This window comes from Rhodobacteraceae bacterium LMO-JJ12, from assembly GCA_021555075.1.
In the GTDB taxonomy this organism is placed as follows: Bacteria; Pseudomonadota; Alphaproteobacteria; order Rhodobacterales; family Rhodobacteraceae; genus JAKGBX01.
On sequence record JAKGBX010000001.1, the window covers coordinates 1,433,009 to 1,490,679 of the forward strand.

48 protein-coding genes (2 of these 48 running past the window's edge) are annotated in these 57,671 nt (G+C 60.2%); 30 read left to right on the forward strand and 18 right to left on the reverse strand.

The window, feature by feature from the left end:
- Nucleotides 1-1,356: the 3' portion of a SulP family inorganic anion transporter gene (locus LZG00_06890; protein ID MCF3593722.1), read on the forward strand. Its footprint begins 273 nt before the window's first position; 1,356 of the gene's 1,629 nt are visible here — the last part of the coding sequence; its start codon lies off the left edge, out of view; the stop codon is at nt 1,354-1,356.
- Nucleotides 1,357-1,571: 215 nt separating this feature from the next.
- Here the strand turns inward: LZG00_06890 and LZG00_06895 are convergent, their stop codons facing one another.
- Both LZG00_06895 and LZG00_06900 read right to left on the reverse strand, forming a co-directional pair.
- Nucleotides 1,572-2,498 carry a sterol desaturase family protein gene (locus tag LZG00_06895; protein MCF3593723.1) on the reverse strand — a complete coding sequence of 309 codons (927 nt, stop codon included), beginning with the start codon at nt 2,496-2,498 and terminating at the stop codon, nt 1,572-1,574.
- Nucleotides 2,495-2,953, reverse strand: coding sequence for a hypothetical protein (locus tag LZG00_06900; GenBank protein ID MCF3593724.1), 459 nt, complete (start codon nt 2,951-2,953; stop codon nt 2,495-2,497). Before LZG00_06900 ends, LZG00_06895 begins: the two co-directional genes overlap by 4 nt.
- A gap of 378 nt (nt 2,954-3,331) precedes the next feature.
- Here LZG00_06900 and LZG00_06905 point away from each other — a divergent pair, with 378 nt between their 5' ends.
- Both LZG00_06905 and LZG00_06910 read left to right on the forward strand, forming a co-directional pair.
- Nucleotides 3,332-3,982, forward strand: coding sequence for a DUF1007 family protein (locus tag LZG00_06905; GenBank protein MCF3593725.1), 651 nt, complete (start codon nt 3,332-3,334; stop codon nt 3,980-3,982).
- Nucleotides 3,967-4,899 carry a hypothetical protein gene (locus LZG00_06910; protein ID MCF3593726.1) on the forward strand — a complete coding sequence of 311 codons (933 nt, stop codon included), beginning with the start codon at nt 3,967-3,969 and terminating at the stop codon, nt 4,897-4,899. Before LZG00_06905 ends, LZG00_06910 begins: the two co-directional genes overlap by 16 nt.
- A gap of 7 nt (nt 4,900-4,906) precedes the next feature.
- On the opposite strand, the gene LZG00_06915 is transcribed toward LZG00_06910, so the two are convergent.
- Nucleotides 4,907-5,503 (reverse strand): TlpA family protein disulfide reductase, encoded by a 597-nt coding sequence (locus LZG00_06915; GenBank protein MCF3593727.1) that lies wholly within the window; start codon nt 5,501-5,503, stop codon nt 4,907-4,909.
- A gap of 34 nt (nt 5,504-5,537) precedes the next feature.
- Here LZG00_06915 and argH point away from each other — a divergent pair, with 34 nt between their 5' ends.
- From argH to LZG00_06960, 9 genes are all read left to right on the forward strand, one after another.
- Nucleotides 5,538-6,929, forward strand: a complete 1,392-nt coding sequence (argH, locus tag LZG00_06920; GenBank protein ID MCF3593728.1) for an argininosuccinate lyase — start codon at nt 5,538-5,540, stop codon at nt 6,927-6,929.
- On the forward strand, nt 6,926-7,102 hold the full coding sequence (locus LZG00_06925) for a hypothetical protein (protein ID MCF3593729.1): 177 nt from the start codon (nt 6,926-6,928) through the stop codon (nt 7,100-7,102). The genes argH and LZG00_06925 overlap by 4 nt, the downstream gene beginning before the upstream one ends.
- 244 nt (nt 7,103-7,346) lie before the next feature.
- Entirely contained in the window at nt 7,347-8,612 is a 1,266-nt protein-coding gene (gene lysA, locus LZG00_06930) for a diaminopimelate decarboxylase (GenBank protein ID MCF3593730.1), read from the forward strand.
- 137 nt (nt 8,613-8,749) lie between these two features.
- Complete coding sequence (locus LZG00_06935; GenBank protein ID MCF3593731.1) at nt 8,750-11,332, forward strand: TIGR02302 family protein; 2,583 nt, start codon at nt 8,750-8,752, stop codon at nt 11,330-11,332.
- A 334-nt stretch (nt 11,333-11,666) separates the two neighbouring features.
- Nucleotides 11,667-18,098 carry an SDR family NAD(P)-dependent oxidoreductase gene (locus LZG00_06940; protein MCF3593732.1) on the forward strand — a complete coding sequence of 2,144 codons (6,432 nt, stop codon included), beginning with the start codon at nt 11,667-11,669 and terminating at the stop codon, nt 18,096-18,098.
- Nucleotides 18,099-18,103: 5 nt separating this feature from the next.
- Nucleotides 18,104-19,108: a glycosyltransferase family 2 protein gene (locus LZG00_06945; GenBank protein ID MCF3593733.1), complete on the forward strand. Its 1,005-nt coding sequence runs from the start codon at nt 18,104-18,106 to the stop codon at nt 19,106-19,108.
- 3 nt (nt 19,109-19,111) lie between these two features.
- On the forward strand, nt 19,112-23,647 hold the full coding sequence (locus LZG00_06950) for an LLM class flavin-dependent oxidoreductase (GenBank protein ID MCF3593734.1): 4,536 nt from the start codon (nt 19,112-19,114) through the stop codon (nt 23,645-23,647).
- A gap of 8 nt (nt 23,648-23,655) precedes the next feature.
- Nucleotides 23,656-24,330 carry a 4'-phosphopantetheinyl transferase superfamily protein gene (locus LZG00_06955; GenBank protein MCF3593735.1) on the forward strand — a complete coding sequence of 225 codons (675 nt, stop codon included), beginning with the start codon at nt 23,656-23,658 and terminating at the stop codon, nt 24,328-24,330.
- Nucleotides 24,331-24,582: 252 nt separating this feature from the next.
- Complete coding sequence (locus LZG00_06960) at nt 24,583-25,896, forward strand: chain-length determining protein (GenBank protein MCF3593736.1); 1,314 nt, start codon at nt 24,583-24,585, stop codon at nt 25,894-25,896.
- A 58-nt stretch (nt 25,897-25,954) separates the two neighbouring features.
- Here the strand turns inward: LZG00_06960 and LZG00_06965 are convergent, their stop codons facing one another.
- From LZG00_06965 to LZG00_06990, 6 genes are all read right to left on the reverse strand, one after another.
- Nucleotides 25,955-27,136, reverse strand: coding sequence for an exopolysaccharide biosynthesis protein (locus tag LZG00_06965; protein MCF3593737.1), 1,182 nt, complete (start codon nt 27,134-27,136; stop codon nt 25,955-25,957).
- Between the two features lie 218 nt (nt 27,137-27,354).
- Complete coding sequence (locus LZG00_06970; GenBank protein MCF3593738.1) at nt 27,355-29,445, reverse strand: NAD-dependent epimerase/dehydratase family protein; 2,091 nt, start codon at nt 29,443-29,445, stop codon at nt 27,355-27,357.
- A gap of 15 nt (nt 29,446-29,460) precedes the next feature.
- Nucleotides 29,461-30,438: a glycosyltransferase gene (locus tag LZG00_06975; GenBank protein ID MCF3593739.1), complete on the reverse strand. Its 978-nt coding sequence runs from the start codon at nt 30,436-30,438 to the stop codon at nt 29,461-29,463.
- The gene (locus LZG00_06980; protein MCF3593740.1) at nt 30,435-31,676 is read right to left on the reverse strand and encodes a glycosyltransferase family 4 protein; all 1,242 of its coding nucleotides are present in this window, start codon (nt 31,674-31,676) and stop codon (nt 30,435-30,437) included. Before LZG00_06980 ends, LZG00_06975 begins: the two co-directional genes overlap by 4 nt.
- Nucleotides 31,673-32,626, reverse strand: coding sequence for an NAD(P)-dependent oxidoreductase (locus LZG00_06985; protein ID MCF3593741.1), 954 nt, complete (start codon nt 32,624-32,626; stop codon nt 31,673-31,675). The genes LZG00_06980 and LZG00_06985 overlap by 4 nt, the downstream gene beginning before the upstream one ends.
- A complete protein-coding gene (locus LZG00_06990) occupies nt 32,617-33,732 on the reverse strand; it encodes a Gfo/Idh/MocA family oxidoreductase (protein MCF3593742.1) in 1,116 nt (371 codons plus the stop codon). The genes LZG00_06985 and LZG00_06990 overlap by 10 nt, the downstream gene beginning before the upstream one ends.
- A 239-nt stretch (nt 33,733-33,971) precedes the next feature.
- Between LZG00_06990 and LZG00_06995 the strand changes: the two genes are divergently transcribed.
- Nucleotides 33,972-34,724 carry a WecB/TagA/CpsF family glycosyltransferase gene (locus LZG00_06995; protein ID MCF3593743.1) on the forward strand — a complete coding sequence of 251 codons (753 nt, stop codon included), beginning with the start codon at nt 33,972-33,974 and terminating at the stop codon, nt 34,722-34,724.
- A 41-nt stretch (nt 34,725-34,765) separates the two neighbouring features.
- Here the strand turns inward: LZG00_06995 and LZG00_07000 are convergent, their stop codons facing one another.
- The 3 genes from LZG00_07000 to LZG00_07010 are packed head-to-tail and all read right to left on the reverse strand — an operon-like array spanning nt 34,766 to nt 39,023.
- A complete protein-coding gene (locus tag LZG00_07000; protein ID MCF3593744.1) occupies nt 34,766-35,533 on the reverse strand; it encodes an SDR family oxidoreductase in 768 nt (255 codons plus the stop codon).
- Entirely contained in the window at nt 35,530-37,083 is a 1,554-nt protein-coding gene (locus LZG00_07005) for a GMC family oxidoreductase (protein ID MCF3593745.1), read from the reverse strand. The genes LZG00_07000 and LZG00_07005 overlap by 4 nt, the downstream gene beginning before the upstream one ends.
- Complete coding sequence (locus LZG00_07010) at nt 37,083-39,023, reverse strand: acyltransferase (GenBank protein ID MCF3593746.1); 1,941 nt, start codon at nt 39,021-39,023, stop codon at nt 37,083-37,085. The genes LZG00_07005 and LZG00_07010 overlap by 1 nt, the downstream gene beginning before the upstream one ends.
- A 175-nt stretch (nt 39,024-39,198) precedes the next feature.
- Between LZG00_07010 and LZG00_07015 the strand changes: the two genes are divergently transcribed.
- The 10 genes from LZG00_07015 (at nt 39,199) to LZG00_07060 (ending at nt 48,494) form a co-directional block, all read left to right on the forward strand.
- A complete protein-coding gene (locus LZG00_07015) occupies nt 39,199-39,990 on the forward strand; it encodes a crotonase/enoyl-CoA hydratase family protein (GenBank protein ID MCF3593747.1) in 792 nt (263 codons plus the stop codon).
- A 199-nt stretch (nt 39,991-40,189) separates the two neighbouring features.
- The gene (gene pcaF, locus LZG00_07020) at nt 40,190-41,395 is read left to right on the forward strand and encodes a 3-oxoadipyl-CoA thiolase (protein ID MCF3593748.1); all 1,206 of its coding nucleotides are present in this window, start codon (nt 40,190-40,192) and stop codon (nt 41,393-41,395) included.
- A 15-nt stretch (nt 41,396-41,410) separates the two neighbouring features.
- Nucleotides 41,411-42,403: a 1,2-phenylacetyl-CoA epoxidase subunit A gene (gene paaA / locus LZG00_07025; protein ID MCF3593749.1), complete on the forward strand. Its 993-nt coding sequence runs from the start codon at nt 41,411-41,413 to the stop codon at nt 42,401-42,403.
- A 13-nt stretch (nt 42,404-42,416) separates the two neighbouring features.
- Nucleotides 42,417-42,701, forward strand: coding sequence for a 1,2-phenylacetyl-CoA epoxidase subunit B (paaB, locus tag LZG00_07030; protein MCF3593750.1), 285 nt, complete (start codon nt 42,417-42,419; stop codon nt 42,699-42,701).
- Entirely contained in the window at nt 42,701-43,456 is a 756-nt protein-coding gene (gene paaC / locus LZG00_07035) for a phenylacetate-CoA oxygenase subunit PaaC (GenBank protein MCF3593751.1), read from the forward strand. Before paaB ends, paaC begins: the two co-directional genes overlap by 1 nt.
- Before the next feature lie 6 nt (nt 43,457-43,462).
- Nucleotides 43,463-43,924: a phenylacetate-CoA oxygenase subunit PaaJ gene (paaJ, locus tag LZG00_07040; GenBank protein MCF3593752.1), complete on the forward strand. Its 462-nt coding sequence runs from the start codon at nt 43,463-43,465 to the stop codon at nt 43,922-43,924.
- 13 nt (nt 43,925-43,937) lie between these two features.
- The gene (gene paaK / locus LZG00_07045) at nt 43,938-45,011 is read left to right on the forward strand and encodes a phenylacetate-CoA oxygenase/reductase subunit PaaK (GenBank protein ID MCF3593753.1); all 1,074 of its coding nucleotides are present in this window, start codon (nt 43,938-43,940) and stop codon (nt 45,009-45,011) included.
- A 4-nt stretch (nt 45,012-45,015) separates the two neighbouring features.
- Complete coding sequence (locus tag LZG00_07050; GenBank protein MCF3593754.1) at nt 45,016-45,777, forward strand: phenylacetate-CoA oxygenase subunit PaaI; 762 nt, start codon at nt 45,016-45,018, stop codon at nt 45,775-45,777.
- 327 nt (nt 45,778-46,104) lie between these two features.
- Nucleotides 46,105-47,439 (forward strand): trigger factor, encoded by a 1,335-nt coding sequence (gene tig, locus LZG00_07055; protein ID MCF3593755.1) that lies wholly within the window; start codon nt 46,105-46,107, stop codon nt 47,437-47,439.
- 89 nt (nt 47,440-47,528) lie between these two features.
- Complete coding sequence (locus LZG00_07060; GenBank protein ID MCF3593756.1) at nt 47,529-48,494, forward strand: hypothetical protein; 966 nt, start codon at nt 47,529-47,531, stop codon at nt 48,492-48,494.
- A gap of 129 nt (nt 48,495-48,623) precedes the next feature.
- Here LZG00_07060 and LZG00_07065 read toward each other — a convergent pair whose 3' ends face one another.
- Nucleotides 48,624-49,703, reverse strand: a complete 1,080-nt coding sequence (locus tag LZG00_07065; protein MCF3593757.1) for a PLP-dependent transferase — start codon at nt 49,701-49,703, stop codon at nt 48,624-48,626.
- 127 nt (nt 49,704-49,830) lie between these two features.
- Between LZG00_07065 and LZG00_07070 the strand changes: the two genes are divergently transcribed.
- The gene (locus LZG00_07070; protein ID MCF3593758.1) at nt 49,831-50,250 is read left to right on the forward strand and encodes a DUF1330 domain-containing protein; all 420 of its coding nucleotides are present in this window, start codon (nt 49,831-49,833) and stop codon (nt 50,248-50,250) included.
- A gap of 15 nt (nt 50,251-50,265) precedes the next feature.
- Here LZG00_07070 and LZG00_07075 read toward each other — a convergent pair whose 3' ends face one another.
- Together LZG00_07075 and LZG00_07080 are read right to left on the reverse strand one after the other, a co-directional pair.
- Nucleotides 50,266-51,477 (reverse strand): cytochrome P450, encoded by a 1,212-nt coding sequence (locus tag LZG00_07075; protein ID MCF3593759.1) that lies wholly within the window; start codon nt 51,475-51,477, stop codon nt 50,266-50,268.
- Nucleotides 51,478-51,544: 67 nt separating this feature from the next.
- Nucleotides 51,545-52,024, reverse strand: coding sequence for a lytic transglycosylase domain-containing protein (locus LZG00_07080; protein ID MCF3593760.1), 480 nt, complete (start codon nt 52,022-52,024; stop codon nt 51,545-51,547).
- Nucleotides 52,025-52,252: 228 nt separating this feature from the next.
- Between LZG00_07080 and LZG00_07085 the strand changes: the two genes are divergently transcribed.
- The gene (locus tag LZG00_07085; GenBank protein ID MCF3593761.1) at nt 52,253-52,915 is read left to right on the forward strand and encodes a class I SAM-dependent methyltransferase; all 663 of its coding nucleotides are present in this window, start codon (nt 52,253-52,255) and stop codon (nt 52,913-52,915) included.
- Between the two features lie 62 nt (nt 52,916-52,977).
- On the opposite strand, the gene rplI is transcribed toward LZG00_07085, so the two are convergent.
- Genes rplI through rpsF form a run of 3 tightly spaced genes read right to left on the reverse strand, consistent with a single transcriptional unit; the run spans nt 52,978 to nt 54,233 of the window.
- Complete coding sequence (gene rplI / locus LZG00_07090; GenBank protein MCF3593762.1) at nt 52,978-53,613, reverse strand: 50S ribosomal protein L9; 636 nt, start codon at nt 53,611-53,613, stop codon at nt 52,978-52,980.
- 12 nt (nt 53,614-53,625) lie between these two features.
- A complete protein-coding gene (rpsR, locus tag LZG00_07095) occupies nt 53,626-53,853 on the reverse strand; it encodes a 30S ribosomal protein S18 (GenBank protein ID MCF3593763.1) in 228 nt (75 codons plus the stop codon).
- A gap of 26 nt (nt 53,854-53,879) precedes the next feature.
- Nucleotides 53,880-54,233, reverse strand: a complete 354-nt coding sequence (gene rpsF, locus LZG00_07100) for a 30S ribosomal protein S6 (GenBank protein MCF3593764.1) — start codon at nt 54,231-54,233, stop codon at nt 53,880-53,882.
- 341 nt (nt 54,234-54,574) lie between these two features.
- On the opposite strand from rpsF, the gene LZG00_07105 reads away from it, so the two are divergent.
- From LZG00_07105 to LZG00_07125, 5 genes are all read left to right on the forward strand, one after another.
- The gene (locus tag LZG00_07105; GenBank protein ID MCF3593765.1) at nt 54,575-55,060 is read left to right on the forward strand and encodes a hypothetical protein; all 486 of its coding nucleotides are present in this window, start codon (nt 54,575-54,577) and stop codon (nt 55,058-55,060) included.
- A 175-nt stretch (nt 55,061-55,235) separates the two neighbouring features.
- Entirely contained in the window at nt 55,236-56,177 is a 942-nt protein-coding gene (gene fabD, locus LZG00_07110; GenBank protein ID MCF3593766.1) for an ACP S-malonyltransferase, read from the forward strand.
- A gap of 54 nt (nt 56,178-56,231) precedes the next feature.
- Nucleotides 56,232-56,969 (forward strand): 3-oxoacyl-[acyl-carrier-protein] reductase, encoded by a 738-nt coding sequence (fabG, locus tag LZG00_07115; protein MCF3593767.1) that lies wholly within the window; start codon nt 56,232-56,234, stop codon nt 56,967-56,969.
- Between the two features lie 208 nt (nt 56,970-57,177).
- The gene (locus LZG00_07120; protein ID MCF3593768.1) at nt 57,178-57,411 is read left to right on the forward strand and encodes an acyl carrier protein; all 234 of its coding nucleotides are present in this window, start codon (nt 57,178-57,180) and stop codon (nt 57,409-57,411) included.
- 210 nt (nt 57,412-57,621) lie between these two features.
- Nucleotides 57,622-57,671: the beginning of a 1-(5-phosphoribosyl)-5-[(5-phosphoribosylamino)methylideneamino] imidazole-4-carboxamide isomerase gene (locus tag LZG00_07125; GenBank protein MCF3593769.1), read on the forward strand. 694 nt of this gene lie beyond the right edge of the window; only the first 50 of its 744 coding nucleotides appear in the window; the start codon lies at nt 57,622-57,624; the stop codon falls past the right edge of the window.

Below are 57,671 nucleotides of genomic sequence, written 5' to 3' on the forward strand. Positions count from 1 at the left end.
GCCGTGGTGATGGTGGCTCTGGTGGCGGATCATGGGGTGGAATACCTCTTTGCCACGGTCGTGTTGATGGGGATACTCCAGCTTGTCGCCGGAATCATGCAGTGGGGGCGGTTTATCCGACTGGTGCCGTATCCGGTGATGCTGGGCTTCGTGAATGGCCTCGCCATCGTGATTTTCCTGGCTCAGATGGGGCAATTCAAGGTGCCGGGCAGCGCCGAGTTGACAGGTCACGGGATGAGCGGCGGCACATGGTTGAGCGGAATGCCTCTGGCGGTGATGCTGGGGCTGGTGGCGTTAACGATGGCTGTGGTCTGGGTGATGCCTCGGGTAACGCGCGCGGTCCCCGCACCGCTGGCAGGCATTGCCGTGGTGGCAGCTGTGGTCATCCTCACCGGGCTCGATGTGCCGCGGGTGGGGGATCTGGCCTCGATCAAGGGCGGGTTGCCGACGTTCCACATTCCAATGGTGCCGATGACGCTTGAGACGTTTTGGATCATCTTGCCTTACGCCGTGATCCTGGCGGCGATCGGGCTGATCGAGAGCCTGTTGACGCTGAACCTTGTGGGCGAGATCACCGGTAAGCGCGGCGGGGCGAGCCGTGAATGCATCGCGCAGGGCAGCGCCAACGTGGTGACCGGATTCTTCGGTGGCATGGGCGGCTGTGCGATGATCGGTCAGTCGATGATCAACGTGAAATCAGGCGGGCGGACGCGGCTGTCGGGCGTGGCGGCGGCCTTGTTCTTGTTGCTGTTCATTCTGGTCGCAAGCCCGATGATTGAACAGATCCCGCTGGCCGCGTTGGTTGGGGTGATGTTCATGGTGGTGATCGGCACCTTCGCCTGGCATTCGATCAAAACACTGTCGCGCGTGCCGCTGAATGATGCTTTTGTCACCTTGTTGGTGACGGTTGTGACGGTGGCCTATGACCTTGCCATTGCGGTGGTCGTCGGGGTGATCGTTTCGGCTCTGTCCTATGCCTGGAACAACGCGCGGCGCATCCATGCGACTGTGGTGACAGAGCAAGATGGCGCCAAGGTCTACCGCGTGCAGGGGCCGCTGTTCTTCGGGTCGGCGGAAGGGTTTGCGGAGCTTTTTGATATCAAGGGTGACCCTGACAACGTGGTGGTTGATTTTGCCGATAGTCGCGTGGTGGACCAATCTGCGCTTCAGGCAATCGAAGCGGTGGCGAGCAAATACGAAACCGCTGGTAAACAGCTGCAACTGCGCCACCTCAGCCGCGATTGCCACAGGCTGTTGTCACGTGCCGGACACCTTGTGATCGACAGCGATGATGACCCGGATTACGCATTGGCCGTCAACTATTCAGTGCGCACCGGGATTCTTGGTGGGCACTGATCCTGCTTGCGAAAGCCCTTAAACGCGGAAGCGTGGCGAGAAAACGCATAACCTCTATGCGCGTGATGTCTGATAGTTCAGGAGCCTCCGGCGGGGATATTTTTGGCAAGATGAACCCAAGGGCGGGTCCAATCTTCATCTTGCCGAAAATATCCCGGGGGTTTGGGGGCTGGCCCCCAATTAAACAGCCCTGTGCGCGAAAGCGCTCAATTGGGTCAGCCGCGCGTCTTGAATCCGGGGGACTCTTGCTTTTCCGGGTGCTGGGCGAGGTGGCGGGCTTTCAACTCGGGCGTCATGGCGCGTGATCCGTCGTGGCTCCATCCCGGAGGGGCGATGGCATAGGCCAGCCGTTGGCGAAGGGTGAGGCCCGGCAGCGTCATGTCGTGAAAGATGGCGAGCCATTCATGGAAGGCCACGCGCAAGGGGTTGAAGGTGCCGAGGTTGTGCACAAGACCGTAGTCGACCTTCTCATCCTCCTGTTCGGGCACGAAGGTGCCAAAAAGCTTGTCCCAGACGATGAAGACGCCGGCATAATTGGCATCGAGATAGCGCGCATTGCGGCCATGATGCACGCGGTGGTGGCTGGGGGTGTTCATCACCGCCTCAAACAGCCGCGGCATTCGTCCGATTGCTTCCGTATGGATCCAGAATTGATAGATCAGGTTTAGCCCGCCGACAAACAGCACCATTGCCGGGTGAAACCCGAGCAGAATCAGCGGCGCGCGCGCCACCATCATCAGGGTAAACGTGCCGGTCCATGTCTGGCGCAGGGCCGTGGTCAGGTTGTAATGCTGGGATGAGTGGTGGTTGACGTGGCTGGCCCAGACCCAGCGGATACGGTGGCCAAAGCGATGCACCCAGTAATAGCGCAGATCGTCGAGCACGAAACAGAGCACCACCACCCAGAGCCCCGTGCCAAGGTCGAGCGGCGTGATCTGCCACAAGGCCATGAAGGCCGTCCAAGCGACAAAACCCAGAAGTATGCCGCTCGCGACATTGCCCGCGCCCATGGCTAGAGAGGTCAGTGCGTCGCGCGTCTCGTAGCGCCCGCCGCGTCGTTTGAGCACGATCCAGGCAAGTTCTACCAATATGGCCAGGATGAAGAACGGCACCGCAAAGTTGACGACGTCGGGATAGTTCATGCGGGAGGCTCCGTCGTGGGGGCAGGGCGGGTTGCAGGCTGGAGGGCGGGTTGAAGGGAAGGTTGAGGGGAGGGTTGTAGGTGGGTAAGCCACAGGTTGGTCTCGTCGGGGTCAAGACGCAAGCGGAGATTGGGGGCGGTGAAATCGGGCAGGCGCAACGCGATCCCGTCGGGTTTTCGCATTGCCCGCGCACCGGTAAGGAAGCGCGCGGTGCTGTCCGCGCCCATGGACCAGACCACGCCGGGGCCATCCAGCGTATCAATCAGGGCGGCGCGTTGATTCTGGCACAAGATTACCTGTAAGGCGGGCGTGTCGGGGAATTCCCGGTTCCATGCCGCACGCGCGCTATCTGGATCAGCAAAATGCAGGGCGCGTGACAGGCCAAGCAGATGCAGAAGAGCTGCGATTCCTGCGATGCCGATCACCACCATGGGCAAGAGAATGTTCAGTGGCATGAGGCCCCTCCGGTTGGCGGCGATTAAAACGATGTCGAGGCGGGCTTGTCAAAGCCTATGAGGTTGAAAGATGTGCGCCTTTGCAACGCGCGCGGAGTGTGCGGGGTGTGCGGGATGTCGGGCAGCCAAATGGCTCAGGCTTTTGCCGTTGGAGGGCCGAATTGGGCGGGTATGGACAAAGCCGACAGCCAGACCCCACGACAGGCAGTCGGCCCCGGATCACCCGAGAGCTTCGCGGGGAATGGCCGGTTCGTCTGACAGGGCAACCGTGCCCGCCTGCGTCGGGGCAAGTTGACAGGTGGCTGATCCCTGCCGATTCTGCGCCGGGGGTGCACGCAGCCAATTGCGGTGGCGGGCGGGGGCGGCTATTCAACCGCCATGAAATTGTTACAGGCCATCCTTTTTGCAAGCTTCACGGCCACGTCGCTGAGTGCGCATCCGCATGTCTTTATTGATACGGGATTCGAGTTGATCGTGGATGGTGACGGGCGGCTGACCCATGTGCGGGTGATTTGGGAGTATGATGAGCTTTATTCGCTGTTGATCACCGAAGACCTGGGGTTGGACGGCGATGGCGACGGGGCATTGACGTCAGCCGAGATTGCCCAGCTAAGAGGGTTTGACATGCATTGGGTCGAAGGTTTCAACGGTGATCTCGTGATCGAAACCGGGGAGCGCCGTGTTGCGCTTTCTGGCCCGCAGAGCTTTACCGCCAGCTTTGCCGATGGGCGCGTCACCTCGACCCATCTGCGGGCGTTTGAGCAACCGCTAATGCCGGGCGAAGTGGCGACGCTCAGACCTTATGATGCGACCTATTATACGGCCTATGATGTCACCCGCCCCGTGATGGTCACGGGCGGAGGCAGTTGCAAGATCGACGTGATTGTCCCGGAAATGAATTCCGGCTTGATCGAGCTGCAAGAGCAGCTAGCCGGGCTTGATGCCGAGACAGACCCCAAGGATGCCGGATTGCCCGAAATCGGCGCACAATTGGCCAACAGCGTTATTGTCACATGCGACGCGCCCTGACACTGGCGGCGATTGCCGTCTTGATTGGTCTTTTGGCGATGTGGTGGACCGGCGGGTTTGATCGCATTGCCTATTGGGCGGCGGGCCAGCAACGCGCCTTTCAAAACACCATCGCCAGCGGATTGCGTGCGGCCCGTGCGGGGCAAGCGGGCGCGGTGGTGGCCTTGCTGTCGGCGTGTTTTGCTTATGGCGTGGTGCATGCCGCCGGGCCGGGGCATGGCAAGGTGCTGATCGGCGGCTATGGTATGGCAAAGGGCGTGTCGATGTTGCGGTTGGGGCTGATCGCCTTGGCTTCGTCGCTGGGGCAGGCGGTGACGGCCGTGGTGCTGGTTTATACGGGTGTGTTGGTGCTTGGACTTGGGCGCGAAACCATGGTGGGGGCGACCGAAGCGGTGATGGCGCCGGTAAGCTATGGGGCGATTGGGCTGATCGGGCTGTGGTTGGTGTGGCGGGGGGTGCGGCATATGCGGCCTGCGCCAGTGCAGGATCATGGGGATCATCACGACCACAACCACGATCACGACCATAGCCACGACCACGGTGCGGCGATCTGTTCAAGCTGTGGCCATGCACACGGGCCGACGATTGCCGAGGTCGAAAACGCCAAGACCCTGCGCGAGACGTTGGCGTTGATTGCGAGCATCGCGGTGCGCCCCTGTACCGGGGCCTTGTTCGTCTTGATCATCACCTGGCAGATGGGCATTGCCGCGCTGGGGATCGCGGGGGCCATTGCCATGGCGCTGGGCACAGCGGTGATCACGATTTCCGTCGGGATGGGCGCGGGCGCGTTGCGCGGTGGCATGTTGGCCGGGTTTGCCAACTCGCCACGCGCGGCGATGATGGGGGCGGTGATCGAGGTTGCCGCCGGTGGCCTGGTGGCACTGCTTGCCTTCGGGTTGCTTATGCGGGCGCTTTGACGCCGGATTACTGCTCGAGCAGGGCGCGGATGATTGCACGGCCACTTTCGCTGTCCCATTCGGCATCGCCGGTCATGCGGGCGATTTCAAACCCCTGCCGGTCGAGCAGAACCGTGACCGGAAGGCCCAGCACGCCCATCTCGCGCGACAGCGCCTGTTTCGCGTCTGTGGCTAGTGGCAGGTTTTCGACGCCGATTTCGTCAAAGAATTTCTTCATTGCCTGCGGCGGGTTGCGCCCGGTGGCGATGGTAAGCACTTCGAAATTGTCTCCGGCAAAGTCTTTCTGAAGCGCCTCTAGCCCTGGCATTTCCTTGCGGCAGGGCGCGCACCATGTGGCCCAGAAGTTCAGCAGGACATAACGCCCGGCGTGATCGGCCAGCGTAGCACTGGCGCCGTCAGCGGTGGTATAGCTTTCCTTGCCTGCCGGTTTCGGCGCGGGGTGGAAGGCGAGCTTTTTCAGCGTCCCCTCGCGCAAGGCTTCCAGTTCGGAGGCGTTTTCGAGGGTTGCCGGGATCGGCTGGGCCGGGTCGCGCAGGGCGACATATCCAACGGATGCAATTGCGATTGCGGCAATCGCGGTATAGATCAACGCGGAACGCGACATGACATTTCCTTATTCCCGGGGCCCGATAGAGACCATGACCGACAAAACCAGCAACGCAATGTGGGGCGGCCGTTTTGCCGCCGGACCGGACGCGATCATGGAGGCAATCAACGCCTCGATCGGATACGATCAGCGGATGGCAGCGCAGGACATTGCCGGCTCACGTGCCCATGCCGCCATGTTGGCCGCCACAGGCATCGTGAGTGATAGCGATGCCGAAGCGATGAGGGAAGGCCTGCTCACGGTGTTGTCAGAGATCGAGGGCGGAAGGTTCGAATTTTCCGCTGCTTTGGAAGACATTCACATGAATGTCGAGGCGCGGCTGAAAGAAGTGATCGGCGAGGCGGCGGGACGGCTTCACACGGGGCGGTCGCGCAACGATCAGGTGGCGACCGATTTTAAGCTCTGGGTGCGTGATCAGATTGACGCGGCGATTGCCGGGATTGACGCGTTGATCGGCGCGTTTCTGGATCAGGCCGAAGCGGGGGCCGATTGGGTGATGCCGGGCTTTACCCATTTGCAGGTCGCACAGCCGGTGACATGGGGGCATCACATGATGGCCTATGTCGAGATGTTGGGACGGGACTGTTCGCGGTTTGCGGATGCGCGCGCACGGATGAACGAAAGCCCGTTGGGTGCGGCGGCGCTGGCGGGGACATCTTTTCCGATTGATCGCGAGATGACGGCAGAGGCACTGGGGTTTGATCGGCCGGCGGCGAATTCGCTGGATGCGGTTTCGGATCGTGATTTCGCGTTGGAATTCTTAAGCTGTGCCAGCATTTGCGCCGTGCATCTGAGCCGGTTTGCAGAAGAATTGGTAATTTGGTCTTCGGCCCAGTTCCGCTTTGTTACCCTGTCGGACCGGTTTTCGACCGGCTCGTCCATCATGCCGCAGAAGAAGAACCCGGATGCGGCGGAATTGATTCGTGCCAAGATCGGGCGGATTTTCGGGGCCAATGTCGCCCTGATGATGGTGATGAAGGGTCTGCCGCTGGCTTATTCCAAGGACATGCAGGAAGACAAGGAACAGGTGTTTGACGCCGCTGACAACTTGATGCTGGCGCTGGCGGCGATGACCGGAATGGTCAAGGATATGTCGGCCAATCGCGCAAGCCTTGAAGCGGCGGCGGGTGCTGGGTTTTCGACCGCAACCGATTTGGCAGATTGGCTGGTGCGCGCGCTGGGCCTGCCGTTTCGCGACGCGCATCACATCACCGGCAGCCTTGTGGCATTGGCCGAAAGCCGGGGCTGTGATTTGCCCGATCTGAGCCTTGAGGATATGAAGGGTGTGCATGGCGCGATTACCGAGGATGTGTTTTCGGTGCTTGGCGTGCAAAACTCGGTGGCCTCACGCACGTCTTATGGTGGCACGGCGCCAAGCGAAGTGCGTGCGCAGATTGCCAGATGGCGGAAGGAGAGGGGATGATACGGGTTTTGTTCGGGTTTTTGCTGTTGGCCGGGGTGGCGGGCTGTGGCGCCGATGGTGAACCGGTGCAGCCTTCGGTGAATACCTCGGTGAGCGTGGGCACGAATGGTGTTTCGGCAGCGACCGGCGTGGGCTTGCGCAAGGGGCCGTTGAGTATCGGGTTGGCGCTCTGATCTGAGCCGATGGCGCCGGGGTGGAGGGCAGGATGCCTTCGGCGAGGATATTTTAAGCAAGATGAAGGGCCGGGCGCTTTTCAATATTGGCGCTATTCGCTAAAGCGTCCGCCGAAATCCTGAAACACAGCTTTTGGCGGGATGCAGCGGAAGATATGAACGTTGCATGCGCCACGCCGCGATCTGATTCTCGGGTCAAAGCCGTGGCGCTTGATGGGGCTGCGATAGCCAGCAGAGAGGCGCGATGGACCATTTTCTTTACCGCGACGGCGCGCTTTTCGCCGAAGATGTGGCGGTGGCCGAAATTGCTGCGGCTGTCGGCACGCCGTTTTATTGCTATTCCTCTGCGACGCTGGAGCGGCATTATCGTTTGTTTGACGAGGCGCTTGAGGGCGTCGAGCATCTGGTTTGCTATGCCATCAAGGCGGCATCGAACCTGGCCATTCTGAAGCTTCTGGGTGATTTGGGCGCCGGGATGGATGTGGTCTCGGCCGGGGAATATGCGCGCGCGCGCGCCGCCGGTGTGCCGGGCGAGCGGATTGTTTTTTCCGGTGTGGGCAAGACCGAGGCCGAGATGCGCATGGCGCTTGAGGGTGGGATTCGCCAGTTCAACGTCGAATCCGAGCCGGAATTGGAGCGGTTGAATGCGGTCGCGCTGAGCCTTGGCGTAAAAGCGCCGATCACGCTGCGGGTGAACCCGGATGTCGATGCCAAGACCCATGCCAAGATCGCGACGGGCAAGAGCGAGAACAAGTTCGGCATTCCGATTGCCAAGGCGCGCGCGGTTTATGCCGAGGCGGCGGCGATGGAGGGTTTGGAGGTTATCGGGGTTGATGTGCATATTGGCTCGCAACTGACCGATCTGGAACCGTTTCGCCAGGCCTATGAGAAGGTCGCGGCGCTGACCGAGGTCTTGCGCGCGGATGGGCATGATATTCGCCGTCTCGATCTGGGGGGCGGGCTTGGCATTCCTTATACGCGTTCAAACGAGGCCCCCCCCTTGCCGCTGGAATATGGCGCGATGATCAAGGAAACACTGGGCCATCTGGGCTGTGAGATCGAGATTGAGCCGGGGCGGCTGGTGGCCGGAAACGCGGGTATCCTGGTCTCGGAAGTGGTTTATGTGAAAGAGGGTGAGGGGCGCGATTTCTTGATTCTGGACGCGGCGATGAACGATCTTTTGCGCCCGGCGATGTATGATGCGCATCACGATATCATTCCCGTGATTGAGGCCGAAGCAGGTGCTGAACCGGCGCGCTATGACGTTGTGGGGCCGGTGTGTGAGAGTGGCGATACCTTTGCGCGTGGGCGCGACATGACCGCGCTCGTGGCAGGGGATCTGGTAGCGTTTCGCAGTGCGGGGGCTTACGGCGCGGTGATGGCCAGCGAATATAATTCCCGCCCCCTGATCCCAGAGGTTCTGGTGCGGGGTGATCAATTCGCTGTCATACGGCCACGTCCGAGCTTGGAAGAAATGCTTGGACGCGATAGCATTCCCGAGTGGCTCTGACGCGGTGCGCGCGTCGGGGTTTATCCTGAGGTAGTCACACGCCAGATCAACTCGGAGGCACGCCGATCGACGCCAAAGCCCGCAAATCTGCCCTCAAACGCCTGCGCTGGCCACTTGGACTGACGCGGGCCGGACTGTTGGCCGAACGGATCACGCGCGGTTTTTGGCCGCTGTGGTCGGTGGGCTTTGTGGTGATTGCGGCGCTGATGCTGGGGCTGCATGAGGTGTTGCCGCTTGGGGCCGTGTGGGCGCTGGGCGCGCTGGCGCTGGGAGCGGTTGTGTGGTTCGGGGTGCGCGGCCTGCGGTTGTTTCGCTGGCCACGCCAGAGCGAGGCGCTGGCGCGGCTGGATGCGACCATGCCGGGGCGCCCGATAGGGGCCATGCTCGACAATCAGGTGATTGGGTTTGATGACCCCGCTTCGCGCGCCGTTTGGGCCGCGCATCAGGCGCAGATGCGCGAACGCGCCGCGGCGGCGAAGCCGGTGGCGCCCGATCTGCGCATCGCGTCGCGTGACCCTTTCGGGCTGCGATTCATGGCGGTGCTGGCGTTACTGGTGGCGCTGTTGTTCGGTTCGCTCTGGCGGGTTGCCTCGGTGAGCGAGTTGGGCGTTGGCCTCGGGCCTGCGCAGGCGGCGTCGGGGCCGAGCTGGGAAGGGTGGATCGAACCGCCGGGCTATACCGGGCTGCCGGTTCTTTACCTCAATGATCTTGCCGAAGGGGCATTGAGCGCGCCTTGGGGGAGTCGCATCACGCTCAGGCTATATGGCAAGCCGGGGGCGATTTCAGTGAGCGAAACGGTTTCGAACCGGCCCGACGTTGCCGATAGGTCGGCTGACGGGGCCGGGGTCATGGCGCAGGATTTCACGCTGGAGCGCTCCGGCACGCTCAGCATTGACGGCGAGGGCGGGCGCAGCTGGGAGGTTGCGGTACTCGCCGATTTGCCGCCCGAGATTGACATTACCGGCGAGGCCGAGGCCAGCGCGGTGGGGGCCTTTACCATGCCGTTTGTCGCCAGCGACGATTACGAGGTGGTCTCGGGGCGGGCGTTGATTACGCTTGATCTGGAGGCGATTGATCGCCGCTATGGCTTGGCGCGCGCGCCTGAACAACGCCCGGCGATTGAAGTGAACCTGCCTATGCCAGTGGTGCGCGGGCGTGATGATTTCGAGGAGGTTCTGGTCGAGGATTTCAGTCAGCATCCATGGGCCAACCTACCGGTGAGCATCACCCTTTTGGCGCGCGATGCGGCGGGTAATGAAGGCGAGAGCCCGGCGCACTCTCTCAAACTGGCGGCGCGCAAGTTTTTTGATCCGCTGGCCGCGGCGGTGATTGAACAGCGCCGTGATCTTTTGTGGAACCGAGAGAACGCTGCACGGGTCGCCCAGGTGTTGCGGGCGGTGTCGAACCGCCCCGGCGATGTGTTTCGCAAAGAGACCAGCTATCTTCGGTTGCGCCACACTCTGCGACGGCTGGAGACGGGTATAACCATCGGGTTGGACGATGCGCGGCGCGATGAGATTGCCCAGTCGCTCTGGGAATTGGCGCTGCAACTGGAAGACGGCACGTTGGCGGATGCGTTGGAGCGGATGCGGCAGGCGCAGGAGCGTTTGAGCGAGGCGATGAAGAATGGCGCCTCGGACGCCGAGATTGCCCGACTTATGGAAGAATTGCGCGAGGCGACGCGCGATTATATGGCGCAGCTTGAGCGCCAGTTTGCCGAGGAAAATCAAGGTGATGGCACCGATCAGCCGGATCAGGGCAAGCGCGACGAGAACATGACGGTGATGAACCAGGATGATATCCAGCGCATGATGGATCGCATTCAGGAGTTGATGGAACAGGGCCGCATGGCTGAGGCGCAACAGGCCTTGGACGAGTTCCAGCAGATGATGGAAAACATGCGCATGGCCGAAGGCCAGGGCGGCAAGGGGCAATCGCCCGGCCAGCAGGCGCTGGAAGGGTTGGGCGACACCCTGCGGGGGCAGCAGGGGCTGTCGGACCGGGCGTTCCGCGATCTTCAGGAACAGTTCAATCCGAACGCCAATGCGGGAGAAAACCAAGGCAACGAAGGCCGCTCGGGCGGCCAGGGCCGGGGCCAGAGCCATGAAGGGCAGGGCGATGGACGCGGTCAGGCGCAGGGTGAAGGGGAAGGCCAATCGCCCGGTCAGTCCGAAGGTGAGGGCCAGCAGCAAGGGGCCGGCGAGGGCGGGGTGCAGCCGTTGGAGCAATCGCTGGCCGAGCGGCAGCGTGCCTTGCGCCGCCAACTCAGCGAGCAGCAACGCGGATTGCCGGGGGCGGGCACGCCAGAGGGCGATGCGGCGCGCGAGGCGCTGGATCGCGCCGGACGTGCCATGGACGGCGCCGAGGACGCGCTGCGCCAAGACGATCTGGCCGAGGCGATCGACAAGCAGGCCGAGGCGATGGAGGCGCTGCGCGACAGTATTCGCAGCCTTGGTGAAGCGTTGGCGCAGGGCGAACAAGGTACCCCCGGTCAACAGGGCCAGTCGCAAGAGAATTTCGCCGGTGGTGGCGGGCGCCAGTCGGATCCTCTGGGACGTAATCTGAACGGCAGGCCGGGGGTGGATGACGATATGTTGCAGGGCGAGGATGTCTATCGCCGCGCGCGCGATCTTTTGGATGAGATTCGTCGACGCACGGGCGATCAGAGCCGCCCCGAGCCTGAGCGCAACTATCTCGAACGGCTGCTTGATCGGTTCTGAGGCAAGCGCGCCGGGTGTGGGCGGTTTCACCTCTGGATCAAGCGTTTGCGCGATTGGTGCGACGCGCGTTTCAGGGGGGCGTGCGCGGTGCTGTCGGGCCTTGGTAGCAAGGGTGCGGGCGCGATGGTGAAGTGGTTTTGATGACGGGATTTTCGGGGCTGGAGAGGAAATCTTTGCAGGCTCTGCCGCCGGGTCGCAGGTGATGAAGGGGCGGTTTTTTGAAGACCCAAAGCACCAGATTGTGCCGGAATCTGGATGATATGCCCCAAAAATTCCATATTTCTGTGGAACAACAATCCCTATCTGCGCGCCCCAATTAATTGAGTTAACTGATATGAAGCACCTTGGTGATCCCGGAGACATTGGCGAAAACGATATTGCAATCATTGGTATGGCGACGCATGTGCCGGGGGCGTCAACGATTGCGCAGTATTGGGAAAACCTGCGCAACGGGGTCGGCTCGATCCGCCGATTGAGCGAGGAGGAGTTACGCGCTGCCGGGGTGTCCGAGGCGTTGATTGCGCGGCCTGATTATGCTCCCTTTGCCGCACCTCTGGACGGATTCGAGATGTTTGACGGGGATTTCTTTGGATTCAGCCCCAAGGAAAGCGCCATTCTGGATCCGCAACACCGCCAGTTTCTGGAAGTCGCCTGGGAGGCGATGGAAAACGCGGGCCATGTGCCGGAAAACACCGACGGGCCGATAGGGGTTTTTGCGGGCTGCGGGATGGGCAGCTATTTCTATTTCAACATCTGCTCAAACCCCGGTTTGGTGGCTGATACTGGCATGTTCCTGCTGCGCCATACCGGCAATGACAAGGATTTCATGGCGACACGGGTGAGTCATGTATTTGACCTCAAAGGCCCGTCGATTTCGATGCAGACGGCCTGTTCTACGTCCTTAGTGGCCACGCATTATGCGGCGCAATCGTTGCTCAATGGGGAATGCGACTTTGCGCTTGCCGGGGGGGTGACAATCGAGTTTCCCCAAGGGCATGGGTATGTCTTCAAGGAAGGTGAAATCCTGTCGCCTGACGGGCAATGTCATGCGTTTGATGCGCGCGCGGAGGGCACGGTTTTCGGGTCGGGCGCGGGCTGTGTCGTGCTGCGCCGATTGGAAGACGCGATCAGGGATGGCGATCATATCTGGGCGGTGATCAAGGGCTCGGCGGTGAACAATGATGGTTCGGCCAAGGCCGGATATCTGGCGCCGAGTGTGGACGGGCAGGCGGCGGCGATTGCCGAGGCGCAGGCGATTGCAGAAGTGTCGGCGGATAGTGTGGATTATGTCGAATGCCACGGAACCGGCACCTATCTGGGCGATCCGATTGAAGTTGCTGCCCTAACCGAAGCATTTCGCAAGACCACGGATGAGACGGGATTCTGCCGGATTGGCAGCGTGAAAACCAACATCGGGCACCTTGATACGGCGGCCGGGGTGGTGAGCCTGATCAAGGCGACGCTGGCCTTGGAGAACAAGGAATTTCCGCCGAGTTTGGGGTATGAGACGCCCAATCCGATGATTGATTTTGAGCATTCACCGTTTGTTGTGAATGACCGGCTGACACCTTGGGAGCCGCGTAAGGGGGTGCGCCGCGCCGGGGTGAATTCGCTGGGTGTTGGGGGGACCAATGCGCATGTGGTGCTGGAAGAAGCGCCTGTGCGTCCTGCCAGCGAGGAAAGCGACTGGCCGTTTCAATTGCTGGTGGTGTCGGGGCGCACCAAGGCGGCGCTTGATGCGAATGCCAAGGCGCTGGCGGCACATTTGCGTGGGTCGGATGAGCCGTTGGCCGATGTGGCATGGACCTTGAAAGAGGGGCGCAGAGCGTTTGAGAAGCGGCGCGTTCTGATTGCAGAGACTGCGACGCAAGCGGCTGACTTGCTGGAAGAAAACGATCCGCGAAAGGTGTTTGAACATGCTGTGGTCGGGGATGACCCCGACATGGTGTTCATGTTTCCCGGAGGTGGTGCGCAATACGCGGGTATGGCGCGCGATCTCTATGAGACGGAACCGGTTTTTGCCGAATGGATGGACAGGGGCTTGGCGGTTTTGCAGCCCTTGATTGATTTTGACTTGAAGGCGCTTTGGCTGCCCGAACCGGGGCAGGAGGCGGCGGCGGATGAGGTGCTGAAGCGGCCATCGGTGCAATTGCCGCTGATCATGATGGTTGAATATGCGCTGGCGCAGCTCTGGATCAACTGGGGTGTGAAACCGGATGTGCTTGTCGGGCATTCGATGGGCGAGAATACGGCGGCCTGTCTGGCCGGAGTGATGTCGTATGAGGATTGCATCGGTCTGGTGCATCTGCGCGGGACGCTGTTTGATACGGTGCCGGAAGGCGGAATGCTGGCGGTATCGCTACCCGCTGAGGAATTGCGTGGATGGTTGGGCGACACGCTTGATCTTGCGAGCGTGAACGGGCCGGGGTTGAGCGTGGCATCGGGGCCGCAGGCGGCGCTGGAGGATCTGCAAAAGCGGCTTGAGGCTGCGGATATTGATTGCCAGCGTGTCGCCATCGACATTGCGGCACATAGCAGGATGCTGGAGCCGATCTTGGGGCGGTTTGGTGATTACCTGCGTGGAATTGAGCTAAAAGCTCCGCAGATACCGATCGTGTCGAACCGCACGGGCGAGGTTTTGAGTGATGTTGACGCGATGGACCCGGAGTATTGGGTGCGCCATCTGCGTGGCACCGTGTTGTTTGCCGATTGCATCAACCATCTGAGCCAGCAGACGTCGCGGATTTACGTTGAAATGGGGCCGGGGCGCGCGCTGAGTTCGCTGGCGGCGCAACATGCGGATGTGGCGCGGGGGCAGGTGATTTCCGCGCTGCGTCACCCGGCGGATGATGTTGCGGATGATGCCTGGTTCATTGCGCAGTTGGGCCGGGTCTGGGCCATGGGGGGCGGGTTTGACTGGAGCCAGATCTGGGGCGCGGCGCGGCGCAATCGGGTTGTTTTGCCGACCTATGCGTTTCAGCGAAAACCCTATTTCATCGAACCCGGAGAGAACCGGCAAGCGGAGGAGCCAAGCCATCTGATGCGTCAGCCCGCGTTGGAGGATTGGGGTTACGCGCCGCATTGGAAAGCGGTGGCTGCCGATTGTGATGTTGATATCGAGACGCTGGAAGGGGCCACCCAAGAACGCTGGCTGGTGTTTGTAGATGATACCGGGTTGGGGCGCAGTGTTGTCGAGCGGTTGCGTGCGGCGGGGCAGGATGTGGTTACGGTGCGCGCCGGTGATGCCTTTGGTCGCGATGGTGAGGGCGGTTTTGTGCTGTCGCCCGAGCGGGGCCGCGAAGGGTATGATCTTCTGGTTGAGAAGTTAGCGGCAAGGGATTGGTATCCCACGAAAATCGCGCATTTCTGGCTGGTTACGAAAGGCGAGGGGCATCGGCCCGGATCGTCGTTTTTCCATCGCAATCAGGAACAGGGGTTTTATGCGCTGATGTTTCTGGCGCAGGCGATCGGTGAGGCGGATTGGCCCGCGCTTCATATTGACGTTTTGACCAGCGGGGCGGCGCAAGTGAAGGGCGAGGCCTTGGCCTATCCCGAAAAGATGACAGTGCGCGGGCCGGTCAAGGTTATCCCGAAGGAATTGCCGGGGGTGACCTGTTCGACGCTTGATCTGGAATTGCCGACGGGCAAGCGCGCGGATTTGGGCGAGATCACTGGGCAGGTGCTTGAAGAGCTGTTTGCTGTGCCAGGCAACCGGGTTGCGGCGCTGCGCGGGGCGCGGCGATATGAACAGCAGTTCCGCGCCATGGCGCTTGAAAGCGACGCGCAGGATACGCATTTGCGCGACAAGGGCGTTTACCTGATTACCGGCGGGTTTGGTGGCATCGGGCTGACGTTGGCCGAGCGGTTGATCCGTGACCATGAGGCGCGCGTTGTGTTGATGGCGCGCTCGGCGCTTCCGCCGCGTGATGACTGGGCCAGTTGGGTGCTTCGCCACGGCAGCCATGACGCCACATCCCAGCGGATTGCAGCCGTAAAGCGGCTGGAGTCGCTGGGCGGGCAGGTGATGGTCACGGTGGCCGATGTGTCGAATGTCGAGGAAATGCGCGGTGCGATGGAACAGGTGCATATGCGCTTTGGACCGGTCAACGGCGTCATCCACGCCGCCGGCGTGATTGCGGATGAACCGCTTTTGACCAAGAGCCCGAGCACGGTTGAGGATGTTTTTACGCCCAAGATTCATGGCGTTCAGGTGCTTGATGAAATCTTCGATGATGGTGAGTTGGATTTCCTCGTGCTGTTTTCGTCAACCTCGACGGTGACGGGGCCAGCGGGGCAGATCGACTATGTTGCGGCCAACGAATACCTCAATGGCTATGCCAAGGCCCGCGCGGGCGGCAAGACCCGCGTTCTGGCGCTGAACTGGGGCATTTGGGCCGAGGTGGGCATGGCAGCCGAGGCCTTGGGCGTCTCAAAGGCCGAGCCGGACCAAAGCGAAACCCCGGTGGCGCAACCGCTGTTGGGTGTGGCGGGGTTTGATCGGCAGGGCAACCGGATGTTCCGGCGTGAATTGAGCGTGAAAGATTGGATTGTGGGCGAGCATCGCACCAAGGACAACAAGGCGTTGATGCCCGGCACCGGCTATCTTGAGATTGCCGCGCAAGCCATGGAAGCGCAGGGCGAAACCGGCGGGTTTGAAATTCGTGATCTCTATTTCCTGCGGCCTTATGATGTGGCCGAACACGACACGCGCGAGATGCGCGTGACGCTGGAACGCAACGAATTGGGCTATGATCTCAGCGTGATGGGCGCGCGCGAAGTTGCGGGGCGCAAGGGGTTTGAGACCAATGCGCAGGCGGTGTTGTCGCTTTTGCCGCTGGGTGCAGCGGGGCAATTGGACTTGTCGGCGCTGGAGGCGCGGTGCGCGCGGGTGGAAACGGCAGCGGCGGGGCGTTCGCTGCGTTCACCCCAGGAGGCGCATCTGAATTTCGGGGCGCATTGGCGGGTGTTGCGCCGATTGGCGTTTGGCGACGGCGAAGGCGTTGCGCATCTGCGTTTGGCCGATGGGCTGGATGAGGCGGGGTATCACTTGCATCCCGGTTTGCTCGATCTCGCGACCGGTTGGGCGATGGGGTTGATTGACGGGTATGAGGCGGACCATCTTTGGGTGCCGGTGTCTTATGGGGCGGTGCGCGTCTATCGTGATCTGCCCGGCGAGGTGGTGTCTTGGGTGCGCAATGCGGGCGACAACCGCGCCGAGGCGGGCGCGGCGAATTTTGACGTCACGATCTGCGATAGCCAAGGCAATATCTGTGTTGAAGTGCATAATTTCTCGATCCGGCGGATGGAGCCTGGGGTGGCGCTGATTGCTGCGCCCAAAGCTTCGGAATTGATCTATCCCGATGCGGATGCGAACCGCCCGCTATCTCCTGCCGAGGAGCGGTTGCGCCATAACCTGTCACAAGGGATTAGGCCCGATGAGGGGGCGGAGGCGTTCGTTCGTGCCCTGGCGATGGGGCAGAGCCAGGTGGTGGTTTCGTCGCTTTCGCTGGATGATCTGGTGCGTCAGGCCGAGGTGGAAAGCAGCGTGAAAGAGGAGGGGCAGACTTTTCAGCGGCCTGATCTGGAGAATGAATTTGTCGCGCCGGAAGGGGCGGTTGAAGAGAAGCTGGCGCAATTCTGGGGCGGGCTTCTGGGGGTCGAGCAGATTGGGGCAGAGGATAACTTCTTTGATCTCGGCGGGCATTCTCTGATCGCTGTGCGGCTTTTTGCGATGGTCAAAAAAGAATGGGCCGTGGAGTTTCCGATCTCGGTATTGTTTGAGGCGCCCACGATTCGGGCGTGTGCAAAAATGATTGTAGCAGAGGGTGTTAGCGACGAAACTTCGAGCGATACATCCGAAGAAAGGCGCAAGCCGCCGGAACGGCGATTTACCCATCTGGTGGCGATGCATCAGGGCGAAGGCGGGGCGCGACGCCCGTTCTTTCTCGTTGCGGGGATGTTCGGCAATGTACTGAACCTGCGTCATCTGGCGCATCTGTTGGGGGCGAACAGGCCGTTTTATGGGTTGCAGGCCAAGGGGTTGCTTGGCGAAGATGAACCGCATCGCGACATTGCGCAGGCCGCAAGTGATTACCTGAAAGAGATGCGACAGGTGCAGCCCAAGGGCCCCTATATGTTGGGCGGTTTTTCGGGTGGCGGGATCATCGCCTATGAGATTGCCCAGCAATTGAAGGCGGCGGGCGACGAGGTGGCGATGTTGGTGATGCTTGATACGCCATTGCCGCAGCGCCGGTCATTGTCGCGACGGGACCGGCTGGCGATTCAAGCGCAGGAGTTGAAGGCGGGTGGGTTGCAGTATCCGTTTAAATGGGCCGCGCGCAGGGTTGCCTGGGAGTTCGAGAAACGCCGCAAGAGGGATGTGCAGCCGGTTGAGAACGCCGAGGTTTCTTTCCACAACACGACGATAGAGCAGGCATTCCTGGAGGCGGTTGCGGCGTATGATTTGCGCTCGTGGGATGGTGCGCTGACGCTGTTCCGTCCGCCCTTGCAGGGCAAATGGGAAGTGGCGCCGGGGCGCTGGGTCAATTCGGAGCGTGCCTATGTCACGCCCGACAATGACTGGACAGCCCATGCTCCCTTGATCGAGGTGATCGAAGTGCCCGGAGACCACGACAGTATGGTTCTGGAGCCCAATGTGCGGGTTTTGGCGGCCCGCATGAAACGGTGCATTGAAGACGCGGAGAATCCGGGCGCGCGCGCGGGGCGCGTGGCGGCCTTGCCGGTGCACTCAAAGGCGGCGGGGTGAACAATATGGCGCAAGTCCTGGTGATTATCCTCAATTACAAAACAGCCGAGATGACTTTGGCCGCTGCCGAGGCCGCAATGCGTGAAATGTCTGATATTGATGGTGAAATTTTGATCATCGACAATGACAGCGGCGATGGTTCGTTTGAAACTTTGCAGGCGGGGGTCGCACAAAAGGGTTGGGACATACGCGTGCTGCAATCGGGACAGAATGGCGGATTTGGGGCGGGCAACAATTTTGGCATGCGCGCGGGGATGCGCGATGGGACGGTGCCAGAGTATTATTATATCCTGAATTCCGATGCGTTTCCCGATCGCGGAGCGATCCGGGCGCTGGTCGAGCATCTGGAGGGTAACCCGGAGGTCGGGTTTGCCGGGAGCTATATTCACGGCCCCGAGCGTGATGCGCATGTGACGGCGTTTCGCTTTCCCTCGATAGCCAGCGAGTTTGAGGGCGCGGCAAGGTTTGGACCGGTGACGCGGATGCTGGCCGATCATATGGTGCCGCTGCCGGTTCCAAAGGAAACGACGGCCGTGGATTGGCTGGCCGGGGCGAGCCTGATGATGCGGGCCGAGGTGCTTGACGAAATTGGCCAGTTTGATGAGGCGTTTTTCCTCTATTATGAGGAAACCGATCTGTGCCGTCGCGCCGCCAAGGCCGGGTGGGCGACGCATTATGTGCGTGAGAGCGAAATCACCCATATCGGGTCGGTCTCGACGGGGATGAAGGATTGGACGCGGGTGCCAGAGTATTGGTTTGATTCGCGCTGGCATTATTTTTCGAAAAATCATGGGGTTGCCTATGCTTGCGCTGCCACGCTGGCGCATTTGGCCGGGGGGGTGATTCACCGGTTGCGGGTGCTTTTGCAAGGCAAGGATCGGGGCGATCCTCCGGGGTTCTTACGCCACCTTCTGTGGCATGATCTGCGCGCGCTTTTCAGACCTGTGAGGGGGGCTGTGAAAGACAACGAAAACACGCTGAAGCTGGGCGTGCTTGGGGAAAGGACTTAACCTATGACTGCTCAATCCTATGTCGTGATCGGCAATGAAAGTCTTGCCGTTCAATGTAGTGAAAAACTGCTGGAACGGGGCGGGAGGCTTGGCGCGATTGTGACGCGCAACGCCGATGTCGCGGCATGGGCAGAGGGTCGGGGGGTGATGGTTGTTGCCCCGGGAGAGGGGCTGGCCGAGCGGCTTGAGGGCGTGGCGCATGATTGGTTGTTGTCGATTGCCAATCTCGACATGCTGCCCGAGGCGGTTTTGGCGTTGCCCCGACGTGGGGCGGTGAATTTTCATGACGGGCCTTTGCCGGCCTATGCGGGGCTGAATGCGCCGGTTTGGGCGATGTTGGCGGGGGAAACCCGCCATGGCATCACCTGGCATATGATAGAGGCCGGTGCGGATACCGGCGCGATTGTTGCGCGTGCCGGGTTTGACATCACGTCTGATGATACGGCGTTGACGTTGAACACCAAGGCCTATGAGGCCGGAATCGGATCGTTTGAGGAGGTGCTCGACAAGCTGTCGATGGCAGAGGTTCCGGTTGAGGCGCAGCCCGCAAGCGGGCGCAGCTACTATGGCAAGGCCAAGCGGCCAAGTGGGGCCGGACGTTTGGATTTTACCGGCGCGGCGTCGGATGTGGTGCGCGTGGTGCGTGCGCTGGATCACGGACCATATTGGAATCCGCTGTCGGTGGCGAAAATCGAGGTTGATGGCCGGGTTCTAGCCGTCGGCCATGCGGCGGAGGAGGAGCCTTTGGGCGAGGCCGCGCCGGGCACGGTGGTTAGTGTCGATGATCAGGCCATTCGCGTGGCCTGTGGGCAGGGCACGGTGATGTTGTCGGACATAACGGCGCTTTGCGGTGGCGAGATTGTTTTGGCGGCTTTGCTGGCGCCTGGGGATGTGCTTGCGCCGCCGGATGGCGCGGAGCGTGCGATGCTTGATGCGGCAATGACAGAGGCCGCGAAGGGCGATGCGCATTGGCGGGCGCGGTTGCGCGAGTTGGTTCCGGCTGAGTTGCCGGGGGCGGCGGGCGAAACAGGGGAAACGCGCGAAATCACGCTTGATCTGGGGGGGGGCGGAGAGTCAGCGCTCAGACTGGCAACGGGGCTTGTGGCGGCTTTGGCAGAGACTGGCGTTGCGGATCTGGCCTTTGGTGGCGGGCAGGCAACTGCGCCGGGTTATGCGAGTTCCTGGGTGCCGGTGCGCTTTGGTGACGATCTGAGCATTGCGCGCAAATGGCCCAGTTTTGCGCTTGATATTCAATCGCGCGACCCGGAAATCGGGCGTGTCGAGATGCCCATGATCGGGATTTCCGAGGGCAGTATGGTTGAGGGGACAGCGATAACCTTCACACCCGAGCGGCTTTATTATGATGCGGGGAAAGTCAGCGATGATCTGGCGGCGCTTTGGGCGCGGCGGTTGGAGCATCTGAGCCGGGTTGAGGGGGTTGAAGATATGGCCCCCGCCGAGATGCCGGTGATGCCCGAAAGCGAACGCAAGTTGGTTGTGGAAGATTGGAACGCGACGGTGGTGGCGTTTGATGCGGATTTGTGCGTGCATCAGGCGTTTGAACGGCAAGTTCTGGAGACACCAGATGCGGAAGCCTTGGTGTTTGAGGGCGAAAGCCTGAGCTACGCAGCACTCAATGCGCGAGCCAACAAAGTGGCGCATGTGTTGCGCGACATGGGGGTGCAACCCGGAACTCTGGTGGCGCTGGCGAGTGAGCGGAGTTTGAACCTTTTGATCGGGGCGCTGGGGATTTTGAAGGCGGGGGGGGCTTATGTGCCGCTGGACCCGGGTTATCCGGCGGATCGGCTTGCGCTTTATCTTGAGGACAGCGCCGCACCTGTGGTTGTGACCACAAGCACGGTGGCGGGTGATCTGCCGACGAGCACGGCTGCGCAACTGGTGCTGGATCGCGATGCGCGGATTGAGGCGGCATCGGAGGAGAACTGTGATAGCGGGGTGGCCGGGAGTGATCTGGCCTATCTGATCTATACCTCCGGTTCGACCGGTAAGCCCAAGGGTGTGATGGTGGAGCATCGCAACGTGGCGAATTTCTTTGCCGGGATGGATGAGCGCATACCGCTTGAAGAAGATTCTGTCTGGCTGGCGGTGACGAGCCTTAGCTTTGATATTTCGGTGCTGGAGCTTTTCTGGACGCTGGCAAGGGGTTTTAAGCTGGTGCTGAGCGGCGATGAGAGCCGTTCATTGGTAAGCAACGGGCGGATCGCCATGACCGGAAAGGGCATGGATATCGGGCTGTTTTACTGGGGCAATGACGATGGGCCGGGCAAGCAGAAATATCATATGTTGCTTGAGGGCGCGAAATTTGCCGACGCGCATGGGTTTTCTGCGGTCTGGACGCCCGAGCGGCATTTTGCGGCCTTTGGCGGGCCGTATCCAAACCCGGCGGTGACCGGTGCCGCCGTGGCGGCGGTAACAAAGAATATCGCAGTGCGCTCGGGGTCGGTTGTGGCGCCGCTGCACCATCCGCTCAGGATTGCCGAGGATTGGTCGGTGATCGACAATCTGACCAACGGGCGCGCGGGGCTGGGGATTGCCAGCGGCTGGCAGCCGGATGATTTCGTGCTGCGCCCGGAGAATGCGCCGCCCAACAACAAGGTGGCGATGTTTGACACGATCGAGAAGATCCGCGCGCTGTGGCGGGGCGAGACGGTGGAATTTCCCAACGGTGCGGGTAAGGATTGTGCGACGCTGACGCAACCGCGGCCCGTATCAAAGGAATTGCCGATCTGGCTGACCATTGCGGGCAACCCGGACACTTGGCGCGAGGCGGGTGAGATCGGCGCCAATGTGCTGACGCATTTGTTGGGCCAGTCGATTGACGAGGTGGCCGGCAAGATCAAGATCTATCATCAGGCGCTGCGCGACAATGGTTACGACCCTGAGGATTTCAACGTCACGCTGATGCTGCACACTTATGTCGCCGAAACCCGCGAGAAGGCGCGTGACGTGGCACGCGGGCCGATGAAGGAATACCTGACTGCGGCAGCGGTTCTGATCAAGCAATATGCCTGGACCTTCCCGGCCTTCAAGCGGCCCAAGGGGGTGGATAACCCGTTTGAGCTGGATCTGGAGGTTTTGACCGAGGAGGATATGGAAGGCATTCTGGAGTTCGCTTTCCAGCGCTATTTCGAGGATAGCGGGTTGTTTGGCACGGTTGAGGATTGTCTTGACCGGGTGGAGCAGCTCAAGCGGATCGGGGTGAGCGAGATAGGCTGTCTGATCGACTATGGCATCGCGCCTGAATTGGTCTTGGAGGGTCTGAAACCGCTGGCCGAGGTACATCGGCGCGCCAATGAGGCGGTGGGCGTGGCGGAGGATGATTTCTCGATTGCGGCGCAAATCGTGCGCCACGGTGTGACGCACCTGCAATGCACGCCCAGCCTTGCGCGGATGATCGCCATGAACGACGAGGCGCGCATGGCGCTGGGCCGGGTGAAGCATCTGATGATTGGCGGCGAGGCCTTGCCGGGAAGTCTGGTGGGTGAGTTCGGCGAGATCACCGATGCGACGATTGAGAACATGTATGGGCCGACCGAGACCACGATTTGGTCGACGACGGAACGCGCCGCGTTGGGCGAGTGTGTGGTCAATATTGGCAAGCCCATTGCCAATACGCAGGTCTATGTTCTGGACGCCGCCGGTGCGCCGTGCCCTGTTGGTGTCGCGGGGGAGCTTTTCATCGGCGGGGCAGGTGTGACGCGTGGCTATTGGCAGCGTGACGGGCTGACGGCAGAGCAATTTGTCGACAACCCGTTCCATGGCCAGCGGATGTATCGCACAGGTGATCTTGTGCGCTGGCGCGCGGATGGCAAGCTCGATTTCCTTGGGCGGGCGGATCATCAGGTCAAGCTGCGCGGGTATCGTATCGAATTGGGTGAAATCGAGAGCCGGTTGGAGGAACAGCCGGGCGTGCGTCAGGCTGTTGTGTTGGCGCGCGAGGATACGCCCGGTGATATGCGACTGGTCGCTTATGTGTTGGCCGAAAGTCGGTTTGACGAGGCGGGGGTGAAGAAAGCCTTGGCCGTGAACTTGCCAGACTTCATGATCCCCAGCCAATTCGTGCGGCTTGATGCATTTCCGCTGACTCCGAACAAGAAGGTCGACAGAAAAATGCTGCCCGCACCAGCGCAGGTGATGGCGCCAGTGCAGGCGTCAGAAGTCAAGCTGCATGAGGCGGGTTCGGTCGAGGCCAAGATTTCTGCGGTGTGGAACCATGTGCTTGGGGTTGAGCGGATCGGAGCGAAAGACAGCTTCTTTGATCTGGGCGGGCATTCGCTCTTGGCGGTGCAGGCGCATCGCGAAATCCGCGAACTCTGTGGGGTGCCGAAACTGGCGATCACGGATATTTTCCGCTTTCCCAAGCTCTCGGCGCTGGCGCAGCGCGTGCGCGAGTTGAGCGATGGAGGGGAAACACCGAACCCGAAACCCGCAAAAATGCCGGAAACCGAGGCCACGCAGAGCGATACCGTGTCGCGGCGGCGTGAGATGCGCGCAAAACGGCGCATGGCGAAGACCTGAGCGGCGCGGTGGAAAGACAGCAGAACGCGGGGTTGGAAACCGCGTTCAGGGCGATTTTGCCTGCGGGCATCGCCCTTGCGGTGGAGGGACTGGAACCGCCTCTGAAAGAGGGGGATGTGTTTGCAGCCGAAGCGGCGGCGATGGCGCGCGCGGTTCCCAAGCGGCGGGCAGAGTTTTTTGCGGGTCGGGTTGCGGCGCACCGCGCGATGCGGGCGCTGGGGCATTCACCTGGGCCGGTGACAATGGGCGAGGATCGTGCGCCGGTCTGGCCCGCCGGGCTGGTCGGTTCGATTTCGCATTGCAGTGATACCTGCGTCGCTTTGGTGGCCGAAGCGGCGCGATATCGCGCCGTGGCGGTGGATATTGAACCCGATACCGACCTGCCCGACGATGTGATCGACACGATCTGCTTACCATCCGAGCGGATGAACCTGCCAAAACAGGGCTGGGGCCGGATGGCGCGGCTTATCTTCTCGGCCAAGGAAACGGTTTATAAACTGCAATATCCGATAGCCAGAAAAATGTTGGAATTCAGCGATGTAGAGGTCGTTGTAGATGTTGTGAACGGCAAGTTTGAGGCACGTGTCTGTGTTCCGCTGGGGCCGGATTTTTCGGCGCAGGGGTTTGCGGGGCATTTCGGGCGTGCGGAAGGTAAAGTATTCTGCGTGATGTTTAGTCTGTAATGTATTGAAAAATAACAGTTCCACACAAATTTGAAGGCGAGTTCGTGTTGCGCGATGTGAAACACATTGTTTCTGTCAAATTCGTGAAAAAAGTGGCAAAATCTGGGCATATGCACTAGGTTGGCAAGGTCCGAACCAAAGACGACAGTGCTGGCTGTCTGGTGGGAGGCATTCCCGGCCTTTGGCTGCGGTAAATATTAGCCAAATTCCTGCGGGGGCAGGGAATTTCGCATCAGATACGGGGTTTGGACAATGGGCCAGATTCAATCGGTTGGAGATTTCCTGAACATGATGCGGCGACGCATCGTGCTGATCTTGGCCGTGATCATTCTTGGCAGCGCCTTCTCGATCTGGTGGACACTTGGGCAGCCCCGGATTTATGAGGCGACGGCCGTTGCACAGATCGAAAGCCCCACAGTCGCAGACCCGGCAGCGAGCGGCGCGGTAACCGCGAACCCCGCCGACCACAGATTGCGAATCCTCGAACAGAAGCTGATGGCGCGTGACAATCTCACGGCCATGGTGGAGCGTTACGGTCTCTACCAAGATACTGATTTTTCGGCGGGCCTGAAGGTGGCGATGCTGCGGGAATCCGTGCGCATTACCCAGATTACGGACCCGAATGCAGGGTGGGGTGCGCAGCGTGTGCCAACGGGCATGATGATCACGGTCAACCATGGTTCGCCTGAAACTGCGGCGGCGATGGCAAATGATTTTCTGGAACAACTGGTTAATCTCAACCGTCAGAGACGGTCCTCGGCGACGCTTCAGAATCTTGAGTTCTTCAAGGGGGAAGCCGCCAGGGTCGAGGCGGAAATGGCCGCGCTGGAGGCCCGGATTGCCGAGTTCAAGGAGAAGAATGCGCTCTATCTTCCGGAAGGAGTTGCGGCGCAGCGGGCTGAATTGGGCACCTTGAGAACAGCGCTTCTGGACATCGAACAGAAACTGATTGAGCTGGATGCGAGCCGAACCCGACAACGCGCCGAGGTGATTGAACGCCAAAGCACCCTGTTGCGCGAGCAGCAAGCCCTGATCCAGTCGAGAATTAACGAGATCAATGGAGCGATAGACAGTGCGCCCGAAGTGGAGCGACAGTTTGGTATCCTGACGCGTCAGCTCGACCAGTTGAAAGAACAGTTTACCATCATAACGCGCAGTGCCACCGAAGCCGAGATGGGCCAGCTTTTGACGAGCCAGGACCAGTTCGAGCGCATCGAGGTGCTTGAAAGCGCGCTTGTGCCGGAAAACCCGGTGTCGGGGTCGCGCAAGAAGAAGGTGGTTCTGGGCGCATTCCTGAGCGGGGTTCTGGGGGTCGGTCTGGCGTTTGTTCTGGAGACGTTGAACCCGGTGATCCGCACGCCCGCACAATTGGAACGTCAGCTTAACGTCAAGGCTGTTGTGGCCATTCCCAAATTGACCGTGCCCGGAGAACGCCGTCGAAAACGGATCTTGTGGTTGACGATTCTGGCGGGGCTTCTGGCGCTTTTGTGGAGTTTCGCGGGTGTGGTGAAAGAGGCGGTGAGCGGTCTGGTGAATATGCTCTCAAGCCTGCAAAGCAAGGCGTGATTACTCGGACGGGAAGATTCCGGCCCTGTCCCAAGGCGCTATTTGAAGTCGAAATGCGCTAGTAGTTATAGGTATATCCGAGCCGGGTTTCACCTTCGGCCTGATTCAAGACGACACCCAGCAGGGGGACTTCTTCGCCTATCCGGCGCATGGATTCGTGGATTTCTTCGGCCGTGGTGGAGCCGCCACCGACGACCATCAACACGCCATCAAAGTGTTTGCGAAACGCGATCACGTCATCAAAGGCCAGCGCGGGCGGCAGATCGTAAAGCACCACATCGGGCGCCAGCTCTTTCACCATCCGCTCAAAGGCGGCGTCGGCATGCGGGTCCTGAAACAGCTCGGCTGCGTAGGGTTCGATGCGGTCATTGAGGCCAACGGCAAGGTTGCTGCCGATATTCAGCGCGTTGCGGCCAAGCCGTTTGAAAAAGGTGGACGGGTTGGCGGTTCCTTGCAGGAAATCGCCCATGCTGCCGGGGTTTGATGCCCCCAGAACCTGCGCCACCGACGGGTTGCGCATATCCATGTCCATGAGCACCGTGCGGTTGGTTTCATAACGCGACAGCGAAATGGCAAGGTTAACAGAGGTGAAGGTTTTGCCACAGTCGCGCGTCGGCGAGGTGATCGCGACGCGCTTCCAATCGTTTTCGTAGAGGGTCTGAACCAGCCGGGTGCGCAACACGTCAAACGCGCCATGCGCAGGATCGTGCCGGCCGGCGGTGATGATGAGATTGCGTTCAAGATGCGCCGGGTCGACCGGAATCGAGCCGAGTTCCGCCCAGATTTTATCTGGGTCGATGGTCGGATTCTTGGCCGGGGCGGATTCAGGTGCGTTTTCTTGGTCACGGATGATCGTAGGGGAGGCCAGCGGAGTGTCCGTGACTGGCAAAGGCGCGGGGGGCGTTTGCGTCTCGGAGTCCGACGGTTCTGCCAAGGTATCGGTTTCGTCTTGCGGGTCCGGCAGGTGGTTTTCGGGCTTAGGGGGCTGGCTTGTCGTGGGCGCTTGGGCGTCTTCGGCAAGGTCTTGGTCGGATATGCTGCTTGTTTCGGTGGGCTCTGCTTCCAGATCGAGATCGCTCAGCGCATCGGGCGGGGGCAGGGCGTCGTCTTGGACATTCTCGATCGCTTCTGAGCGGGGCGCGTTTGGGTTTGCAGCAAACTCAGCAATCAGGCGCGCGCGCTCTTTCGAATCGAGCCGCGGGCGGGCTTTGCGGGTGAAGGTTGGGCGCTTTTCAGACATGGCTGCGCACATTGGGCAAACCCAATAAATCACGGTTGGCGGAGATGTTGCGTCTGCCCGTCACGTTCAAATCCATTGTCCTTGCTCACCCGAAGGAGGTCTTTTCGCAATATTAGCGTTTGCCTGCCTGAAGGGCAAAGTGCCTGTTATCCCGCGAGAATATACAGAAAACTTGGGCCAAATTATGCCTGAACTGCGCGATTTGGTCTCTGTCATGTTCAAAATCCGAACAGATTGGCGTGCGTGATTGCCTTTTCAATGAAGATGGCGGGGTCTTGTTCGGGCTGCCAGCCGAGCATGCGTTTGGCTTTTGAGTTGTCAAAAGGCGAGAAATGCGCGCGGCTTTTCCAATCGACGAGCGAGGGGCGCGAGAGGCCTGTGCGGCGCAAGACCTTGGTTTTGAGGGTGAATTTCAAGGCGTCAGCCAGATAGAAGGCGTGAATTGGACCTGAGCTTACCTTGATACGCGCACCCAATTCGGAATGGATGGCGTCGAAATAATCGCGTGCCGAGAACATCGGTTCGCCCGCAAGATTGAAGCTTTCGCCCATGGCGTCGGGCGCGTCGATCATGCGAACCAAGGCGTCGACGCAATCGTCGATCAGAACGAACGGCAGCGTGTTGCGGCCATTGCCCCAGAGTTTGACCGCACCTGCGCCATGCCAACGCCCGATGCCCCAATGTTGCAGCGGGCCGCCTTCTCCGACGACGATGGCGGGGCGCGCGATGATCAGCGGCAGGCCTTCGTTGCGGTGCATGTCCATCAGGCGGCGTTCGCATTCGGCCTTGGAGCGGGCATAGATGTTGCGGCTTTCCAGGGGGCCGAAATCGGTCTCTTCGGTGATGGTGACAGCGGGGTCTGACATGTCATAGGAGGCGATGGTGCCGGTATAAATCAGCCGCTCAACGCCCGCGGTCTGGGCCGCTCGGGCAATGCGAAGGGCGGTTGCGACATCGTTGTTAAGGGCCGCGTCCCAAGTGTCATTGAGGGAACGCGCGAGATTGTAGACATATTTGATGCCACTCATTGCTTCGCTCAGGGCGGCTTCGTCAGAGAGCGAAACGCCGACGGTTTCGACGTGGTTAGCGATGTCGTCGAACGGGCCGGTTTGGCCGCGCGAGAGGACGCGCACGTCATGGCCCGCCTCGACAAGCTTGCGCGTCAGGGCGCGGCCAATGAAACCAGTGCCGCCGATCACGATGGTGTCAGGTTTGGGTTTGCCGCGCGGTTTGGTGCGTTTGGGTTCCGCGGGGAGAAGGGCGATGGCCTGGTCGATGGTCTGCATGACCTGCGCCGCGTTTTCGCCGCTGAGCTTAGGGTTTATGGGGCGGTTTTCGCGCAAAGCGCCGTAGAATTCGCCGCAAAGGCCGCGAAATGACAGGCCATAGGGCGATTTCTGATTGAGCGAGATGAGTTGGCGGGCGGCGTTGCGTCCGCCTTCGCGCAGATGCGCCCAAGCCTGTGCCAACTCAGTGCGCAGTGGATTGAGCACCAGATCGGAGGTGTTGGGAGCCGCGAAGGTGAGCGTATCGGCGGCGTAATCGAGCCGCGCCATGCCGGATGAACCGCGCAGGGTGAGCGAGCGGTCATCGTGGGTTTCAACGAGGCTGAGCAGGAAGGTGAGATCAACGTCACCGGCGCGCGCCATGATGCGAAACCCTTGTGGGCGGATGTGCCCGCCGGGGAGAGTGATGGGCTTGGAGGTTTCCAGATGCAGCACCTCGACAGGGCCAAAGAGGTCTTGTGCGAAGGCATAAAGGTGAGGGCCAAGTTCGAGCAGGAGGTTTTGCGTCTCGCGCATGAGCCAGATGCCATAGGGGCCAGCCCGCAGAGGCGAAAGCGGGAAGGCCCAGGTGATTTCGGCGGTTGAAATACGCCCCAGTTGGCCTTGGGTGATGGCCTGTTTCAGCCGATCATAAGAGGGGATGGCGAGGAAATTGTGGCCCGGCGTGAAGGTGACGCCTTTGGCCTTGGCGGCGGCTTCGATCTCGGCGGTGTCGGCACCGGAGAGCGCGACGGGTTTTTCGACCAGGACATGCAGGCCAGCGTTGATGCATTCAAGCGCGATGGCATGGTGAAGCTGTGGTGGAGTGGTGATGTGAACCGCGTCGAGCGTGCCGGTAGCGAGCATGTCGTCAAGGCTTGTGTAGCTTGTGATGTCATAGCTTGCGGCGAAGTTTTCTGCGGCGCTGGGCGAGGTGTCGCAGACAGCCACCAGCCGCGCGCCCGGCGTGGCGCGAACAGCGTCGGCGTGCCAGGTCGAGATATAGCCTGCGCCGATGATTCCTACTCTGATGTCGTCTGACATACGTGCAATAACCTTTTATTTATACTCGATAATTTCCATGTCCCAGCCGCGTCTTTTGCGTTTCCAATAGCGCGCGGCGCCGATCAGGTTGGGAAATTTTGACAGGAAAAGTAAAACGCCGTGATGGAGGGCGGATTTGAGATGGAGTCCGTCCTTGCGCAGGCCTTCGACGGTGCGAATGAACGAGGCCAGATAGACAAGCAACACGGCGACGAGCAACCACGGGAAAACCACCGCGCCGATAAGACCAAAGAGCGGCAGCACCGCGCCATAAAGCCAGACGCGGCGGCGTTCCTTGACGAAATGATCCGGGTGCAGATCGCCCACTTGGGCAAAGCCATGGCCCGAGCGGGTGGCGCGCTGCCACCATTGTGAGAACCGGGTCATGTTGGCGTCGTGATGGGTCATCGGGATGGGCAGGCGATGCACGCGGGCGCCGTGCTTGCGCACGCGCACGCAAAATTCGTCATCCTCGGCGGCGATGACATGGCTGTTGAAGCCGCCGAGAGCCTGGAACAGCGGGCGTCTGACCATCATGTCACCGCCACAGGCGTCAATGTCACCCGCAGGGCGGTGCCATTCGAATTCGCAGAGTTCGTTATAGATTGAGGCTTTGGGGTGAATTTCCGAGCGCCAGCCGGTGATGATGCCGATATCGGGGCTTTCATCGAGCGCGCGGGCGGCATGGGTGAGCCAGCCGGGTTCAAGCGTGCAATCGCCATCAACGAACTGAACGTAATCAGGGGGATTGGCGACACTGACCAAGGCGTCAAAGCCTGCGTTGCGTGCGCGGGCGGCGGTAAACGGCTCGGAGGTGTCGAGGATGACGATTTCAGCGCCAGCCGCGCGGGCGGCGTTGAGCGAGCCATCGGTTGAGCCGGAATCGACATAGATCAGGCGCATTGCTTCGCGCTGCATCGAGGCAAGGCAGTTGATCAGGCGCTGACCTTCGTTGCGCCCGATCACGACGGCGCCGATGGTGGAAGTCGTCATGGGTGCACCTCGGGTCGGGTGGGCGGAGTACTGCCTTGGGAGTAGCCTTGAAAAAGGTGGGCGAGGCGCGCGGCTTCGGCTTGGCTGTCAAATTCGGCGATGATTTTGGCGCGCCCTGTGCGCCCCATGGCCGATGCCGCCTCGGGGTCTGCGAGGATTGCATCAATCGCTTCGGCAAGCTCGATAGCGCGCCCTGGGGCGACGAGGATGCCGGATTTTCGATCCTCCACCAGTTCGGGGATGCCCGCGATTCGGGTGGCGACAACCGGCACTTCGGCCGCCATGGCTTCCATCAACACCACGGGCACGCCTTCGGCGAAGCTGGGCAGGACCAGAATATCGGTATCTTTCAACATTTCGGCGACTTCGGATTGCGAGCGATAGCCCATGAAATTGACCGCGCCTTCTAGGCCTTTTTCGCGCGCCATTCTATCGAGCATCGCGCGATCCGGGCCATCGCCGATGATGGCGAGGGAGTAGTCGGAGGTGTTGAGTATGTTGAGAGCATCGAAGAGCACCGGCAGGCCTTTGACGGCGGCAAGGCGGCCCACAAAGAGGAGCTTGGCGCCTTGGGCGCGTAGGGTCGGTGTGTAGCGTTGTGGATCGACGCCGCAATGAATGATGTGCAGCTTGGACCAATCCTCGGGCGGTGAAAAAGCCATCGCCTGAGAGCGGCAGAAATCGGAGATACAGGCGACGAAAGCCGCGCGTTTGATTTTCTCATCAAGGCGCCAATGGGTCGGCTCAAAGAAAATGTCCGGGCCGTGCAGGGTGAAGGAGAAGGGGATGCCCGAAAGCGCAGAGGCGAGCATGGCCACGGTGCAAGAGCTTTTGGCGATATGGTTGTGCAGATGCGTCGCACCGGTTTCACACAGGTGGCGGGCCAGAACGGCGGATTCGGCGAAGTAAATGAGCTGATAAAGGGTGGATTTGATGCCGCCGGGGGAGGTCTTGAACGCCAGCGCGAGCGTCTTGAAATATCTCGATGGGCTGCGTGCAAGTGCTTGTAAGTGCGTGGATATCAGATGCCGCGGTTTGCGCGTTGCCTCTAGCACATGGAAGGTGCGGGCGGCTTCCTGGCGCTGTTCTTCGCCGACGTGATGTTCGGGGCCGGTGCGGCGCATCGAGCAGGTTTCAACCTTGAGGCCAAGCGCGCGCAGGGCGGCGACTTCGCGTTGTATGAACGTGTCGGTGGCGCGTGGGTATTCGCCAGTGAGATAGGCAATTTGCAGGCTCATTGGCTGGCCTCGACCGCTGTGCGCATGGTGGCTTCAAAGGGTTGGCGCGGGTGCCAGTTGAGATCTTGTTCAGCGCGGGCGTTGGAGTAGCGCTTTTCACCCATACGGGCGCGGAGGGTGCGCGGGTGCAACAGGCCGGGCAGGCGGTTGGCGAGGGGCGGGGCCATGCTGAGAAATTTGCCGACGACGGCGGGGATTTTCCAAGAAAGCGGCAGTTGAAAGCGCGGTGCCGCATTGCCAAGTGCCGCAAGGTAGCGGGTGCGATCGGGCAGGTCGGAGTCAACCAGATTGAGGGCGCGCGGGCTATTCCCGGTGACAGGGGTTTCAGCGGCGAGGACGAGCGCGTCGGCGCAGTTTTCGACGCTTATGGCGGGGATTTCGCCGGGGCCGCCAAGGCGGATCAGCAGCGGGCCGATGCAATGGCCGAGATGGGCGTTCCAGAGGTGATGGGGACCGAACACCGCACCGGGGCGCGCGATCCAGGTCTCACCGTCATAGGCTTTCAGGCAAGCCTCTTGCGCAAGTTTTGCCTGTGCATAGATGTCGCGCGACGTGGGGGATGGATCGAGAGGGGTGTCTTCGGTGATCTCAAACGCATCAGCGTCATAGACGGTGATCGAGCTGACCAGAACCAAGCGGGCGTCGGGGGCGGATTTGCGCATTGCGTTCAGCAGGTTTTCGGTGGCTTTTACGGTGTCGCGCGCCATTGTTTCTGGGTTGCCGCGTAGTGAGGCGGCGGTATGGATCACGGCATCAACGCCTTTGAGTGCGCTGGCAAGTTTGGCCTCATCCTTTGACAGATCGAGCAGGATGCGCGAGACCTCTGGCGCAAAATCGGGGGTGTCGCGGCGTATCAGAGCGCGCACGTGATGGCCGCGTTTGAGGGCGGCGTTGACGCAGGCTGTGCCGATAAATCCGCCCGCGCCGGTTATGGCAATGGTCAGGCCCATGGCATTGGCTCCATCGGGGCTGTGCGCGATTTGATCGCAACCGCACCGGAGGTGCCAGCGTTTTGAATGGCAAGCGTGACTTCGGTGAGGTGCAGCGCGAAATCACCGGCAAGGCGGCTGGGGCGCTGGGCCGCAATGGCGGCGAGCATTTCGGCAGGGCCGAGGGCGAAGTTCATCGAGGCAGCGCCTGTGCGTTTGACCTTGGGGTGGGTTTTGCCCTGAGGCTTGATGCGTTTGCCCATGGGATGTTCGATCAGGCGGCGGCGAATGCGAAAACGGCGGTGAAATTTGACCGGTGCTGTGTTGTCCCAGGCTTCTTTGACTTCGAGATAGCCCGCGTCGCCGATGACACGGATGCGATGATCATGCGGCGCGGTGATCGAACAGGTGAGCCGGGCCACGGGGCCGGTTTCAAAAAACAATGTGGCGACGGAAAAGTCAGGGGTGCCGGAAACGCCGCGCTTGTCAGGCAGCACTTCGGCAGAGGCGGCGACAATGCGGGTGACGGAGCCGAACATGGCGATGAGCCAACTGAGGTAATAGCCCGCATGTTCCAAGGTGCACCCGACCTGAAATTCATCCATGAAGGGCCAGGGCGCGCCAGAGGCAGACCGCCAGTTTTCGATTGGGGCCTGGGGGATGAAGCCGTCATCAAGTTCGGCGTAGATCAGGCGCGGGGTGCCAGCAGTGCCGGTTCTTACCGCCTTGATCAGAAGCTGCGCGCTCTCGCTTAGGACCGAGGACGGCGCGGAGGCGAGTTGCAGGTTTTTCCGCTTGGCCACGGCGATCAGGCTTTGCGCCTCTGCGAGGTCGAGCGAGAGCGGTTTTTCACAAAAGATATGCTTGCCCGCGGCCAAGGCTGTGCGGTTGATTTCGCCGTGCGAGGCGGGGTTTGTGAGGTTGAGCACAAGACCATCATCGGGCAGAGCCGCCAATGTTTCATCGAGCGTGTCAAAAGTGCGTATTTTCCAGTAATTGGCGAAGGCGGCGCGCCGAGCAGGGTCGCGATCGTAAACGCCCAAAACACGGATTTCGGGAAAGGTGGCGAGGCCCGCCATGTAGAGGTCGGCGACAAAGCCGCATCCCACGAGCACAACCGCGCTCATGCCGTTACCCTTTGGGTAAGGCGCGACGTCCGGGGGAACCCTTGGGAAGGTCGAAACGTCTTGGTCATGCTGTTTGCTCTTGTCATCTCATTTTAGACTTCATTCGGGGCTTCCAAAACAGGTAAAATTGACAACACTTGGGCAGACCCACTGAAATACCGTGGTTTTTTCCCGTTTGTGCCACGAAAAGGTTGCTCTATCCAGTGATGGCAGGGCGAGGCGAAAGAAAAGGCGTTTGCGTGGAATTCAGGTTTGGCAAAGAGCGCGTGACGGTGAACTTCCCGAATAGGGATGCGCTTGTTGACGAGGTTTGCAGGCGGTTCAGGGGGGGCGAGGGCTTTGCGCTGGCGACGCTCAATCTTGATCATTTGGTGAAATTGCGCGCGTCGGGGGCGTTTCGTCGTGCTTATGGTGCGCAGGATCTTGTGGTGGCCGATGGCAACCCGATTGTGTGGCTGTCGCGTCTGGCGGGGCGCAAGGTTGAGCTGGTGCCGGGGTCGGATATGGTTTTGCCTCTGGCAGAGGTGGCGACGGATGAAGGAGTTCGCGTGGCGTTGGTTGGGTCGACCGAGGAAAGCCTTGTGGCGGCTGGGACGGAAATGACGCGGGTTGTGCCGGGGCTTGAAATCGTTGCGAAAATCGCGCCGCCGATGGGGTTTGATGCGGATGGCGCCGGGGCGGAAGAGGTGTTTGCGGCGCTTGAAAGCTCGGGTGCGCGGTTGGTGTTTATCGCGCTGGGCGCGCCGAAGCAGGAGCTTTTTGCAGCAAAGGGGCGGGAGCGGTTGCCGGGCGTTGGCTTTGCCTCGATCGGTGCAGGCTTGGACTTTTTGTCGGGCTCGCAGGAGCGGGCGCCAAAATGGGTGCGTGCGATGGCGCTGGAATGGCTGTGGCGGATGCTTCAGGCACCGGGGCGTATGGGGCTGCGATATGCGAAATGCTTTGCCATTCTGCCGCGCCAGATGGTTGAGGCGGTTTGGCTGCGCTTCAGGTAAGTTCGCTTTTTAGTGTCTTTTCAGCCGGATAACGGGCGATTTCAGAGCATTCGCGGTTTGCGGCGTCTGAGGAGGAGCGCGTTTTTGAGGCGGGTTTTCAGCCCTTGGGAGGGTAGGATTTCGCGGTTCTGTTCAAAGGTTGCGCCGTTGAGCGAGCGGTCATGCCAAAGCGCCAGATCCGCGCCCCAAATGGCCGATTGCGCGGGGGGCAGGCCATCGGGAATGCCCATGTCGGTGGCCAGCATTCCAGGCATCCAGTCGGTGATGGTGATATCGGGAAAACGATCCCCCAGATCGGCAATCAGCGCGCGGGTCAATATGCGATTGGCACCCTTGGAGGTGGAATAGGCCGACGCGGTGGGCAGCGGGTTGAGGTCGGCGAAGGTCGCGACGTTGAGAATGCGGCCAAAGCCGGTCTTGGTGAAATGATCGAGCGCAAGGCGGGTGGCGGCCAGCGTGCCGCCGAAGTTGGTGCTCATCGTTGCCATGAAGCTCTCGGGTGTTTCGTCGAGAATATCGCGGTGTGGATAGGTGGCAGCGTTGTTGATCAGAAGGGTGAGCGGTGGTTTTCCGTTCAGTTGATCAAAAGCGGCGCGGAGTGCATTAAAGTCGCTGATGTCGGTTGGGATGGCGATGAAGGTATTTCCGGCCTGTTTTGCGGTCTCTTCAAGCGCGGCGGCGCGGCGGCCAAGGCCGATCACGGTCATCACTTCTTTGGTCAAGCGACAGGCCAGAGCGCGACCAAGACCGGAGCCAGCCCCGGTAATTACGACTGTTCCAGCAAGGATGCGGGGGTCATTTCGGCTCATTTCAGGGTTTTTCCTATGGCTTGGGCGGTGCGCAGGGCCTGAGCCGCGATTGAAAGCGAGGGATTTACGCCCATGGAACTGGGCATGAAACCGGCATCAGCGCACCAGAGGTTTGCGTGATCATGGGCGCGGCCATCGGCGTTGAGCACCGAGCGCGACGGGTCGTGTCCGAACCGCATGGTGCCGGAGGGGTGGCCGTGGTTGAGATCAGGCGATTGTGACAGAAACAGGCGGCGCTGGTTCTTGAAGGCGCGCTTGATCTCGCGTCGGAAGGTGCGGCGGCGGGTGCGCAGCTCATCATGGATGGTGTATTCGAATGCGATGTCATCAGAGCCTTGAATGGGGGGCAGCACCCGGTTTTCGTCATAGGCAAGGTCTTCGAGGAGGCCGACGAAAATCTTGGCGGAGCCCAAAATGCGGCTGGCCATGGCGGCGGGTATGCGCGAGAGCTTTGCCGCCATTGGAATGTGACGCAAGACACTGCGCGAAATGAGGGTTTCGAGATAGTAGGCGATTTCGCCGTAAGAGGCGTTAATCCCCATGGCTTGAACCATACCGAGGCGTTGGTTGTCGATATGATAGAGGTCACGCAGGCCGACGGCCTTGGTTGGTTCGGGATCGGTGATGCCCGGCCAGACGGCAAAGATTTCATTGAGGTGAAACATCAACCCACGACCGACGAGGTCTGAGCTGTTGGCGATGCCGTTGGGGTGGGCTTCGCAGGCGGAGGCGAGGCAGAGCCGGGGGGAGCCAAAGGCACCGCCCGCCAGCAGGTATTGCCGGGCTTTGAGGGTCAGGGTTTCACCATCGCGGCGCATTTCGATGCCGGTGATATCAGGGCCATCAGCGATCAGCCGGGTGACTTCTGCATTGTCGAGAAGGGCGGCGTTACCGGTGGCCAGCGCGGGTTCGACCCCTGCGGAGCGGCCATCCATCTTGCAGCTATGCGGGCATTTGTGGCCGGTGCAGTCAAGGCAGCCATCAATGCGGGCAATGGCAGAATGCAAATGGTAGGGCGAACGCCCGTTTTTGTGCAACCGCTCGAATATGCGTTGATCAGCGGGGCTTATGGGAGGGGGCAGGCGAAGATCGTCTTGGCCTTCGCAATGCGGCGCGCCGGATACCTTGTAGAGGGCTTCGGCCCTGGCCAGATAGGGTGCGAAATCGGCATAGGAAACCGGCCAGCCGCCGGTGGGGTGGGGGCGCGCATTGCTGTGATCGAGATCGTGAGGTTCGGGGCGCTCAAGCGTGGCGGCGTAAAACACCGACGAGCCGCCAACCCCGGCGCCGATCGGGCCATAGAAGCGGCTTTCATGGTTGTCTTCATGGGCGATCATCTGACCGGGCCAAAAGCCGCGGACTTGTCGCGCTTGGGGCAGGAAGATTGTCGGGTTGAGCGGGGTCTGTTCGCTGCGTTGTCCGGCGGGGCCTTTTTCGACAAAGAGAACTTTGAGACCGGATTGCGCAAGTGCGCGCCCGGCAGTGCCTCCGCCGATGCCGGTGCCGATGATGATGACGTCCCAGGTCTGCGAGGTAATTTCAGATGTCATCACTGGGTTCTCTCAAAGACGGGCGCGAAAAGTGGCGTGAGGGCGCGGGCGGCGGTGTTGTTGAGGTGGTTGTTGTCGAAATACCAGATGTCGGTGTCCTGTTGAACAGAGCAGGAGCCGTTGGTGCAAAGTAGCGGCCAAGGGTCGATCTGGTGGAGTGTGCCGGAGGCGATATCGGGGGCGAAGAGGGCTTCGGCGCGAGTGGATCGGGGTTGGATCTGGGTTAAATCGGCAGTGATTGGGGCATTCTCCGCGGTGATGCGATGATGGGCGAGGCGGCGCGCGACCTCGCGGCTGTCGTAATAGGGAATTTCCGGGGGCTGGCGGAACACATAGATCTGCGCGAAGTGATTGGCCAGTTCGGGCAGCGTTTGGGCCAGCGCGCGTGTGAGGACATCGGTATTGTTGGAACCGCCAATCCCGGTGAGTTCAATGGTGTTTTCGATGTCGCGCCCCACGCCCGTGCCTTCAGCGTAATAGGACCAGCGCCCGACCAGCAGTAAGGTGTGCGCGCTGTCGAGAGTCGGGAGGGCGGCGCGGAGGGTTTCGGTGTCTTTGGCACAGGCGGCATCCTGGGCCGGGGTGGCATAGCTTTCATGCTTTTGAATGCCAAAGAGCGGCGGGCAGCCAGCGTGCCAGATGATCAGCGCGGGTGTTTGCGCGTTATATGCGGCTTGTTCCAGCCCTTCCTTGAGGGCGCGAACGTGGCTGTCGCCCCAGACCAGCACTTCGGGTGGGCCATCGGGGCCGATTGGGCAAAGCTCGACCCCGGTGAAGGGGCCGGTGGTGGGGGTGTGGCAGCGCGACCAGTCTTGCAGGAAATCGGCAGAGGCCTTGATGTGGGCGCGGGTGTCGGGGCCAAAGCGGTTTGGCAGACCGTCCTTGGTATAGGCCAGCGCACCAAAGGCGAGTGCGGCGGCGGTGGGGAGTGAGAGGGCAGCCAAGACGCGCCAGCCATTGCGCGGGGTGATCCGGCGAAACGGTGTCTCTATCCACGCCCAGGAGACGGTGGCCAGAGCAAAGGCGAGTGTAAGCCAGAGTGCGGCCTCAAAAGGCCCCGAGTAGCCATCGCGCCAGTATTTTGACAGGATCAGAACCGGCCAGTGCCAAAGGTAGAGGGAATAGGAAATCTTGCCGATGAACACCGGCCCACGCAGGGACAGCGCGCGGTTGACGAAGTTGGTGTTTTGACCGTTGGCGAGGAGCAGGGTTGTTCCAACGACAGGCAAAAGCGCCTGCCAGCCGGGAAAACCATCAGGGGTTATGAGCGTGAGGCCCGCCAGCACGAGAGCCAGGCCGAGCCAACTCAGCGCGGGGTGTTGAGGCCATTTGAGCGTGTCGTTCTGGGAGAGGATGGCAAGCAGGACACCGGCGAGAAGCTCCCACGCGCGGAAGGGGAAGAGATAGAAGGTGGTGGTTTGATGCGTGGGGGTGAGGGCGAGATTGGCGACAAGCGAGAGGGCGAAGGCCGCGATCAGCGCGCCAAACAGGGTGCGACGGGAGAATTTGAAGGCGAGGATCAGGAAGGGCAGGAGGATGTAAAACTGTTCTTCGACCGCCAGCGACCATGTGTGGAGCAAGACCTTGTTGTCCGAGCCGATGTCGAAATAACCCTCGCCACGCCAGAAGAGGACGTTGGAGAGGTAGGTTGTTGCGGCGATGAGTTCCTTGCCAAATTCGCGAAATTCAAAGGGCAGCAGGATAAACCATGCGGTCAATGCGCTTGCGCCGCTCATCGCGAAATAGGCAGGGGCGAGGCGTTTGACGCGGCGGGTATAGAAGCGCGCAAGGCTGATGCGGCCGGTCTCTTGCAGGTCGCGCCACAGGATGCCGCCGATCAGGAAACCTGATATGACGAAGAACACATCAACGCCGGTGAACCCGCCGGGCAGACCCGGCACACCAAAGTGATAGAGCACGACGCCCAGCACCGCGATCATGCGCAGCCCGTCGATTTCGGGCCGGTAAGCGGGATGGGCGAGGGGTTTGATACGCTTCACTCCGGTTGTCGTGTATTGTCAGGGTGTTTTAATGACGTAATTGGGCGAAACTTTCACCACTTCATTGCGAATTTGCGGCGAAGGTTTCAGGCTGTTGGCATATAAGGGGGGCAGTATGGCTGTCAGAGTGGAAAAAGCGGGGCCGGTATGGACGGTGATTCATGCGCGACCTGAAGCGCGCAATGCGATGGATGCGACCAGCGCGTCGGCGCTTTATGAGGCGTTTCTTGCATTTGAGGCGGATGCAACCGCGCGGGTCGCGGTGTTTTGGGGCGAAGGCGGGGCGTTTTGTGCCGGGTGGGATCTGAAACAGGTTTCACGGTTTCAGGAACCGGGGGCGATCGAGAGCCTAGCCTATCCCGAAGACGGACACGTGCAAGGGCCAATGGGGCCTTCACGGCTGGATCTGTCCAAGCCGGTGATTGCGGCAATTGAAGGGCCGGCGGTGGCCGGGGGCATGGAGTTGGCGATCTGGGCTGATATGCGGGTTATGGCCGAGACGGCGTTCATGGGGGTATTTTGTCGCCGCTGGGGCGTGCCATTGATTGATGGCGGCACAGTGCGTTTGCCACGGCTTGTGGGAGAAGGGCGAGCGATGGATTTGATCCTGACCGGGCGGCGGGTGGAGGCCGAAGAGGCGTTGCGCATCGGGCTGTGCGAATATGTCGTGCCGGAGGGGCAGGCGCGCGCAAGAGCCGAGGCGCTGGCGGCGGAGATTGCAAGATTTCCGCAAGGGTGCATGCGCGCGGATCGCGCGTCGGCGCGTGCACAGGCAGGTTTGAGCGCGCGCGCCGCGTTGCGTCAGGAGTGGGAGATAAGCAAGGATATGGTGGCTGAAGAAGGAGCCAGGGGGGGCGCGCGGTTTGCATCTGGCAAGGGACGGCACGGGAATTTTGACGAAATTTGAACGGGTTACCGAAAGCCCATAGTGAGATTCTGTCGTTTTACCAAGCCCAGCGGTATTCGATCAAAATAGGATGTGTTACACAAAGTAAGGAAAATATCTTCACATAGTAACAAAATGCTTGCCGCGAATCGGCAATCCAACTTATACCGACCATGCGGTCGGGTTTTATCTTTGAACTCGATGAACCAGGAGACTTAAATTGACTGACGCCTTTATCTGCGACGCGACGCGCACACCAATCGGACGTTATGGCGGAGCATTGAGCCAGATTCGGACGGATGATCTGGCTGCTTTGCCGATTGCCGCGCTCAAGGATCGCAATCCGAATGTCGACTGGGCCAGCATCGACGACGTGTTTTACGGCAGCGCCAATCAGGCGGGCGAAGACAACCGTAACGTCGCACGCATGGCGGCCCTTTTGGCGGGTTTGCCGGTGGAGGTGCCGGGCACGACGATCAACCGGCTTTGTGCCAGCGGCATGGACGCGGTCGGAATGGCGGCGCGCGCCATTCGGGCGGGCGATTATGACATGGCGATTGCAGGTGGTGTGGAAAGCATGAGCCGTGCGCCTTTCGTGATGCCCAAGGCGACCAGCGCGTTTTCCCGCGCCAATGCGGTTTATGACACCACCATCGGCTGGCGGTTCGTGAACCCGAAGATGAAGGCGATGTACGGCATTGATTCGATGCCCGAGACGGCTGACAACGTGGCCGCTGACTACAATGTCGGACGCGAAGATCAGGATGCATTTGCTGCGCGCAGTCAGGCGCGCTGGGGTGCAGCCCATGAAGCGGGCGTGTTCCAGGATGAGATCACGCCAGTCTCTATACCCCAGCGCAAGGGCGATCCGATTGTTTTTGATACCGATGAGCATCCGCGTCCCGGCACGGGTGTTGATAAACTGAGCAAACTCAAAGGGGTAAACGGCCCTGACTTGAGTGTGACGGCGGGCAATGCCAGCGGTGTGAACGATGGCGCGGCGGCGATCCTGCTGGCCAATGAGGTTTCAGCGGCGAAGAACGGACTGAAACCGATGGCGCGGGTTGTGGCGATGGTTGCTGCCGGGGTTGAACCGCGGGTGATGGGCGTCGGGCCGGTGCCGGCCTGTCAAAAGGTTCTTGCGCGTGCGGGTTTAAGCATTGAGCAGATGGATGTGATAGAATTGAACGAGGCATTTGCCAGTCAGGGTCTGGCGACCTTGCGGGCGTTGGGTGTGGCGGATGATGCGCCGCATGTGAACCCCAATGGCGGGGCGATTGCGATGGGGCATCCTTTGGGGATGTCGGGAGCAAGGCTGGTGTTGACGGCGGCGTATCAGCTGCAACGCACCGGCGGGAAATACGCGCTTTGCACCATGTGTGTGGGCGTCGGTCAGGGCGCGGCCCTGATTTTGGAACGTGTCTGAGGAGGATTACGCACCATGTATGCGCAAATGATCAAGACCGCCGGAACCGGCGTGAAAACCCGGGAAGAGATGACCCCCGAGGAAGCGGCGTTTCAGGACAAGATTGACGCTGATATCAAGATCGAGCCGAAGGATTGGATGCCCGATGATTATCGCGCCACCCTGATCCGTCAGATCGGTCAGCATGCGCATTCCGAGATCGTCGGGCAATTGCCCGAGGGCAACTGGATCACCCGCGCGCCGACGCTGGAGCGCAAGGCGATCCTCTTGGCCAAGGTGCAGGATGAGGCGGGGCATGGGCTCTATCTTTACTGCGCTGCCGAAACACTGGGCGTGTCGCGCGATGAGTTGACCATGGACCTGTTGGAAGGGCGGATGAAATATTCGTCGATCTTCAATTACCCGACGCTGAACTGGGCCGATATTGGCGCGGTTGGTTGGCTGGTTGATGGTGCGGCGATCATGAACCAGGTGCCGCTGCAGCGCACGTCATACGGTCCTTATGCTCGCGCCATGGTGCGGATTTGCAAGGAAGAGAGTTTTCATCAGCGTCAGGGCTACGACATCATGATGAAGATGGCGAAAGGCTCTGAAGCGCAAAAGAAAATGGCGCAGGATGCGCTGAACCGGCTTTGGTATCCATCGTTGATGATGTTCGGGCCGAGTGACAAGGAATCGGTGCATTCGGCGCAGTCGATGGCATGGAAGATCAAGATCGACGGCAATGATGAATTGCGCCAGCGGTTTGTCGATCAGACGGTGCCGCAGGCCGAATATCTGGGCCTCACCGTTCCTGATGAAAATCTGAAATGGAACGAAGAGAAGGGCGGCTATGACTATACCGACCCGGACTGGAGTGAATTTTTCAACGTGCTGAAGGGCAATGGCCCCTGCAACACCGAGCGGATGAATGCGCGGGTGAAGGCATGGGACGATGGCGCCTGGGTGCGTGACGGGTTGATGGCCCATGCGGCCAAACGCGCGGCGCGCCGGGTTGCAGCAGAATAATCGGGAGAGAGAGATGAAAAACGAATGGCCCCTGTGGGAAGTCTTCATTCGCGGTCAGCACGGGCTAAGCCACCGGCATGTGGGATCGCTGCATGCGCCGGATGCGGAAATGGCCGTCAAGAACGCGCGTGACGTCTATACACGGCGCAATGAAGGCGTGAGCATCTGGGTTGTTGAAGCCAGGCATATCGCGGCCACGGCGCCGGGCGAGAAAGGCCCGCTGTTTGAACCATCCGAGAGCAAGGTTTATCGGCACCCGACCTTCTTTGACATTCCCGACGATGTGGGGGCGATGTGATGAGCACCGATTTGTTCGAATTCCTGCTCAGGATGGGGGACAACACCCTGATCCTTGGTCATCGGGTGAGCGAATGGTGCGGTCATGCGCCGGTGTTGGAAGAAGACATTGCGCTGGCCAATACCGCGCTTGATTTGATCGGGCAGACGCAAATGTGGCTGGGTCTGGCGGGTGAAGTGGAAGGCAAGGGGCGCAGCGCCGATGATCTGGCCTTCCTGCGCGACGCCTGGGATTTTCGCAATGTTCTGCTGTGCGAGTTGCCCAATGGCGATTTTGGTCGGACATTGATGCGACAGTTTTTGTTTGATGCCTGGCATGTGGTGATGCTGGGCCGTCTGATGCAGTCAAGCGATCCGCGGGTGGCCGAGATTGCTGCGAAAGCCAGCAAAGAGGCGACCTATCATGTCGAACGTTCGGGTGACACGGTCGTGGGTCTGGGCGATGGCACCGACGAAAGCCATGCGCGGATGCAGGATGCGCTGGACTCTCTGTGGTCCTATGCCGGTGAGTTGTTTGAAAGCGACGGTGTCGATCAGGCCATGGTTGCGGCGGGCGTTGCGCCGGACCCGGCCAGCCTGCGCGAGGAATATGATGCGCTGGTGGGTCGTGTTCTGTCCGAAGCGACGCTCACGATCCCCGAGAGCAGCTTTGTTCACAAGGGCGGGCGCGACGGGCGGATGCATAGCGAAAACCTCGGCCATCTGCTGACCAGCATGCAATGGTTGCAGCGCGCCTATCCGGGAAGTGAGTGGTAACACGCCATGGCCAACCCGTCGGTCGAGCAGGTCTGGGATTGGTTGGAGACCATCCCTGACCCCGAGATCCCTGTGATTACGCTGGTGGATCTGGGCATCATTCGCGATGTTGCGTGGGAGGATGATACGCTTGTCGTATCGGTTACGCCGACCTATTCGGGGTGCCCTGCGACGTCGATGATCAACCTGGATATCGAGACCAGGTTGCGCGACGAGGGTGTCGAGAGCATCGAGCTGCGCCGCCAGCTTTCACCGCCTTGGACGACCGATTGGCTCTCTGAAAAGGGCGCAAAGGCGCTGGAAGAATACGGGATTGCGCCGCCACAACCGGCGGCTGGCCCTAAACGTTGCCCGCATTGCGGCGGCGAAAATGTTGAGAAGCTGAGCCAGTTTGGCTCAACCCCGTGCAAGGCACAATGGCGCTGCCAGGATTGTCTTGAACCGTTTGAATATTTCAAGTGCATCTGAGGGAGGAACCGAAATGGCGCGCTTTCACGAACTGAAAGTCACAGATATTCACCGCACGATCCGCGATGCGGTGGTGCTGACGCTGGAGCCTGGAAACGGTGCGGCAGAGGCGTTTGATTTCACCCAAGGGCAATACCTGACGTTTCGCCACGGTTTTGACGGCGAAGAATTGCGGCGCAGCTATTCGATCTGCGCAGGCAAGCACGAGGGTAAGTTGCAGGTGGGTATCAAGCGGGTCGATGGCGGGGCGTTTTCGACCTTTGCCAATGAAGACCTGAAGGTGGGTGATACGCTGGAAGCGATGGCGCCGATGGGTGGGTTCTTTTCGCCTCTCGATGCGGCCAATGAAAACCAGTATCTCGGCTTTGCCGGAGGGTCGGGGATCACGCCGGTGTTGTCGATCATCAAGACGACGCTGCAAGCTGAGCCGAAATCAACCTTTACGCTGGTTTATGCCAACAAGGGTGTGTCTTCGATTATGTTCCGCGAGGAACTGGAAGACCTGAAGAACGAATATCTCGGACGGTTGAGCGTGATCCATGTGCTTGAACAGGATGCACAGGAGATCGACCTGTTCACAGGTCGGGTTACCGAGGAGAAATGTGGCCAACTTTTCCGCACCTGGATTGACATCAAGAGCGTGGACACAGCCTTTATCTGCGGACCGGAGCCGATGATGCTGGGCATTGCCAAGGCACTGCGCGAACATGGGCTTGATGACAGCCAGATCAAGTTCGAGCTTTTTGCCAGCGGGCAGCCAGGGCGTTTGAAAAAGCCGGTGCAATCGAAACAGGCGGGCAAGGCGGCGAATCAGGCCGAGATTGCTGTTACGCTTGATGGCTCGACCCAGACGATTTCGGTCTCAAAAGATGTCACCATTCTGGACGCTGCACGTGAAAATTCGATGGATGCGCCCTATGCCTGCAAGGCGGGTGTGTGTTCGACCTGTCGTTGCCGGGTGATTGAGGGTGAGGTCGAGATGGTCGCGAACCATGCGCTTGAGGATTACGAGGTCGAGAAGGGCTATGTGCTTTCCTGCCAGTCCTTCCCGGTGACCGACCGCGTTGTCGTTGATTACGATCAGTGAGGGAATGGACATGGACGATATGAGCATTACGAGCTATCTGGCCGAAGGCGGCGTTCTGACCAACCCAACAAACGTGCCGCCGCGTTATCGCGCTGAGCTGTTGAAGCTGATGGCGACATTTGTGGACAGCGAGTTGGCCGGTGCGGCCGGGTTTGCCGATGTGATCAATACCGGTCCGGGCATCAAGGAACGGATTGCCGCGGCGAAGATCGTTCTTGAAAAGACCGATAATGCCGACAAGGTGTTGCATGTCATGGGTGAATTTGGCGTCGATGAGCGCAGATATGCCAATCACCACCCCTGGGCTGCGCGCCTGTCGCGTGAGGCCGATATCGGGACCACCCGGAGCGAAGGCGATATGCGGCTTGCCGTGTTCAACTATCCTCTGGAGGGGTGGGGCGATGCGGTTGTGATGAACCTTTTGATGGGCAAGGCCGTTGGCGTGCAAATGACGGAGTTCAGCAAAGTCAGCTATCAGCCGCTGGCTGAGGCGTTTCGCAAGATTGCCCCGGTTGAGGCGCGCCACGCCGAGCTTGCCGAAGAAGGGCTGAACCGATTGATTGACGAGGGGCAGGGCGATGCGCTGCAACAAAGCGTGAGCTATTGGTGGCCGCGTGTCTCGGCAAGTTTTGGTGCAGGTCAGAGCGACCGGTTTGAGGCGTTGCAGGCGATGGGATTGCGTCGCACGCCCAATGGCGAGATGAATGCTGAATGGGAGAACGAAACGGCAGCGACGCTTGAGCGCCATGGGCTGAAAGCCGGGTGAACCGGGCATGGGTTTTCGCAGAGGCTTAACTGTCTCTGAAGCAAGAATAATGATGTAGGCGGAGGTTTGTTGTCTGCGGCTCTTTGATCGGAAGTGATCGGAGGGAGGGAGACATGACGGCAAATCACCGCGCAAACAATTGCCGGGGTGGCGGTGGAATTTGCCATGAGGCGGGGAGATGCTTTCTAAGCAGACCGCTTTGGGGCCTATCGCCGCGCGAAAGCGGCCCCATTCCCCCTTGCATCACTGGCCGAGCAACCCTAGAAGGGCGACTAATTTCTATGGGTGCCTTGCTGCGCCCCATTTCCGATTGCAAAGGACGAAAACATGCAGGTCACCGAGACCCTGAACGAAGGCCTCAAGCGCGCTTACAAACTGATGCTGACGGCGCAGGAACTGGACGACAAGGTCAACTCCAAGCTGGCCGAGGCGCAGCCTGAAGTCGAAATGAAGGGCTTCCGCAAGGGCAAGGTGCCTATGCCGATCCTGAAAAAGCAGTTTGGCGAGCGTATTCTTGGCGAAGCGATGCAGGAAAGCATCGATGCGGCCATGGGTAAGCATTTTGAAGATTCGGGCGACCGGCCCGCAGTTCAGCCCAAGATCGAAATGGTTGATGGCGAAAACTGGAAAGAGGGTGACGATGTCACTGTCGAGATGTCGTATGAGGCGCTGCCCGAGATCCCTGACATGGACCTCAAGAGCGTAAAGCTTGAGAAGTTGGTGGTTAAGGCGGGCGAAGACGAGATCAAGGAAGCTCTGGAAAGCCTGGCCGAGTCGGCACAGGATTTCGAGTCGCGCAAGAAAGGCTCAAAAGCCAAGGATGGCGACCAGGTGGTGTTTGATTTTGTCGGCCGGGTTGATGGCGAAGCATTTGAAGGTGGTGCGGCGGAAGACTATCCGTTGGTGCTGGGTTCGGGTTCGTTCATTCCGGGCTTTGAAGAGCAGCTGGTTGGCTCCAAAGCGGGTGAAGAAAAAGACGTAACCGTGACCTTCCCCGAGGAATATCAGGCCGAGGCGCTGGCCGGGAAAGAGGCTGTTTTCTCTTGCACGATTAAAGACGTGAAAGAGCCCAAGGCCGCCGAAATCAACGACGAGATGGCCAAGAAATTCGGTGCCGAAGATCTGAAGGCATTGAAAGAGCAGGTCTCTGAGCGGCTTGAAGCGGAATATGCGGGGGCTGCGCGCGCAGTTATGAAACGCGCATTGCTCGACGCGTTGGACAAGGTTGTCAGCTTTGAGCTGCCGCCAAGCCTGGTTGAGGCCGAGGCCCAGCAGATCGCACATCAGCTGTGGCACGAGGAGCACCCGGAGGTGCAGGACCACAACCATGATGCGATCGAGACGACAGACGAGCACAAAGAGCTGGCCGAGCGCCGCGTGAAGCTGGGACTGTTGCTGGCCGAGATGGGCCAGAAGGCCGAGGTCGAGGTGACCGATGCCGAAATGACCCAAGCGATCATGAACCAGGCACGCCAGTATCCGGGCCAGGAACGTCAGTTCTTTGAATTCGTGCAGCAGAACCAGCAGATGCAGCAGCAATTGCGCGCCCCGATCTTCGAGGACAAGGTTGTCGATTATGCGTTCGAGTTGGCGACGGTGAAAGACAAGGAAGTCTCCAAGGACGACCTGCAAAAAGCCGTTGAGGCGCTGGACGACGAATAAGTCTCCTTCGGTCGCGAAGATTTGAAAGGCCGCCCTTTGGGGCGGTCTTTTTCGTTGGCGGGTGCAGAGGTTTGACGCAAGGTGGTCTTATGGATTGGTTTGAAGAATTGTTTGGCTTTGCCGAAGTGAGTGCCGAGGTGGTGCGCGAAACAATGCGTGTTGACGGCGCATGGATTGAAAGTTGCGCCAACGGGCGGTGGTTTCATTCCGGGCGGCTCAGACATGATACATTGGGCGAGATGCGACGAAGAAGGGTGAGCGGTCGCAAAGGGCGGCTGCGGTTGAGCGAAGTGGTGGGCGATGTGCGTGCCCTGCATGGTGATCCGGCCAATGCGGGGGCGGTTTTTCAGGTGGCGTCGCAATTCAACCTGCTGGAAATGATTTCTCCCGACGTGACGCCGGAACAGGGCGTCACCCGCTATAAGAGCGACCGGACGCAGGGCCCGGCCTGTGCCATGGCCTGTGCGGCGGGGACGGTGTATCGCAATCACCTTCTGGAGTTGGGGGGCGCACAAGGCCAGAGTGCGACGCGGCAATTAGATGGGCTTGACGCGCTGGGGGAGGCGCTTGGCAACGAAGATGGGCGGCTTTGGGAGATGCGCAATGGCTATGCACTGGCCACTTCGGAGGGGCTGGCCAAGGTGGCACAGTGGATTGATGCGGGCAAGGGGGCGATGCTGCGTGATCTGATCCGGGTCGGGGTGCAGGAAGAGACCGAGGTGACGCTGCGTGGGGCGCACCATCGGGTGACGCAGGTCTATTGCTCTGCGATGCCGGTCGCCTATAGCGCGCAGAGTGTCGAGGCGTGGGAGCCGTTTGCGCGGCTGGCGCTGGAGGCGGGGTATGAGGCGACGATGCTGGCGGCGCTGGGCGCTGAGGGGCCGGTTTACCTGACATTGCTGGGCGGTGGGGCATTTGGCAACCGGAGCGAATGGATTCTGGAGGCGTTGGAGCGGGCGTTGGAGATGTTTGGCGCGTATGATCTTGATGTGCGGATTGTGAGCTATGGCAGGGCAAGGTCTGAGCTGAAACCGCTTTTGGCGCGGTTTGAATAGAGCATTTTGCAGTCGGTTTCAGGCGTGATTTGAATGCTATGGGTGCTACACAAACAGGCCGGATTTGAGGGGCGCTTTCCCCAAGGCTTTTGGTCTTTCCCCCGAGGTATTATAGGTCAGAGGAAGACTTTAGAGGCTCTTGAGGGCGTTTGTGACGGCGGCGGTGAGGTGCTCTGTCGGCTCGACGCCGAATGACAGGCGCAGAAAACCGGGGGTGACCTGATCCCCCCATCGGGCGCGCCGATCACCCGAGGAATGCAGGCCGCCGAAGCTGGTGGTGGCGGCGAAACCGGCGTGGAGGAGAAAGCGGTCGGCGGTTTGGGCATCGGCAAAGGTGACGCCGATGAGGAACCCCTGATCGGTGGCTTGGGCGTGAGGCGCGGGATAGAGGATGTCGCGCGTGGCGGGGGAGGCTTGCAGCAAGGGAAGAATGGCCCGGGCGTTGGCGCACATGCGGGCGAGGCGCACTTCGAGGGTTTCCAGTCCGCGGATCAGCAGCCAGGCTTCTTGCGGGCCGGGGTTGAGGCCCATCAGGGTGCGTACCGACAGCACGCGTTCCATCAGGCGCGCATCGCGAGAGGCGACATGCCCCATCAGCAGGTCAGAATGGCCACCCATCGCCTTGGTATCGGACACGATCACCGCATCAGCGCCGAGTTCGAGAGGGTTTTGCAAAAGCGGAGTGCAGACCGTGTTGTCGACCACCAGTCTGGCGCCCGCGTCGCGGCAGGACTCGGCCAGAACCGCGATGTCGATCACCGTGAGGCCGGGGTTGGAGGGGGTTTCGATGATCACCATGTCGAAGGCATCAAGCAGGGCGTGTTCAATCTGGGCCGCCGGGCAGGTGTCGCAGGACACGCCGAAGGGTTCCAGAATGTCGCTCAGCAGGTTGCGCGCGGCATAATATCCATCGGATAGGGCGAGCACGCGGTCGCCCTGTTTCAGCGCCGCCATGAGAAGCCCGGCATAGGCCCCCATGCCGGAGGGGAAGCTGAGGCAGGGCGCGCCTTCGAGCGCGGCGAGGCGGGTTTCCAGAGCTTCGAGAGTGGGCGAGTTGCTGCGGCCGTAGATGCGCGCGGGGTCGGGCTGATCGGGCAGGGAGAAGACCGAACTCATCACCAGCGGATCGGGCACGGGATCGCCGGGTGCGAGTGCCGCGGAGCGGGTGTGCAACATGTCATAGAAACGGGCGATGGGATCTGTTGTCATCTCGTGACCTTGTGGTTGCCAGATCTGACTATGAGCAAAATGGCGCAGCGTCACAAGTCTTGGCGCGTTGACCGGCGGCAGGGGCGCGGGGCAGGTTGACGGCGTAAGCAAATCCAGGGAGCACGACATGGCGCATATCGGTTTTACGGGCGAAGAGTTCAACGCATTTCGCAATGTCCCACGAGAGGGGCCGATACATATGCTGAACCTTGTGGCGTTGCATGAGAAAGCGGAATATCCCGACGGACGCGAGGCGACGGGGGCAGAGGCCTATGCCGCTTATGGGCGCGAGACGGCGCATATCCTGGAGCGGTTGGGCGGGAGGATCGTCTGGCGCGGCAAGATGGAAGCGATGTTGATCGGGCCTCAGGACGGCGAGAATTGGGATGTTTGCTTTATTGCAGAATACCCATCTGTCGAGGCATTTGTGAGCATGATCAAGGACGCCGAATATCGTGAGGCGATGGTGCACCGCCAGGCGGCGGTGAAGGATTCCCGTCTCATCCGGATGGAACCGAAGGGTGGGGGCGAGAATTTTGGCGGCTGACCAGCGTGTGCGCCCTTAGCGCACGCGCACCGGCAGAGACGCATAGCCGCGAAAGCGGGCCAACGGCACCATTGAGCTTGGGCCATTGGCTGCAAGCCGAGGAAAGCGCTGTACGAACTTGCCAATTGCGATGCGGCCTTCGATCCGCGCCAGCGTGGCGCCGAGACAGACATGGATGCCGGTAATGAAAGCGATGTGACGGTTGGGTTTGCGTGTGATGTCGACCTGGTCGGGATCGGGAAACACCGCCGGATCGCGATTGGCGCCCGCAATCGAAGTGTGGATATAGGTGCCGGCGGGCAGGCGTTCACCTCCGGCGAGTTCGATCTCTTTGGCGGCGGTGCGATTGCCGATCTGAAGCGGGGATTGGACACGCAGGAACTCTTCCACCGCTGTGTCGATCAGTGTGGGCTCATCGCGCAGCAGGCGGTGCTGATCCGGCGCGTCCAGAAGCGTGCCGAGGGAATTGCCGACCAGGCTTGTGGTGGTTTCATGTCCGGCGTTGAGCAGGAAAATGCAATTCTGGATCAGCTCTTCCTGAGTCAGCCGACGGCCATCATATTCGCCAAAGATCAGTGCCTCGAGCACTTCGCCCTGATGTGCGCCTTCGGGGTTGGCGCGGCGATGGTCGATCAGATCGTTGAGGATCGCGGAGAATTCGGTAACGGCCGCGTTGCCCGCGTCCATCCGATCCTGTGGCACAACCGGATCAAGCGCGCCGAGAATGGCGAGCGAGAAATCGCGTAGCTTGGGGCGCAGGCTTTCCGGGATGCCCAGCATGAAGGAGATGATCTCGGTCGGGAGTACTTTGGCGAAGTGTTCGATCAGATCAAGCTCACCCATATCCTCGACCCGGTCGAGCAGCCTGTCGACGATCGTGTCGATCAGTGGCTCGAACTCGGCCAGCTTGCGCGGGGTAAAGGCGCCGGAAATCAGCTTGCGCACCACGCTATGATAGGGCGGGTCGTTGAAGATTAGAGAGGTTGTGTGATGGGTGTGGAGCGGGCATTTGCCGAATTTGCGGCTGAATTCCTCGGTCTTGTCAGAGAGCATGTCGCGCGACTGGTAGACCTTGAGGCAGTCGGCATGGCGGGTCAGGAAGACCGAGCCGTCGGGATTGCGGTGCACCGGGTCTTCGGCGCGTAGGCGGTGTAATGTGGGATAGGGATCGGCGATAAATTCGGGGCCGATGCCCATCAAATCGAAATCAAGGATATTGCCGTCCATTTGCGCCTCCCGGAACCATAGCTCCAAAATATAGTAAGAAGACTTACGATTAAGCGCAAGTGACGTGTCAGCTTCGCAAGCCGGTTTCCTTCAGAAGCCCGAGCCGTTTGGCTTCGTAGTAATATCCGCGCGCATACCACATCACCGCCTCGTCGATATTGCCTCCCGAGACCAGCCAAGCGCCGCGCAGGTATTTGCCGGCAAATTGCAGGTTCACGTTGGGATCGAGAAGATCGGAGGGTTTGCCGCGAAAGCCCATGGAACGTGCGGTTTGTGGCAGGATTTGCAGGAGGCCATAGTAGGGACCGTTACGCGCCCAGGGACGGTGGGTGCTTTCGCGCACGGCTTGGCGATGCACCAGCTTGCGCGGGATTTCGTAGTGATCGGCCCATTTGTTGATCAGGGCGCGCAATTCGGGTGTTTCATTGGGATAGAGCGGCGGATTGAAGCGGTTGGGCGCAGGAGCGGTGGCGCGGGTGGAGCCGCAGCTTGCCAAGGGCAGGACACAGAGCGTGAGAAAGAAGTTTCTTCTGGTCGTGATGCACATGGGGCCGTCCCTGATGGTTTCTGCCACTGATGTGCCCCAGGTTGTCGCCTCGGGTAAAGGGGGGTGACGAGGCGCGCGCGGGAAGTTGCGCATCCGCAAATGATCTGAGCAGGACGCCGAAATCTCACGAAAAGCGTTTGCAGGCGTGCGCATGCGATTGTTTCTGTTTCGTAGACCGAAGAAGGCTTCTCTGCTAGCGTTTTAGAAAACAATAACATGAGGCTTGAAATGGCATTACCTGAGAGTCCGATTTCGCATCTGGTTTCTTTGGCCAAACAGGAGAGTTGTGAGGCATTCAAGGAGCAGATGGAGCAATCCATGCTGTTTCCCAAACAAGTCCAGAACAGGAGATACTGCATTCGCCGGGCAATCCGCAATGATCTGTCCGACGGGCTTTTCATCGAATTGGGCGTGGCTGGCGGGGCCGGGTGCCGCCTGTTTGGAAATGCGTTGTCACATGTTGGAAAGACAGTTTCAGGCTTTGACAGTTTCGAAGGGCTCGAGGAGGACTGGACAGGCAAGGAAACCGGACGTGCCGCCGGGGCCTTCACTCAAGGGGGCGAATTACCGGGGGTTCCGGACAACGTAACCTTGATCAAGGGAATGGTGCAGGACACGCTGCCGGCCTATCTCAAGGAAACGGGGAAGGCGCCGTTTTCCTTTGTTCATATGGACATGGACACCTATACGCCGACCCGTTTCGCGCTGGACGCTATTCGGCCCCGGCTGACCAAGGGCAGCATCATCCTGTTTGATGAGCTTTACGGTTATCCGGGCTGGCGGCATCATGAATACAAGGCGCTGAGCGAAACACTTGATCCTGAAAGCTATCAGTTCATTTCATTTTCGTTTGAAAGCGTTGCGATCGAGATGCTGAGAAAGCCGAAGTGACCATGCAAGAAAGGCCGCACCCTAAGGTGCGACCTTTCAATTTGTCACGAAAGCGTTGAAGCTCAGGCTTCGTCGTCTTCGGCGGGTGCCTCGTCTTCGATTTCGACACCGGCGGCTTCGGCCAGATCATCATCATCCGACGCGGCAGCGCCGAGATCGTCAAACAGCTCGGCAATCTCGAAATCGGCGGCGGCTTCTTCTTCCGCAGCCAATTCCTGGATCGATTTGCCCGACGCTTGCAGTTCGGCTTCTTCAACCGAGCGCGCGACGTTCAGTATGATGGTCACATCGACTTCCGGGTGCAACAGCACATGAACGTCGTGCAGGCCGAGATCCTTGATCGGACGGGCGAGAACCACCTGTTTGCGGTCGACCGAGAAGCCCTCTTCCGAGGCGGCATCGGCGGCGTCACGGGTGGTGACTGAACCGTAAAGCGCGCCGGCATCGGAGGCCGACCGAATCACGACGAACTGCTGGCCATCAAGTTTGGCAGCCAGGGATTCGGCTTCTGCCTTGGTTTCGAGGTTGCGCGCTTCAAGTTGGGCCTTCTGGCCTTCAAAGCTTGCTACATTGGCCTCGGAGGCGGTCAGCGCCTTGCCTTGGGGCAGGAGGAAGTTGCGGGCGTATCCGGCTTTGACATCGACGACGTCGCCCATCTGGCCAAGCTTGGCCACGCGTTCAAGTAGGATAACTTGCATGTTCTGTGCTCCTTACTTCACGGCGTAGGGCAGAAGGGCGAGGAAGCGGGCGCGTTTGATGGCGCGGGCAAGTTCCCGTTGCTTCTTGGCCGATACGGCGGTGATACGGGACGGCACGATCTTGCCACGCTCGGAAATGTAGCGTTGCAGCAGTTTCGTGTCCTTATAGTCGATCTTCGGCGCATTATCACCCGAGAACGGGCAGACCTTGCGGCGGCGGAAAAACGGTTTTGCAGCCATGGTTTATTGTCCTTTCTTCGAGGGGATCAGCGGCGTTCGCGACGGGTGTCGCGTTCGTCACGTTTCTGCATCTGAACCGAGGGGCCTTCGACGTGCTCGTCGACCTTGATGGTCAAGACGCGCATCACATCATCATGCAGACGCATCAGGCGTTCCATTTCCTGTACAGCCGCCGCCGGTGCGTCGGAGCGCAGGAAGGCATAGTGGCCCTTGCGGTTCTTGTTGATCTTGTAGGCCATCGTTTTGACGCCCCAATACTCATGGTCAACCAGCTTGCCGCCGTTGTCCGCGAGGACGGTGCCAAAATGTTCGATCAATCCCTCGGCCTGGGTGTTGGAAAGATCCTGGCGCGAGATGAATACATGCTCATAAAGCGGCATGTGCATTCCCTTCATTTAAGGCGCATTTCATAGGAGGGGCCCTGAGATCTTTCGCGGCTCCTCCACGAGAGACTGCGCGGTTTGCATAGTTGCGAAAGATTGCGGGGCAATACGATGCTTTGGCCCGGGGCGCAAGCACCGTGACGAATTTGGGCGAAAAGGCCGCGTTGTGCGGTGCGAGTGCAGCGATACGTGGCAAGCCGTGTGCCACGTTGCTGCCGCAATTTGTCGGAATTTAATCAAAATTGCACCCAATTGCCGACGCTTTGTAATCGGAGGGTCAATGTAATCAAGGGGTCACTTCAATTGATCCGGTTGCGAGAATAGGAAGGACTAGGACAATGGTTGCCATACCTGATTTCATGGAAGTTTCCGACGGTAATAGCCATGCCATCGAAGGTCATGCCACCAGCGGCGCTCTGTCTGGTTTTCTGGGTGCGGTTCTTTGCGTGGTGGCCCTTGGCTTGTGGCTGGTGCCAGGAGCGAATTTCGATCCGGCGCTGATGCTGATCAAGCTGGGTCTTTCGATTTTCTGCATGATTGGCGGTTCCATGTGTCTGGTAGCGGCGCGCCGCGATACACACCCAGAGGTCGAGCTTGATGCCCGCCGCAGCATCCTGCGTATCCTGGAGAGAAATGCCCGTGGCCGCGTCGAAAGTGCTATGGAAGTGTCTTATGACGATCTGAGCGAAGTGGATTTTCGCGATGGCATGCTGATTGCCCGCGACCATCACGGGCGCACGGTTGTCGAGATGCCGGTAGAAAACGCAGGCGATCTTGATGAGATCCGCGCCGCACTTGGTCCGGCGTTTAGCCGCGCCGCCTGATTTTACTGCCCTGCAAAGGGCACCCATTTCCAAGGCCAAAACGCCGACCTTTTTTTGAAGGTCGGCGTTTTGTCATTTACGGACAGAGGCGGCGGGCGGGCAAGCTCTGGCTTGGCGTTGCACTGGCGCGCGTGGCGCGCTATCCCGGCGCAGGGACAATAAACGGGAGAGCCAGATGAGCCGTGCATTCGTATTTCCGGGGCAGGGGGCACAAACCATCGGGATGGGACAGGCTTTGGCACAGGCGTATCCCGCAGCCAAAGCGGTGTTTGACGAGGTTGACGAAGCGTTGGGCGAAAAGCTCTCGACCCTGATCTGGGAGGGAGAGCAGGACACGCTGACCCTGACGCAGAATGCACAACCGGCGTTGATGGCCGCATCGCTGGCGGCGATGCGCGCACTTGAGGCCGAAGGCGTAACCATGGAACAGGCGAGTTTTGTCGCCGGGCATTCACTGGGCGAATACTCCGCGCTGGCGGCGGCTGGTGCATTGTCGATCAGCGATACCGCGCGCTTGTTGCGCACGCGTGGCGAGGCGATGCAAAAGGCCGTGCCCGTTGGCGTGGGCGCGATGGCCGCACTTTTGGGGCTTGATTTCGAAGCAGTCCGTGCGGTGGCTGAAGAAGCGGCACAGGGTGAGGTCTGCCAAGCGGCGAATGATAACGATCCGGGGCAGGTCGTGGTCTCGGGCCACAAGGCGGCGGTTGAGCGCGCCGTGGATCTGGCCAAGGAGAGGGGCGCCAAACGGGCCGTTCTTTTGCCTGTGTCAGCGCCTTTTCACTGTGCGCTGATGCAGCCTGCGGCGGATGTCATGCAAGAGGCGCTGGCGGCGGTGGAGATCAAGGCACCCGCTGTGCCGTTGATTGCCAACGTGAGTGCGGCGCCGGTCAGCGACCCAGACGAGATTCGCGCGCTTCTGGTCGCGCAGGTCACGGGATCGGTGCGGTGGCGTGAGAGCGTGATGGCAATGGCCGCAGCCGGAGTGAACGAGATCTGGGAAATTGGCGCAGGCAAGGCGTTGTCCGGTATGGTGCGGCGGATTGATCGCGCGATCACCTGTCGCGCGATTGGTGGCCCCGACGATGTAAAAGCGGCGATTGATGCGTTGAACGGGTAATCTCGGGAATGAATTTTCACGAAAATTCGGCTCTCGAACGAAGGGATGGAAAGTATGTTTGATCTGACGGGTAAATGCGCATTGGTGACAGGGGCATCGGGCGGCATTGGTGGCGCGATTGCGCGAGTGTTGCATGGTGCCGGGGCAACAGTGGGGTTGTCGGGCACCCGGGTGGAGCCTCTGGAGGCACTGGCGGCCGAGTTGGGCGCGCGCGCGCATGTGTTGGCGTGCAATTTGTCGGATGCCGAAGCGGTCGACGCGTTGCCCAAACAGGCGATCGCGGCGATGGGGTCGGTTGATATTCTGGTCAACAATGCGGGAATCACCCGCGACCAGATTTTCATGCGCATGTCGGATGACGAATGGCAAAGCGTTCTGGATGTGAATTTGACATCGACCATGCGGCTTTGTCGGGGCGTGATGCGCCCGATGATGAAGGCGCGTTGGGGGCGGATCGTGAATATTTCGTCAATCGTGGGAACCACGGGCAATCCGGGACAGGCCAATTACGCGGCCTCCAAGGCCGGGATGGTGGGGCTTACGAAATCCATCGCCTATGAGGTCGCCAGCCGAGGGATCACCGCCAATGCCGTGGCGCCGGGTTTTATTGCCACGGCCATGACCGACAAGTTGACGGATGATCAGAAAACCAAGATCAACGCGCAGATTCCGGCTGCCCGTATGGGCACCGCCGAAGAGATTGCGGCTGCCGTGCTCTATTTGGCCAGCCCTGAGGCAGGTTATGTCACCGGGGCGACGTTGCATGTGAATGGTGGCATGGCAATGATCTGAGCAATTGTCGCAGTGGCGCGCGAAAGCGTTTGCCTCGGTCGCGCCATATGCTATAGGCGGCAAAGATTCACTAATTGCCTGTATCAAATGGGCCGTGATGTCCCGCAATGACGCGGGGGGAGAGCGCCTCGTAAGAGGCAAGACCTCAGACCCCGAGGGGCGAGGGCAGGAACTGGGCCGAATGGTCCGAAGACATGAGGATTGTATCATGAGCGACGTCTCAGACCGCGTGAAGAAAATCGTTGTGGAGCACCTGGGTGTGGATGAAGGCAAGGTTGTCGAGAACGCTTCGTTCATTGATGATCTTGGCGCAGACAGCCTGGATACTGTTGAATTGGTTATGGCTTTCGAAGAAGAGTTCGGCATCGAGATTCCCGATGATGCGGCCGAGACCATTCAGACCTTTGGCGATGCTGTGAAGTTCATCTCCGAAGCGACCTGATCGCGACACAGTGATCCAGATTTGAAACGGCCTCTGCCCATTGGGCGGGGCCGTTTTCTTTTGCCCGAAGGTCGGATGGCGGGCTGATTCGTGCGCAAGGCGCAAATGGCATCCGTGATGTCGATTCGAGAATTGCCCGCCTTTGGTGTAGTATTAGGGTTTCGGTGTGTGGGCGGACGTGCCGCCCATCGCAGCCAAGGGAGCGCTGTCATGATTATCTATCCGACAATGGAATTGCAGAATGGGAAATGTGTCACCCT

Coding starts and splice junctions, on each gene's coding strand:
- LZG00_06895 (MCF3593723.1), bottom strand. CDS start 2,498: ATGAACTATCCCGACGTCGTCAACTTTGCGGTGCCGTTCTTCATCCTG.
- LZG00_06900 (MCF3593724.1), bottom strand. CDS start 2,953: ATGCCACTGAACATTCTCTTGCCCATGGTGGTGATCGGCATCGCAGGA.
- LZG00_06905 (MCF3593725.1), top strand. CDS start 3,332: ATGAAATTGTTACAGGCCATCCTTTTTGCAAGCTTCACGGCCACGTCG.
- LZG00_06910 (MCF3593726.1), top strand. CDS start 3,967: ATGCGACGCGCCCTGACACTGGCGGCGATTGCCGTCTTGATTGGTCTT.
- LZG00_06915 (MCF3593727.1), bottom strand. CDS start 5,503: ATGTCGCGTTCCGCGTTGATCTATACCGCGATTGCCGCAATCGCAATT.
- argH (MCF3593728.1), top strand. CDS start 5,538: ATGACCGACAAAACCAGCAACGCAATGTGGGGCGGCCGTTTTGCCGCC.
- LZG00_06925 (MCF3593729.1), top strand. CDS start 6,926: ATGATACGGGTTTTGTTCGGGTTTTTGCTGTTGGCCGGGGTGGCGGGC.
- lysA (MCF3593730.1), top strand. CDS start 7,347: ATGGACCATTTTCTTTACCGCGACGGCGCGCTTTTCGCCGAAGATGTG.
- LZG00_06940 (MCF3593732.1), top strand. CDS start 11,667: ATGAAGCACCTTGGTGATCCCGGAGACATTGGCGAAAACGATATTGCA.
- LZG00_06945 (MCF3593733.1), top strand. CDS start 18,104: ATGGCGCAAGTCCTGGTGATTATCCTCAATTACAAAACAGCCGAGATG.
- LZG00_06950 (MCF3593734.1), top strand. CDS start 19,112: ATGACTGCTCAATCCTATGTCGTGATCGGCAATGAAAGTCTTGCCGTT.
- LZG00_06960 (MCF3593736.1), top strand. CDS start 24,583: ATGGGCCAGATTCAATCGGTTGGAGATTTCCTGAACATGATGCGGCGA.
- LZG00_06965 (MCF3593737.1), bottom strand. CDS start 27,136: ATGTCTGAAAAGCGCCCAACCTTCACCCGCAAAGCCCGCCCGCGGCTC.
- LZG00_06970 (MCF3593738.1), bottom strand. CDS start 29,445: ATGTCAGACGACATCAGAGTAGGAATCATCGGCGCAGGCTATATCTCG.
- LZG00_06975 (MCF3593739.1), bottom strand. CDS start 30,438: ATGACGACTTCCACCATCGGCGCCGTCGTGATCGGGCGCAACGAAGGT.
- LZG00_06980 (MCF3593740.1), bottom strand. CDS start 31,676: ATGAGCCTGCAAATTGCCTATCTCACTGGCGAATACCCACGCGCCACC.
- LZG00_06985 (MCF3593741.1), bottom strand. CDS start 32,626: ATGGGCCTGACCATTGCCATAACCGGCGCGGGCGGATTTATCGGCACA.
- LZG00_06990 (MCF3593742.1), bottom strand. CDS start 33,732: ATGAGCGCGGTTGTGCTCGTGGGATGCGGCTTTGTCGCCGACCTCTAC.
- LZG00_07000 (MCF3593744.1), bottom strand. CDS start 35,533: ATGAGCCGAAATGACCCCCGCATCCTTGCTGGAACAGTCGTAATTACC.
- LZG00_07005 (MCF3593745.1), bottom strand. CDS start 37,083: ATGACATCTGAAATTACCTCGCAGACCTGGGACGTCATCATCATCGGC.
- LZG00_07010 (MCF3593746.1), bottom strand. CDS start 39,023: ATGATCGCGGTGCTGGGCGTCGTGCTCTATCACTTTGGTGTGCCGGGT.
- LZG00_07015 (MCF3593747.1), top strand. CDS start 39,199: ATGGCTGTCAGAGTGGAAAAAGCGGGGCCGGTATGGACGGTGATTCAT.
- paaA (MCF3593749.1), top strand. CDS start 41,411: ATGTATGCGCAAATGATCAAGACCGCCGGAACCGGCGTGAAAACCCGG.
- paaB (MCF3593750.1), top strand. CDS start 42,417: ATGAAAAACGAATGGCCCCTGTGGGAAGTCTTCATTCGCGGTCAGCAC.
- paaC (MCF3593751.1), top strand. CDS start 42,701: ATGAGCACCGATTTGTTCGAATTCCTGCTCAGGATGGGGGACAACACC.
- paaJ (MCF3593752.1), top strand. CDS start 43,463: ATGGCCAACCCGTCGGTCGAGCAGGTCTGGGATTGGTTGGAGACCATC.
- paaK (MCF3593753.1), top strand. CDS start 43,938: ATGGCGCGCTTTCACGAACTGAAAGTCACAGATATTCACCGCACGATC.
- LZG00_07050 (MCF3593754.1), top strand. CDS start 45,016: ATGGACATGGACGATATGAGCATTACGAGCTATCTGGCCGAAGGCGGC.
- tig (MCF3593755.1), top strand. CDS start 46,105: ATGCAGGTCACCGAGACCCTGAACGAAGGCCTCAAGCGCGCTTACAAA.
- LZG00_07060 (MCF3593756.1), top strand. CDS start 47,529: ATGGATTGGTTTGAAGAATTGTTTGGCTTTGCCGAAGTGAGTGCCGAG.
- LZG00_07065 (MCF3593757.1), bottom strand. CDS start 49,703: ATGACAACAGATCCCATCGCCCGTTTCTATGACATGTTGCACACCCGC.
- LZG00_07070 (MCF3593758.1), top strand. CDS start 49,831: ATGGCGCATATCGGTTTTACGGGCGAAGAGTTCAACGCATTTCGCAAT.
- LZG00_07075 (MCF3593759.1), bottom strand. CDS start 51,477: ATGGACGGCAATATCCTTGATTTCGATTTGATGGGCATCGGCCCCGAA.
- LZG00_07080 (MCF3593760.1), bottom strand. CDS start 52,024: ATGTGCATCACGACCAGAAGAAACTTCTTTCTCACGCTCTGTGTCCTG.
- LZG00_07085 (MCF3593761.1), top strand. CDS start 52,253: ATGGCATTACCTGAGAGTCCGATTTCGCATCTGGTTTCTTTGGCCAAA.
- rplI (MCF3593762.1), bottom strand. CDS start 53,613: ATGCAAGTTATCCTACTTGAACGCGTGGCCAAGCTTGGCCAGATGGGC.
- rpsR (MCF3593763.1), bottom strand. CDS start 53,853: ATGGCTGCAAAACCGTTTTTCCGCCGCCGCAAGGTCTGCCCGTTCTCG.
- rpsF (MCF3593764.1), bottom strand. CDS start 54,233: ATGCCGCTTTATGAGCATGTATTCATCTCGCGCCAGGATCTTTCCAAC.
- LZG00_07105 (MCF3593765.1), top strand. CDS start 54,575: ATGGTTGCCATACCTGATTTCATGGAAGTTTCCGACGGTAATAGCCAT.
- fabD (MCF3593766.1), top strand. CDS start 55,236: ATGAGCCGTGCATTCGTATTTCCGGGGCAGGGGGCACAAACCATCGGG.
- fabG (MCF3593767.1), top strand. CDS start 56,232: ATGTTTGATCTGACGGGTAAATGCGCATTGGTGACAGGGGCATCGGGC.
- LZG00_07120 (MCF3593768.1), top strand. CDS start 57,178: ATGAGCGACGTCTCAGACCGCGTGAAGAAAATCGTTGTGGAGCACCTG.